This is a genomic window from Streptomyces sp. NPDC029139, from assembly GCF_055564335.1.
This window is the reverse complement of record NZ_JBVHWN010000004.1, coordinates 564,802-620,886: the sequence shown is the minus strand read 5'-3', so window position 1 is coordinate 620,886 and position 56,085 is coordinate 564,802. Positions and strand designations below refer to the sequence as shown.

Annotated in this window: 53 protein-coding genes (2 of these 53 cut by a window edge); 24 read left to right on the top strand and 29 right to left on the bottom strand. The window is 71.8% G+C overall.

Going from position 1 to position 56,085, the window contains the following annotated elements; translation table 11 throughout:
- A protein-coding gene (disA, locus tag ACZ4VW_RS13955) for a DNA integrity scanning diadenylate cyclase DisA (protein ID WP_467961906.1) crosses the window boundary here: on the top strand, positions 1–232 show its 3' end. Its footprint begins 827 nt before the window's first position; only the last 232 of its 1,059 coding nucleotides appear in the window; the start codon falls outside the window, past its left edge; the stop codon is at positions 230–232.
- Positions 233–345: 113 nt separating this feature from the next.
- Here disA and ACZ4VW_RS13950 read toward each other — a convergent pair whose 3' ends face one another.
- Positions 346–1,164: a hypothetical protein gene (locus ACZ4VW_RS13950; protein ID WP_467961814.1), complete on the bottom strand. Its 819-nt coding sequence runs from the start codon at positions 1,162–1,164 to the stop codon at positions 346–348.
- A 159-nt stretch (positions 1,165–1,323) separates the two neighbouring features.
- Between ACZ4VW_RS13950 and ACZ4VW_RS13945 the strand changes: the two genes are divergently transcribed.
- The 6 genes from ACZ4VW_RS13945 (at position 1,324) to cseC (ending at position 6,670) form a co-directional block, all read left to right on the top strand.
- Positions 1,324–1,986 carry a phosphatase PAP2 family protein gene (locus ACZ4VW_RS13945; RefSeq protein ID WP_467961812.1) on the top strand — a complete coding sequence of 221 codons (663 nt, stop codon included), beginning with the start codon at positions 1,324–1,326 and terminating at the stop codon, positions 1,984–1,986.
- A 21-nt stretch (positions 1,987–2,007) separates the two neighbouring features.
- A complete protein-coding gene (locus ACZ4VW_RS13940) occupies positions 2,008–2,943 on the top strand; it encodes an HhH-GPD family protein (RefSeq protein ID WP_467961810.1) in 936 nt (311 codons plus the stop codon).
- A 316-nt stretch (positions 2,944–3,259) separates the two neighbouring features.
- Complete coding sequence (locus ACZ4VW_RS13935; RefSeq protein ID WP_361855712.1) at positions 3,260–3,823, top strand: SigE family RNA polymerase sigma factor; 564 nt, start codon at positions 3,260–3,262, stop codon at positions 3,821–3,823.
- Positions 3,811–4,524, top strand: a complete 714-nt coding sequence (locus ACZ4VW_RS13930) for a hypothetical protein (protein WP_467961808.1) — start codon at positions 3,811–3,813, stop codon at positions 4,522–4,524. The genes ACZ4VW_RS13935 and ACZ4VW_RS13930 overlap by 13 nt, the downstream gene beginning before the upstream one ends.
- A gap of 65 nt (positions 4,525–4,589) precedes the next feature.
- Positions 4,590–5,294 carry a two-component system response regulator CseB gene (cseB, locus tag ACZ4VW_RS13925; protein WP_467961806.1) on the top strand — a complete coding sequence of 235 codons (705 nt, stop codon included), beginning with the start codon at positions 4,590–4,592 and terminating at the stop codon, positions 5,292–5,294.
- Positions 5,183–6,670 carry a two-component system sensor histidine kinase CseC gene (gene cseC / locus ACZ4VW_RS13920; RefSeq protein ID WP_467961904.1) on the top strand — a complete coding sequence of 496 codons (1,488 nt, stop codon included), beginning with the start codon at positions 5,183–5,185 and terminating at the stop codon, positions 6,668–6,670. The genes cseB and cseC overlap by 112 nt, the downstream gene beginning before the upstream one ends.
- Positions 6,671–6,803: 133 nt before the next feature.
- On the opposite strand, the gene ACZ4VW_RS13915 is transcribed toward cseC, so the two are convergent.
- Positions 6,804–8,384, bottom strand: coding sequence for an MDR family MFS transporter (locus tag ACZ4VW_RS13915; protein WP_467961804.1), 1,581 nt, complete (start codon positions 8,382–8,384; stop codon positions 6,804–6,806).
- 130 nt (positions 8,385–8,514) lie between these two features.
- Between ACZ4VW_RS13915 and ACZ4VW_RS13910 the strand changes: the two genes are divergently transcribed.
- On the top strand, positions 8,515–9,072 hold the full coding sequence (locus ACZ4VW_RS13910) for a TetR/AcrR family transcriptional regulator (protein ID WP_467961802.1): 558 nt from the start codon (positions 8,515–8,517) through the stop codon (positions 9,070–9,072).
- Between the two features lie 13 nt (positions 9,073–9,085).
- Here the strand turns inward: ACZ4VW_RS13910 and ACZ4VW_RS13905 are convergent, their stop codons facing one another.
- The gene (locus ACZ4VW_RS13905; protein ID WP_467961800.1) at positions 9,086–9,814 is read right to left on the bottom strand and encodes a M23 family metallopeptidase; all 729 of its coding nucleotides are present in this window, start codon (positions 9,812–9,814) and stop codon (positions 9,086–9,088) included.
- 491 nt (positions 9,815–10,305) lie between these two features.
- Between ACZ4VW_RS13905 and ACZ4VW_RS13900 the strand changes: the two genes are divergently transcribed.
- The 3 genes from ACZ4VW_RS13900 to ACZ4VW_RS13890 are packed head-to-tail and all read left to right on the top strand — an operon-like array spanning position 10,306 to position 16,792.
- Positions 10,306–13,518: an NACHT domain-containing protein gene (locus ACZ4VW_RS13900; RefSeq protein ID WP_467961798.1), complete on the top strand. Its 3,213-nt coding sequence runs from the start codon at positions 10,306–10,308 to the stop codon at positions 13,516–13,518.
- Between the two features lie 38 nt (positions 13,519–13,556).
- Positions 13,557–13,886 (top strand): trypco2 family protein, encoded by a 330-nt coding sequence (locus ACZ4VW_RS13895; RefSeq protein ID WP_467961796.1) that lies wholly within the window; start codon positions 13,557–13,559, stop codon positions 13,884–13,886.
- Positions 13,883–16,792, top strand: coding sequence for an NACHT domain-containing protein (locus ACZ4VW_RS13890; protein WP_467961794.1), 2,910 nt, complete (start codon positions 13,883–13,885; stop codon positions 16,790–16,792). The genes ACZ4VW_RS13895 and ACZ4VW_RS13890 overlap by 4 nt, the downstream gene beginning before the upstream one ends.
- Before the next feature lie 129 nt (positions 16,793–16,921).
- Here ACZ4VW_RS13890 and ACZ4VW_RS13885 read toward each other — a convergent pair whose 3' ends face one another.
- Positions 16,922–19,447, bottom strand: coding sequence for an ATP-dependent Clp protease ATP-binding subunit (locus ACZ4VW_RS13885; protein WP_467961793.1), 2,526 nt, complete (start codon positions 19,445–19,447; stop codon positions 16,922–16,924).
- 463 nt (positions 19,448–19,910) lie between these two features.
- Here ACZ4VW_RS13885 and ACZ4VW_RS13880 point away from each other — a divergent pair, with 463 nt between their 5' ends.
- Positions 19,911–20,501, top strand: coding sequence for an SCO3374 family protein (locus tag ACZ4VW_RS13880; protein ID WP_467961791.1), 591 nt, complete (start codon positions 19,911–19,913; stop codon positions 20,499–20,501).
- Here ACZ4VW_RS13880 and ACZ4VW_RS13875 read toward each other — a convergent pair.
- The 10 genes from ACZ4VW_RS13875 to ACZ4VW_RS13830 all read right to left on the bottom strand — a co-directional run bounded on the left by ACZ4VW_RS13875 (position 20,480) and on the right by ACZ4VW_RS13830 (position 28,505).
- Positions 20,480–20,815, bottom strand: a complete 336-nt coding sequence (locus ACZ4VW_RS13875) for a histone-like nucleoid-structuring protein Lsr2 (protein WP_147979058.1) — start codon at positions 20,813–20,815, stop codon at positions 20,480–20,482. The two genes, ACZ4VW_RS13880 and ACZ4VW_RS13875, sit on opposite strands and share 22 nt — an antisense overlap.
- 145 nt (positions 20,816–20,960) lie before the next feature.
- On the bottom strand, positions 20,961–21,488 hold the full coding sequence (locus tag ACZ4VW_RS13870; protein ID WP_467961789.1) for an amino-acid N-acetyltransferase: 528 nt from the start codon (positions 21,486–21,488) through the stop codon (positions 20,961–20,963).
- 9 nt (positions 21,489–21,497) lie between these two features.
- Entirely contained in the window at positions 21,498–21,944 is a 447-nt protein-coding gene (locus tag ACZ4VW_RS13865; protein ID WP_467961787.1) for a BlaI/MecI/CopY family transcriptional regulator, read from the bottom strand.
- A 135-nt stretch (positions 21,945–22,079) separates the two neighbouring features.
- Complete coding sequence (locus ACZ4VW_RS13860; RefSeq protein WP_467961785.1) at positions 22,080–22,256, bottom strand: hypothetical protein; 177 nt, start codon at positions 22,254–22,256, stop codon at positions 22,080–22,082.
- Positions 22,257–22,270: 14 nt separating this feature from the next.
- A complete protein-coding gene (locus tag ACZ4VW_RS13855; RefSeq protein ID WP_467961902.1) occupies positions 22,271–22,840 on the bottom strand; it encodes a hypothetical protein in 570 nt (189 codons plus the stop codon).
- 221 nt (positions 22,841–23,061) lie between these two features.
- Positions 23,062–23,868, bottom strand: a complete 807-nt coding sequence (locus tag ACZ4VW_RS13850) for a type III pantothenate kinase (RefSeq protein WP_355113080.1) — start codon at positions 23,866–23,868, stop codon at positions 23,062–23,064.
- On the bottom strand, positions 23,868–24,887 hold the full coding sequence (nadC, locus tag ACZ4VW_RS13845) for a carboxylating nicotinate-nucleotide diphosphorylase (protein WP_467961783.1): 1,020 nt from the start codon (positions 24,885–24,887) through the stop codon (positions 23,868–23,870). Before nadC ends, ACZ4VW_RS13850 begins: the two co-directional genes overlap by 1 nt.
- 2 nt (positions 24,888–24,889) lie before the next feature.
- A complete protein-coding gene (locus tag ACZ4VW_RS13840) occupies positions 24,890–26,578 on the bottom strand; it encodes an L-aspartate oxidase (protein ID WP_467961781.1) in 1,689 nt (562 codons plus the stop codon).
- Complete coding sequence (gene panC, locus ACZ4VW_RS13835) at positions 26,575–27,597, bottom strand: pantoate--beta-alanine ligase (RefSeq protein WP_467961779.1); 1,023 nt, start codon at positions 27,595–27,597, stop codon at positions 26,575–26,577. The genes ACZ4VW_RS13840 and panC overlap by 4 nt, the downstream gene beginning before the upstream one ends.
- Positions 27,594–28,505 (bottom strand): Rossmann-like and DUF2520 domain-containing protein, encoded by a 912-nt coding sequence (locus ACZ4VW_RS13830; RefSeq protein ID WP_467961777.1) that lies wholly within the window; start codon positions 28,503–28,505, stop codon positions 27,594–27,596. The genes panC and ACZ4VW_RS13830 overlap by 4 nt, the downstream gene beginning before the upstream one ends.
- 148 nt (positions 28,506–28,653) lie before the next feature.
- Here ACZ4VW_RS13830 and ACZ4VW_RS13825 point away from each other — a divergent pair, with 148 nt between their 5' ends.
- Positions 28,654–29,808 carry a threonine aldolase family protein gene (locus ACZ4VW_RS13825; RefSeq protein WP_467961776.1) on the top strand — a complete coding sequence of 385 codons (1,155 nt, stop codon included), beginning with the start codon at positions 28,654–28,656 and terminating at the stop codon, positions 29,806–29,808.
- 49 nt (positions 29,809–29,857) lie between these two features.
- Here ACZ4VW_RS13825 and ACZ4VW_RS13820 read toward each other — a convergent pair whose 3' ends face one another.
- Positions 29,858–30,532 carry a response regulator gene (locus tag ACZ4VW_RS13820; protein ID WP_467961774.1) on the bottom strand — a complete coding sequence of 225 codons (675 nt, stop codon included), beginning with the start codon at positions 30,530–30,532 and terminating at the stop codon, positions 29,858–29,860.
- An 18-nt stretch (positions 30,533–30,550) separates the two neighbouring features.
- The gene (locus tag ACZ4VW_RS13815) at positions 30,551–31,753 is read right to left on the bottom strand and encodes a DUF7134 domain-containing protein (protein WP_467961772.1); all 1,203 of its coding nucleotides are present in this window, start codon (positions 31,751–31,753) and stop codon (positions 30,551–30,553) included.
- A 97-nt stretch (positions 31,754–31,850) separates the two neighbouring features.
- Here ACZ4VW_RS13815 and ACZ4VW_RS13810 point away from each other — a divergent pair, with 97 nt between their 5' ends.
- Together ACZ4VW_RS13810 and ACZ4VW_RS13805 are read left to right on the top strand one after the other, a co-directional pair.
- A complete protein-coding gene (locus tag ACZ4VW_RS13810) occupies positions 31,851–32,828 on the top strand; it encodes an SAM-dependent methyltransferase (RefSeq protein ID WP_467961770.1) in 978 nt (325 codons plus the stop codon).
- 284 nt (positions 32,829–33,112) lie between these two features.
- Positions 33,113–34,255, top strand: coding sequence for an NADH-quinone oxidoreductase subunit D (locus tag ACZ4VW_RS13805; RefSeq protein WP_467961768.1), 1,143 nt, complete (start codon positions 33,113–33,115; stop codon positions 34,253–34,255).
- Between the two features lie 88 nt (positions 34,256–34,343).
- Here ACZ4VW_RS13805 and ACZ4VW_RS13800 read toward each other — a convergent pair whose 3' ends face one another.
- From ACZ4VW_RS13800 to ACZ4VW_RS13785, 4 genes are all read right to left on the bottom strand, one after another.
- Positions 34,344–35,357, bottom strand: a complete 1,014-nt coding sequence (locus ACZ4VW_RS13800) for a hypothetical protein (protein WP_467961766.1) — start codon at positions 35,355–35,357, stop codon at positions 34,344–34,346.
- Between the two features lie 131 nt (positions 35,358–35,488).
- The gene (locus ACZ4VW_RS13795; protein ID WP_467961764.1) at positions 35,489–36,466 is read right to left on the bottom strand and encodes an ABC transporter substrate-binding protein; all 978 of its coding nucleotides are present in this window, start codon (positions 36,464–36,466) and stop codon (positions 35,489–35,491) included.
- Between the two features lie 102 nt (positions 36,467–36,568).
- On the bottom strand, positions 36,569–37,231 hold the full coding sequence (locus ACZ4VW_RS13790) for an ABC transporter permease (RefSeq protein ID WP_467961762.1): 663 nt from the start codon (positions 37,229–37,231) through the stop codon (positions 36,569–36,571).
- Position 37,232: 1 nt separating this feature from the next.
- Positions 37,233–37,919 carry an ABC transporter permease gene (locus ACZ4VW_RS13785; protein WP_467961760.1) on the bottom strand — a complete coding sequence of 229 codons (687 nt, stop codon included), beginning with the start codon at positions 37,917–37,919 and terminating at the stop codon, positions 37,233–37,235.
- A gap of 142 nt (positions 37,920–38,061) precedes the next feature.
- Between ACZ4VW_RS13785 and ACZ4VW_RS13780 the strand changes: the two genes are divergently transcribed.
- A complete protein-coding gene (locus ACZ4VW_RS13780; protein WP_467961758.1) occupies positions 38,062–39,147 on the top strand; it encodes an ABC transporter ATP-binding protein in 1,086 nt (361 codons plus the stop codon).
- On the opposite strand, the gene ACZ4VW_RS13775 is transcribed toward ACZ4VW_RS13780, so the two are convergent.
- On the bottom strand, positions 39,134–40,246 hold the full coding sequence (locus ACZ4VW_RS13775; protein ID WP_467961756.1) for an alpha/beta hydrolase: 1,113 nt from the start codon (positions 40,244–40,246) through the stop codon (positions 39,134–39,136). The two genes, ACZ4VW_RS13780 and ACZ4VW_RS13775, sit on opposite strands and share 14 nt — an antisense overlap.
- 171 nt (positions 40,247–40,417) lie before the next feature.
- Here ACZ4VW_RS13775 and ACZ4VW_RS13770 point away from each other — a divergent pair, with 171 nt between their 5' ends.
- The 6 genes from ACZ4VW_RS13770 to ACZ4VW_RS13745 all read left to right on the top strand — a co-directional run bounded on the left by ACZ4VW_RS13770 (position 40,418) and on the right by ACZ4VW_RS13745 (position 45,317).
- Entirely contained in the window at positions 40,418–42,250 is a 1,833-nt protein-coding gene (locus ACZ4VW_RS13770; RefSeq protein ID WP_467961754.1) for a phosphatidylglycerol lysyltransferase domain-containing protein, read from the top strand.
- Between the two features lie 52 nt (positions 42,251–42,302).
- Positions 42,303–43,163 carry a dihydropteroate synthase gene (gene folP / locus ACZ4VW_RS13765; RefSeq protein WP_467961752.1) on the top strand — a complete coding sequence of 287 codons (861 nt, stop codon included), beginning with the start codon at positions 42,303–42,305 and terminating at the stop codon, positions 43,161–43,163.
- Positions 43,160–43,618 (top strand): nuclear transport factor 2 family protein, encoded by a 459-nt coding sequence (locus tag ACZ4VW_RS13760; protein WP_467961750.1) that lies wholly within the window; start codon positions 43,160–43,162, stop codon positions 43,616–43,618. Before folP ends, ACZ4VW_RS13760 begins: the two co-directional genes overlap by 4 nt.
- Positions 43,619–43,820: 202 nt before the next feature.
- Positions 43,821–44,180 carry a dihydroneopterin aldolase gene (gene folB, locus ACZ4VW_RS13755; protein ID WP_158988273.1) on the top strand — a complete coding sequence of 120 codons (360 nt, stop codon included), beginning with the start codon at positions 43,821–43,823 and terminating at the stop codon, positions 44,178–44,180.
- Positions 44,177–44,776 (top strand): 2-amino-4-hydroxy-6-hydroxymethyldihydropteridine diphosphokinase, encoded by a 600-nt coding sequence (gene folK, locus ACZ4VW_RS13750; RefSeq protein WP_467961748.1) that lies wholly within the window; start codon positions 44,177–44,179, stop codon positions 44,774–44,776. Before folB ends, folK begins: the two co-directional genes overlap by 4 nt.
- A 49-nt stretch (positions 44,777–44,825) precedes the next feature.
- The gene (locus tag ACZ4VW_RS13745; RefSeq protein ID WP_467961746.1) at positions 44,826–45,317 is read left to right on the top strand and encodes a DUF3180 domain-containing protein; all 492 of its coding nucleotides are present in this window, start codon (positions 44,826–44,828) and stop codon (positions 45,315–45,317) included.
- A 3-nt stretch (positions 45,318–45,320) separates the two neighbouring features.
- Here ACZ4VW_RS13745 and ACZ4VW_RS13740 read toward each other — a convergent pair whose 3' ends face one another.
- The 8 genes from ACZ4VW_RS13740 to dacB form a co-directional block, all read right to left on the bottom strand.
- Positions 45,321–45,848, bottom strand: a complete 528-nt coding sequence (locus ACZ4VW_RS13740) for an SMI1/KNR4 family protein (protein WP_467961744.1) — start codon at positions 45,846–45,848, stop codon at positions 45,321–45,323.
- A 46-nt stretch (positions 45,849–45,894) separates the two neighbouring features.
- Complete coding sequence (locus tag ACZ4VW_RS13735) at positions 45,895–46,653, bottom strand: hypothetical protein (protein WP_467961742.1); 759 nt, start codon at positions 46,651–46,653, stop codon at positions 45,895–45,897.
- Between the two features lie 71 nt (positions 46,654–46,724).
- Entirely contained in the window at positions 46,725–47,330 is a 606-nt protein-coding gene (gene folE / locus ACZ4VW_RS13730) for a GTP cyclohydrolase I FolE (protein ID WP_467961740.1), read from the bottom strand.
- A 97-nt stretch (positions 47,331–47,427) separates the two neighbouring features.
- On the bottom strand, positions 47,428–49,461 hold the full coding sequence (ftsH, locus tag ACZ4VW_RS13725; protein ID WP_467961738.1) for an ATP-dependent zinc metalloprotease FtsH: 2,034 nt from the start codon (positions 49,459–49,461) through the stop codon (positions 47,428–47,430).
- Positions 49,462–49,622: 161 nt separating this feature from the next.
- The gene (gene hpt, locus ACZ4VW_RS13720; protein ID WP_132917781.1) at positions 49,623–50,162 is read right to left on the bottom strand and encodes a hypoxanthine phosphoribosyltransferase; all 540 of its coding nucleotides are present in this window, start codon (positions 50,160–50,162) and stop codon (positions 49,623–49,625) included.
- Positions 50,163–50,203: 41 nt separating this feature from the next.
- Entirely contained in the window at positions 50,204–51,220 is a 1,017-nt protein-coding gene (gene tilS, locus ACZ4VW_RS13715; protein WP_467961736.1) for a tRNA lysidine(34) synthetase TilS, read from the bottom strand.
- A 196-nt stretch (positions 51,221–51,416) separates the two neighbouring features.
- Positions 51,417–52,547, bottom strand: coding sequence for a zinc-dependent metalloprotease (locus ACZ4VW_RS13710; protein WP_467961734.1), 1,131 nt, complete (start codon positions 52,545–52,547; stop codon positions 51,417–51,419).
- 69 nt (positions 52,548–52,616) lie between these two features.
- Entirely contained in the window at positions 52,617–54,035 is a 1,419-nt protein-coding gene (dacB, locus tag ACZ4VW_RS13705; protein WP_467961732.1) for a D-alanyl-D-alanine carboxypeptidase/D-alanyl-D-alanine endopeptidase, read from the bottom strand.
- Positions 54,036–54,137: 102 nt separating this feature from the next.
- On the opposite strand from dacB, the gene ACZ4VW_RS13700 reads away from it, so the two are divergent.
- Positions 54,138–54,632 carry an inorganic diphosphatase gene (locus ACZ4VW_RS13700; protein ID WP_019888410.1) on the top strand — a complete coding sequence of 165 codons (495 nt, stop codon included), beginning with the start codon at positions 54,138–54,140 and terminating at the stop codon, positions 54,630–54,632.
- 128 nt (positions 54,633–54,760) lie between these two features.
- Positions 54,761–56,085, top strand: the 5' portion of a protein-coding gene (locus ACZ4VW_RS13695; protein WP_467961900.1) for a threonine/serine exporter family protein. Its footprint extends 322 nt past the window's final position; the window shows 1,325 of its 1,647 coding nt (coding positions 1–1,325); its start codon is at positions 54,761–54,763; its stop codon lies beyond the right edge, outside the window.

The window sequence follows — 56,085 nt, the reverse complement described above, 5'->3', positions numbered from 1 at the left end:
CCTCGACTCCGCCGTGTCCCCGCGCGGCTACCGGCTCCTCGCCAAGGTTCCGCGGCTGCCCGGCGCGATCATCGAGCGGCTCGTGGAGCACTTCGGCGGGTTGCAGAAGCTGCTCGCGGCCAGTGTGGACGACCTGCAGACCGTCGACGGCGTCGGCGAGGCCCGGGCGCGCAGCGTCCGTGAGGGCCTGTCCCGCCTCGCGGAGTCCTCGATCCTGGAGCGGTACGTCTGACCGAATCCGTCAGGTCCGTCCGCGAGCGGTACGTCTGACCGGGTCCGTCCGCGCGCATGCGGGAAGGGGCCGTACGGAGTCTCCCGTACGGCCCCTTCCGCGTGCTCGTGCCGTCAGTCCTTGGCCAGCGTGAACGAGGCGGGCAGGACCTTCACGCCCGGCATCGCCGCCTCCACCAGGTACGTGCCCGGTGCCACCGGTCCCGCCGGGGCGGTGGCGCACTGCGGGGCGCTGCGGCCGCGGTCCCACTCCACGGTGTGCGTGATCGCGGAACGGGCGGGAATCCGGAAGAGGGCGGCGCCGGCCGGACGCGGGCAGTCCTGGGACGACCAGACCTCGTCGTCCTTGTTGTCACTGATCGTCAGGATGGCGTTCTTCGGGCCGAGGTCGGCCTTGCAGTCGACGGCCGAGGTGTTCTTGGCGACGAGGTGGAAGCGGGGCTTCTCGCCCGGCGCGTACGAGACCTTCGCGCTGCGAAGCGTCAACTGCAGTGCGGCGGGGGCGCAGTTGGGCAGCGGAGAACCGGCCGGGACCTGCTGGCCGGCGCTGGTGCCGGCACCGCCGTCGCCTCCCCCACCGTCGGTGTCGCCGTTCTTTCCGCCGTTCTCGGTGCCGGTGTCCGTACCGCCCGTACCGGTGTCGCCCGCGTCGCCGCCCTCGCCACCGGAGTTCTCGCCGGAGTCGCCCGACTCGTCGCGTCCGCCCGGCTGTTCACTGATCGCGGGGCCGGAGCCGGACGGACCGGGAGTGATCGAGGGCGCGGGGGAAGAGCCGTTGGCCGCGTCGTTGGCCTTCTTCCCGCCGCCGCCACCGGAGGCGACGGCCCAGAGCGCGAGCGCCGCGAGAAGGGCGATCAGGCACAGCGCGACCGCCCTCCGTCGCCAGTAGATGGAGGAGGGAAGCGGCCCGACCGGATTGCGCAGTGATCCCACGGCACGAACCTTACGAGAGATCGGCGCCAACCCCCGCCCCACCCGCCGCCCCAGGCACCAAACTTTGCCGATCATCACATCCACCCCACTTTCGTAGGGGGTCGTCGTGCACCTTCGGCACGGGTGGCGGGCTCCGGCCGCCGGTTAACGTCGCCGATCATGGACAACCTCTTCCGGCTCTCCGCCGACCTCTACCTCGACGTCACGGGCTTCGCCCACTCCACGCCGCACTGGTTCCAGCGCCTCGCCGAGGTGTGGACGGAGGCCGGGCTGCTGCTCTTCGGCGTGCTGTTCGTGGCCGGCTGGTGGCGGGCCAGGTCCGGGGCGAGCGGTGGGATGGCCCTGGCGCTGCTCGCCCCGCTCGCGACCGCCTTCGGATACGTGGTGAGCGAGGCGCTCAAGACCCTGGTGGACGAGGAGCGTCCGTGCCGGGCCGTCGCCGGCGCCCCCGCCGCGCTCGTGCCGTGCCCGCCGACCGGGGACTGGTCCTTCCCCAGCAACCACGCCGCCATCGCCGGCGCGGCGGCGGTCGCGCTCGCGCTGGCCTGGCGCGGGATGGTGTGGCTGACCGTGCCCATGGCGCTGCTCATGGCCTTCTCCCGGGTCTTCGTCGGCGTCCACTACCCGCACGACGTGACGGTCGGCCTGCTGCTCGGCGGAGCGCTCGCGTTCCTGGCCCTCACGGCGGCGACCCGGCCGGTCCGGGCCCTGGTGGACACCGCCCGGTCGACCCGCAACGGCGCCGTGGTGTGGTGCGCGGGGCGCGGACCGCGCCAGCACGCCTCCGCGCGCCCCGAGGGCGTGCGCCACGGCGCGCACTGAACGTGCCAGGATCGGAGGGCCATGACTTCCACCGATGCCTGCACCCCGATGCCCGACGCCCCCGCTCCGTCGCCGGCTCCGGCCCCCGCCGAGCTGCACGGGCCCGTCCTCGCCTGGTTCGACCGGCACGCCCGCGACCTGCCCTGGCGCCGCCCCGAGGCGGGTGCGTGGGGGGTGATGGTCAGCGAGTTCATGCTCCAGCAGACCCCGGTCGTCCGGGTCCTGCCGGTGTACGAGCAGTGGCTCGCGCGCTGGCCGAGGCCGGCCGATCTGGCGGCCGACGCGCCCGGCGACGCGGTGCGCGCCTGGGGCCGGCTCGGCTACCCGCGGCGCGCCCTGCGACTGCACGCGGCGGCCGTGGCCATAACGGAACGGCACGGCGGCGATGTGCCGAGGGACCACTCCGCGCTGCTGGCGCTGCCCGGGATCGGGGAGTACACGGCGGCGGCGGTGGCCTCGTTCGCCTACGGGCAGCGGCACCCGGTGCTCGACACCAACGTCCGCCGGGTGTTCGCGCGCGCGGCCACGGGCGTCCAGTACCCGCCGAACGCCACGACCGCCGCCGAGCGCCGGCTCGCGCGGGCGCTGCTGCCCGACGATGTCGCGACGGCGGCCCGCTGGGCGGCCGCCTCGATGGAGCTGGGCGCGCTGGTCTGCACGGCGAAGAACGAGGACTGCGGGCGCTGCCCGATCGCCCGGAGCTGTGCCTGGCGGCTGTCGGGGAAGCCGGCCCACGACGGCCCGCCGCGGCGGGGCCAGACGTACGCGGGCACGGACCGGCAGGTGCGCGGGCGGCTGCTCGCCGTGCTGCGTGAGGCGGTGGGGGCGGTGCCGCAGGCCGCTCTGGACGCGGCCTGGGACGAGCCGGTGCAGCGGGCCCGTGCCCTGGACGGCCTGGTCGCGGACGGTCTGGTGGAGCCGCTCGAGGACGGCATGTACCGCCTGCCGCAGTCCTGAGCCGCCCGGGGTGCTCGGTGGCTCGGTTGCCCGGTTGCTCGGTGGCTCGGTGACTTCCGGGCCGCCCGAGCCGCCCGATGCCCCGGGGTGCTCGGTGGCTCGGTTGCCCGGTGCCTTTGGGCCGCCCGAGCCGCCCGATGCCCCTGGGCCGCCTGAGGGCGATCTTGCCTCCTACCCACCCCGCGCCCCTGTTACACAACCGATGGACAGCCGTGCATCCGCCGACGGCTGCCCCGGACAGCCTCGTGACAACAGCTCCGTACCTTCGTCGACGTACCACAAACGGGCAGGTCACGGGGATCGGAGGCGGTTGAGGATGTCGCACGGCGAGGTGCTCGACTTCGAGGAGTACGTCCGCACTCGGCAGGACGCGTTGCTGCGCAGCGCGCGCCGCCTCGTCCCCGACCCGGTGGACGCGCAGGACCTGCTGCAGACGGCACTGGTACGGACGTACGGCCGCTGGGACGGCATAGCCGACAAGTCACTCGCCGACGCGTATCTGCGCCGGGTCATGATCAACACGCGCACCGAGTGGTGGCGGGCCCGCAAGCTCGACGAGGTCCCCACCGAGCAGCTGCCCGACGCGTCCGTCGACGACGCCACCGAGCAGCACGCCGACCGGGCCCTGCTGATGGACATCCTCAAGGTGCTCGCGCCGAAGCAGCGCAGCGTCGTCGTCCTGCGCCACTGGGAACAGATGAGCACGGAGGAGACCGCGGCCGCGCTCGGCATGTCGACGGGTACGGTGAAGTCCACGCTCCACCGCGCACTGGCCCGACTGCGTCAGGAACTGGAGAGCCGCGGCGTCGACGACGCCCGTGCTCTGGAGCGGTCGACCGTACGACGTGACGAACGGGGGCAGGACCGGTGCGCGGCCTAGGCGCCAGACACGACGGCGACGACGACGGGCCCAGCGGCCCGCGGCGGCGCACCCCGTCCCTCCAGGCGACGAGTACCACGGCACTGGCCGGGCTCGTCGCCGTCGGGCTGTCCCTGGCGGCCTGCTCCACCGGTGGTACGGGCTCCCGGGACGAGGGCGCCGCCCGCGCCGACGAGGCCGCCTCGGCCGCCCCGACCCCCTCCACCTCGGCCTCCTCCGGGCAGATGCCCGCCAAGCGGGTCGATCCGATCGCGCTGATCAAGGCGGACCCGAAGATCGGCGAGCGCCTCAAGTCCGATCTGAAGCCGTGTGTCGCGGACGCGTACCCGGTGGACACCTCCTACGGGAACCTCACGGGCTCGACCGCGCCCGACGTCGTGGTCAACGTGATGACCTGCGGGGACGCCGTCGGCATCGGCACGTACGTGTACCGCGAGGAGAACGGCGAGTACAAGAACGTCTTCATGGCCGAGGACGCCGCCGTCTACGCCACGATCGACCGGGGCGACCTGGTCGTGACCAAGCAGGTGTACGCGAAGGGCGACCCGGTGGCGTACCCCTCCGGCGAGGACGTGATCACGTACCGCTGGGCGGGCAGCAGGTTCAGCCAGCACGACTGGGTGCACAACGACTACAGCCGCGCGGTCGGCGACGGCGGCATCGACGGCCCGGCGCCGTCCGAGCCGCCGACCGGCAACTGACCTACGACCACCCAGCGACCGACCACACAGAAGCACCGCGGAACGGAAGGACGGGAAGGCGCACGATGGCCGAGACCCATGTGCTGTTCGTCGAGGACGACGACGTGATCCGTGAAGCCACCCAGCTCGCCCTGGAGCGGGACGGCTTCACGGTGACCGCCATGCCCGACGGGCTGTCCGGGCTCGAGGCGTTCCGGGCGGACCGGCCCGACATCGCGCTGCTCGACGTCATGCTGCCGGGCATGGACGGCGTCAGCCTCTGCCGCCGCATCCGTGACGAGTCGAGCGTGCCGGTGATCATGCTGTCCGCGCGCGCCGACTCCATCGACGTCGTCCTGGGCCTGGAGGCCGGGGCCGACGACTACGTGACCAAGCCCTTCGAGGGGTCCGTGCTCGTGGCCCGCATCCGGGCCGTGCTGCGCCGTTTCGGGCACGCCGGTGGACCGGCCGCGGGTGACGGGGGCCGTGCGGACGCGCCCGAGGGCGGGCTGCTGGTCTTCGGGGACCTGGAGGTCGACACCGAGGGCATGGAGGTGCGCAAGGGGGGTGCGCCTGTCGGGCTGACGCCGACGGAGATGCGCCTGCTGCTGGAGTTCTCGTCGGCGCCGGGCACGGTCCTGTCGCGGGACAAGCTCCTGGAGCGGGTCTGGGACTACGGCTGGGGTGGCGACACCCGCGTGGTGGACGTCCATGTCCAGCGGCTGCGCACCAAGATCGGCCAGGACCGGATCGAGACGGTCCGCGGCTTCGGCTACAAGCTCAAGGGCTAGGTCGTGGTCGTGAAGTCCCGCTCGGGCCGCGCCGCCCCGCCCGCACGCGCGGCACACCGGTGAAGCCGCTCGCCCTGCGTACGGGGGTCCGCTGGAAGATCGCCGTGGCCATCGCGGCCGTGGGCGCGCTCATCGCGGTGACCCTCAGCCTCGTGGTCCACAACTCGGCGCGGGTGTCGATGCTCGACAACGCGCGCGAGGTGCAGATGGAGCGGCTCCTCTTCGCGCAGCGGATGTACGAGGGCTCCAAGCCGAAGGAGCCCCGCTTCGGCACGAAGATCAACGATCCGATGCTGCCGCCGCAGCTGGACCAGCTCATGCGGGACAAGCGGCGCGGGACGTACGTGCAGGAGCACAGCGGCGGGGGTCCGCCCGACGTCTGGGCTGCCGTGCCGCTGGCCAACGGCGACGTGCTGTCGCTGCACATCCCGTTCGCCGACCGCAGCACGGCGATCATGAAGGACCTGGACCGGGCCCTGGTCATCGGCTCGGTGTCGGTGGTGTTCGGCGGCTGCGCGCTCGGTGTGCTCATCGGTGGCCAGCTGTCGCGCCGGCTGCGCAAGGCCGCGGCGGCGGCCGGCCGGGTCGCGCAGGGCAACACGGACGTACGGGTACGGGACGCGATCGGCGGAGTCGTACGCGACGAGACGGACGAGCTGGCCCGCGCGGTGGACGCCCTGACCGACGCCCTTCAGGAACGGATCGAGGCCGAGCGCCGGGTCACCGCCGACATCGCGCACGAGCTGCGCACCCCGGTGACCGGCCTGCTCACGGCGGCGGAGCTGCTGCCGCCCGGGCGCCCGACGGAGCTCGTACGGGACCGGGCGCAGGCCATGCGGACACTGGTCGAGGACGTCCTGGAGGTCGCCCGGCTCGACAGCGCCTCGGAGCGGGCCGAGCTCCAGGAGATCGCGCTCGGGGAGTTCGTGGAGCGCCGGGTGCGGGCGCTCGACCCGCGGGCGGTCGTGCACGTCGTCCACGAGTCGTGGGTCAACACCGACCCGCGCCGCCTGGAGCGCATCCTGGGCAACCTCCTCGCGAACGCGGCCAAGCACGGCAAGCCGACGGTCGAGGTCACGGTCGAGGGCCGGGTGGTACGGGTCCGGGACCACGGTCCCGGTTTCCCCGAGGCGCTGCTGCGCGAGGGCCCGAGCCGTTTCCGCACCGGCGCGAGCGACCGCGCGGGCCAGGGCCACGGGCTCGGGCTGACGATCGCGGCGGGACAGGCCCGGGTGCTCGGCGCCCGGCTGACCTTCCGCAACGCGGCGCCCGAGGGCACCCCGGAGGGGGCTGGCGGGGCAATCGCGGTGCTCTGGCTCCCGGACCACGCTCCGACGAACACGGGCAGCTTCCCGATGATCAAGTTCACGGACTGAGGCGCGGACTGCGGACGAGGCCGAGGGCGCGGACCGAGGGCGCGGACCGAGGGCGCGGACCGAGGGCGCGTACGGAACGCGCGAAGGCCCCCGGCGGACGGTCGCCGGGGGCCTTCTCACGTACGACGGACGGTCAGACCGTTTCGGCGACCTTCGGCTCATCCTCCGAGGCCCGCGGCTTCTGCGCCGGACCGGCGCCGCGCAGTGCCACCTCCTTGACCAGGAAGGCGAGGACGAAGCCGATGACCGCCACCGCCGAGCCGACCAGGAAGGCGGAGTGGATGCCGGCGGAGACCGCGTACTGGTACGCCTCGCGCAGCGCGGCCGGCAGCTTCGCCAGGGAGGCCGCGTCGAGCTGGGCGGACTGCTGGGTCAGGTCCGAGCCGCCGTGCGCCGCCATCTCGTCCTGGACGCGGCTCGTGAAGAGCGCGCCCATGATCGCGACACCGAAGGAGGAGCCGAGGGTGCGGAAGAGGGTGGTCGCGGAGGACGCGACGCCCATGTCCTTCATCTCGACGCTGTTCTGCGCGACGAGCATGGTGATCTGCATCAGGAAGCCCATGCCGGCGCCGAGCACCGCCATGTAGATCCCGGAGGTGAGGCGGGAGGTGCCGGTGTCCATCTGCGCGAGCAGGAACAGGCCGATCACCATCAGCGCCGTACCGATGATCGGGAACATCTTGTACTTGCCGCTGTTGGTGGTGATCCGGCCGGAGATCAGCGAGACGACCATCATCGCGAGCAGCATCGGCAGGAGCAGCAGGCCGGAGTTGGTGGCCGACGCGCCCTGCACGGACTGCTGGTAGAGCGGCAGGAAGAGGACTGCGCCGAACATCACGAAGCCGGTGAGGAAGCCGATCACCGACATGAGGGTGAAGTTGCGGCTGCGGAAGATGTGCAGCGGGACGACCGGGTCGGCGGCGCGGGTCTCGGCCCAGAGGAAGGCGGCGAGCGCGGCGGCGCCGGTGACCGAGAGGCCGACGATCGTCGAGGAGCCCCAGGCGTACTCCGTACCGCCCCAGGTGGTGACCAGGACGATCGCGGTGATGCCGACGGTCAGCAGCGCCGCGCCGAGGAAGTCGATGCGGATGGAGCGGTCGCGCTGCTTCTTGGGCAGGTGGAGCACGGCGGTGACCATCGCGAGGGCGACGGCGCCGAGGGGCAGGTTGATGTAGAAGGACCAGCGCCAGCCCCAGTGGTCGGTGATGGTGCCGCCGACCAGCGGTCCGCCGATCATGGCGAGGGCCATGACGCCGGCCATCATGCCCTGGTACTTGCCGCGCTCGCGGGGCGGGATCAGGTCGCCGATGATCGCCATGACCCCGACCATCAGGCCGCCGGCGCCGAGGCCCTGGATCGTGCGGAAGCCGATGAGCTGACCCATGTCCTGGGCCATACCGCTGAGCGCGGAGCCGATCACGAAGATCACGATCGCGGTCAGGAAGACGCCCTTGCGCCCGTACATGTCGCCGAGTTTGCCCCAGATGGGGGTCGAGGCGGCGGTGGCAAGCGTGTACGCGGTGACGACCCAGGAGAGGTGCTCCAGGCCGCCGAGTTCGCCGACGATCGTCGGCATGGCGGTGCCGATGATCATGTTGTCGAGCATCGCGAGCAGCATCGCGATCATCAGGGCGAGAAGGACGACGCGCACGCTGCGCGGCCGCGGCTCCCCTGCCCCCTCCTCGGACGTCTTCACTGGTTCGGTCGTCGCCATGTTCCGCTCCCCACCATTCCCGCCACACTCCCCGGGCACTTACTTGCCGCCCGGCTAGTTACTACACTGGGGGACGGTAGACCCGTAACTAGCCGGTCGTCAAGCAAGTAAGAGTGTGTGGGAGCGGACCATGGCCAGAGGCAACACCCGGCAGCGCATCCAGGACGTGGCCCTCGAACTCTTCGCGCAGCAGGGCTACGAGAAGACCTCGCTGCGTGAGATCGCCGAGCACCTCGATGTCACCAAGGCCGCGCTGTACTACCACTTCAAGACCAAGGAAGACATCATCATCGGCATCTTCCAGGACCTCACCCGGCCCGTGGACGAGCTGATCGCATGGGCGCGGGAGCAGCCGCGCACGCTGGAGGTCAGGGAGGAGATCCTGCGCCGCTACCAGGAGTCCCTGATCGGCGCGGCCCCGCTGTTCCGCTTCATGCAGGAGAACCAGGCGGCCGTCCGCGAGCTGAGCATCGGCCTGACCTTCAAGGAGCGGATGCTCGAACTGAGCAACCTGATCCAGGAGCCGGAGTTCGCCGTGATCGACCGGGTCCGCTGCGTGAGCGCGATCTTCACCCTGCACGCGGGGATGTTCTTCATGGACAACGTCGAGGGCGACCCCGAGGAGAAGCGTGAAGCCGTCCTCGAGATCGCCCTCGAACTGATCACCCAGGCGCACAGCGCGCGGTGAGGCGTTCCCCGGGTCAGATGGTGACGCCGACGGAACGCAGGAACGCGGCCGGGTTCAGCGAGGAGCCGTAGTTCGGGGTCGTACGGATCTCGAAGTGCAGGTGCGGGCCGGAGGAGTTGCCGGTATTGCCCGACGCGGCGATCTTCTGGCCGGCGGCGACCTTCTGGCCGAGGTGCACGTTGATCTTCGACAGGTGCGCGTACTGCGAGTACTTGCCGTTGGCGTGCTTGACGACGATGGCGTTGCCGTACGCGGGGCCGTCGCCGCCGCCGTTCGGGCCGGCCTTCACGACGGTGCCGGCACCGGCGGCCTTGACCGGGGTGCCGACCGGGACGGCGAAGTCCTGGCCGGAGTGCTTGCTGGCCCACATGGCGCCGCCCTGGTTGTAGCTGGCGGTCAGGGTGTAGGAGCCGACCGGCTTGACCCAGGCGGGGTTCTTCTTGGCGGCCACGGGGGCGGCCTTCTTGACGGCGGCCTTCTTGGCCGCGGCCTGCTTCGCGGCCGCCTGCTTGGCCGCTGCCGCCTTGACGGCCTTGGCGGCCTTGGCGGCCGCCTGGGCCTGGGCATCGGCCTGCGCGGCGACGGCAGCGGACGCACCGGTCGCGGCAGTGGTCGCGATGGTGGCCTTGCCCTCGGCGGCGAAGGCGGACCCTGCTCCGGCCACCAGCGACGCTCCCAGACCCGCGGTGGCGAGAGCGACGGCGGTGATACGGGCGGCGGGGTTCATGACGCGCTTCGACATACGGGGGAAAACCTCCGGGACAGAACGGGACCCGACGCGAGCGGCGCGCCGGGCTTGCTGTTGCTGTTCCTTGGTAACCCGGACCCCCAGTCGGGGTAAAACACCCCATCTACGACATCACGTCGTAGCGATCTCCTCGGATGTTCAGGTCTTGACGACCCCTGAAACCCCTCCCGGAAATCGGACAAAGCGGCACAAGAGAAGCGGTTTATCCGCACGTCGGACCTGTCCTGATACGGCGGAGGGCCCGCCTCTCGCACGGTTCGCGCCCCTTGAGGACCAAAGTCCCGACCACCCGGCCCGGAACGTCCCGAATCGACACCAAACGACAGCACTATTCCGGCTAGTACCGCCCAAAACGCCTGTGCGCCTTGTCACGGCGGGCTGCTCCCGAATGCGATCTGGGTCACGCGACCGGCACCCCTGGAAGGGCGTCCCCGACTACGGTGGGCGTTACACGATCTTGCTCAGCGGACGTTCGGGGGACGTACGTGGAACCAGCGCTCATCGGCACCCGCCTCGCGTCGGCGGCGATCGGCCCGCTCCTGCGGAAACTCCTGGTCACGGACGGCCCCGGCGCCGGTCTCACCGGCTCCCGCAAGCCCGTCCGGCTCTCCCGGCTCGTCTCCTTCCGCGGCGAGCAGCGGACCCTGACGGACAAGGACGTCCGCAAGCTCGCCGCCACCCTGGTCGAGCGCGCGCGCACGGGCCCGGGCGAGCCCCCGTTCCCCGCCGACGAGGCCGAGGCGCTCACCGACACCCTGGCCACCACGCTCCTCGCCCTCGGCGACCTCGACATGGACGACGTCCAGGCGGTCCGCCTCGGTCACCGCGAACTCGCCCGCCACCTGCGGGCCGCCGCCCCGGCGCCCGACGGCCTGTCGACGGACTCGGCCCACTTCCTCGACTCCCTCGTCGAGTGGGCCTGCCTGCACATCCTGGACTTCTTCACGCAGCGCTCCACGTTCGTGGCCCGCACGCTGGTCGAGCAGACCCGTGGCCAGGCGGAGCTGATCGCCAAGGTCGACGAGCTGATCCGCCGCTCGCCACGGCCGGACGGGCGGGACGCGGAGTTCGAGCGCCGCTACCGGGCGTACGTGACGAGGAAGCACGGCAGCCTCACGATCTACGGAGTGGACCTGCGGGACGCGCCGGAGAAGTGGCCGCTGGACGTGGCGTACCTGTCGCTGGAGGCGACGGAGACGGGGGCGGGGGCGGACGCGTGGTCCGGGGCGGGGAGCGGGCTCGGGAGCCGGATCGCCGGACCGAACGAGGAGGTGGACGGGCTCCACCGTTCCCTCCGCGAGGCGGTCTCGGCCGCCGCGGCCTCCCTGGACGAGGCCACGGGCACCGGCGCCGGCTCCGCCTCCCCGGCGGCGCGTCAGAAGCCGACGAAGACGCTGGAGACGCTGGAGCCGACGCCGACGGCCGAGCAGCGGGAGCTGATGAGGCAGCTGCTGACCATGTCGGCCGAGCAGCGCGACACCCTCCGCGCCGCCACCGGCCGCTTGCTGCGCGCCGTCGCGAGCGGACGCGCCGATCAGGTCCTCGCCCGGCAGGACAAGGCGTTGCTACGCGGTCCGGCCGGCTCCGGCAAGACGACCCTCGTACAGTGGCTGGCCGTCTCGGCCGCACGCGAGGACCTCGCGGACGACATGGCGTACCTCCGTGACCGGATCCCCTTCGTCCTCCCCCTCCGCGCCCTCACCCGCCACGGCGAGCGGCTCCCCGCCCCCGACCGCTTCCTCTCCGCCGTCGGCTGCCCGCTCTCCCCGCCGGAGGGCTGGGCCGACCGGGTCCTGGCCGCCGGGCGCGGGCTGATCCTCGTCGACGGCATCGACGAGATCCCCGAGGCCGAGCGCGACCGCGCCCGCCGCTGGCTGCGCGACCTCCTCGACTCCTACGACGGCAACCGCTGGCTCGTCACCTCCCGCCCCACCGCCGTGCGCGACGACTGGCTGACCTCCGACGGCTTCGCCGAGCTCGCCCTCTCCCCCATGTCCTCCGCCGAGGTCACCACCTTCGTCCGCCGTTGGCACCGGGCGGCCGGGCCGGAGGCGGCCCCGTACGAGCAGCCGCTCCTCGACGCCCTGCGCACGACGGCGGACGTCGCCCAGCTCGCGACCAACCCCCTGATGTGCGGCCTGATCTGCGCCCTGCACCGCGACAGGCGCGGCTTCCTGCCGCGCGGTCGCAAGGCGCTGTACGAGGCGGCCCTGTCGATGCTCCTCTCGCGCAGGGACCGCGAGCGGGACATGGGCACGCCGTACGGGATCGAACTCGGCGAAGCCGCCCAGATCCAGCTCGTCCAGCGTCTCGCGTACTGGCTGACGCTCAACGGGCGCACCCAGATGGACCGTTCGCACGCCGAGTCCGTCGTACGGTCGGCCGTGCCGGCGATCACGGAGGCGGCGGCGTACGACCCGGGGGCGGTCTTCACCCACCTGCTCCACCGCAGCGGCCTGCTGCGCGAACCGACCGCCGACACGGTCGACTTCGTCCACCGCACCTTCCAGGACTACCTCGCGGCGAAGGCTCTGGTGGACCAGTGGGACATCGGCGTCCTCGTCCGGCACGCGGCGGACGACCAGTGGGAGGACGTCATCCGCATGGCCGTCGGGCACGCCCGCCCACGCGAATGCGCCGAGATCTTCGACGAGTTGCTGCGCGCCGTCGACGCGGCGAAGGACCGCCGTACCCGGCTGCGGATCCTGGTGGTCGCCGCGACGGCGCTGGACCACGCCACGGAGGTGGCACCGGAGATCCGGGAGCGGATTCTGGCACGGACGGCGGCGGTGATCCCGCCGTCCGGACCGGAGGAGGCGCGGGAGTTGGCGTCGGTGGGGCGGGCGGTCCTGGACCTGCTGCCGGGCCCGGAGGGCCTGGACGGCGAAACCGCGCTGTCCGTGGTGATCACGGCGACCCACATCACGGACGACGCCACGCTGCCGTACCTCGCGCGGTTCGTGGACCATCCGGACCTCGGCGTCCGGTCCCAACTGATGTGGGGCTGGTCCAGGTTCGCGACGGCTCCCTACGCGGAGGAGATCATCGCCCGGCTCGACACGGAGTCCCTGGACTTCACGGTCGTCTCCGACGAGCAGGCCGCCGAGATCGTGCGCCTCGGACTGCGCCCCGAGGGCTTCGACCTGCGCCCGGGCGTCACCATCGGCGGCGTGGACCTGCTGCGCGAAGGGATCGGCAGGGCGCGGAGACTGCGGCTCCCGGGGTCTCTCGTCCAGGTCCTGGGATCCCTTCCCCCCGAGAACGAGCTGCGGACTCTCTCGCTCGTCGACCGCCCCGAGGGAGGGCTTGCCTTTCTCCGCCGCCTGACCCGTCTCGGTGGGCTCGCACTCCCCGACATCTCGTCGATGACGGAGGCGGACTGGTGTGCGGTGGCCGCCCTGGGAGGGCTCTCGTACCTCTCGCTGCCCGCCGAGGTCCTGGGAGATGTTCCGGACTCGGTGCGACTGCCCCGGGCGGAGACGCTGTACGTGCACTGCGGAGGCGCGCCGGCACCTCTGGACGTCATCGCCCGGGCCTTCCCGTCCCTGCGTCAGCTGCACATCGTGGGCGGCCCCGAAGGGCAGGTCCACGACCTCACGCCGCTGGCGTCTCTGGCCGGACTCGCCCTCGTCCTCGGCTTCGGCGGCCGGTTCCTCGGCACCGAGAACCTCTCCCCCACCGTCCAAGTCCACACATGAGCTGACCGCGCCCGGCCTCCCCCGGTACGTTCCCGATCATGACCGACATCGAACTCGCCGACGCCATCGAATCCGTACGCGACCAACTCGTCGAGGCCGCCACCCGCGCCACCGGGAAGGCCGTCGCCTTCGAAATGGGCGACATAGAGATGGAGTTCACCATCGAGCTCCGCAAGGAGGTGAAGGGCGGCACGAAGGTCAAAGCATGGGTCGTCGAGGCCGGCGCCGACGCCTCCCGTACCCGGGGCGAGACCCATCGCGTCTCCTTCACCCTCAAGCCGCGCAACCCCGCCACGAACGGGCCCTGGTTCGTCGGCAACGAGGACGCCGGTGACACCTCCGACTTCGGCGACGGGCCGACGCGTTGACGGCCCACGCCCCGAGCCCCTCCGTACGGCTCCCCGTCGTCGTCCACTCCGAGCAGCACGGACGGCAGGGCAGCGGTGTCCTGCTCACCGAGGACACCGTCCTCACCTGCGCCCATGTGCTGCTGACCGCCTACACGGCCTGGGTGTCCGTGCCCGGCCGCGCCGAGCGGACCCTCTGCCAGGTGATCTGGTCGGACCAACGGCTCGACGCCGCGCTGCTCCAGGCCCCGGAGAGCCTGGTCCCTCCTCGCGGCAACCCGTACCGGGCGAAGATCAGCCTGCTCGCCACCGACCGGCCGCTGCCCGGCTGCGAGATCCTCGGCTACCCCCGCGTCCAGCGGTACGACGAGGGCCGCAAGCTGGAGATCGACCAGTACCGGGGCACGCTGCTCCCCCTGGCCGGCCTCGTCCGCCGCACGATGGTCGTCGAGCTCGATGCGCCACCGGCCGTCGAACCCGCCGACGGGAGCTCGCCCCTCGCCGGGCTGTCGGGAGGGCCCGTCGTCGCCGACGACGGGCTGCTCGGCATCGTCAGGGAGGTCCCGCGGGGGCGCGGCCACCGGCGGGTGGAGTGCGTGCCCATGAGCGCCATCGCCGCGAACGGCGAGTTCCTCGTCGCCTTCACCCAGGCCACCGGCCGCGGCTTTTCCTCGCTCACCGCCCTCACCCGGCACAGCTCGACCGACTCGGCGTACGAGCAGGAGTACGGGGAGGCCGTCGGCGCCGCCTACCGGCGGACCAAGGTCTTCGGACTCGACGAACTCGGCCGGCGCGGCGCCTCCTGGGACCTGGACACCGCCTACCTCACCCTGGAGGCCACCTCCAGGGACTCGGAGGCCGCCGCCTCCGTCCCCCGGCGCATCGACGAACTGCTCGCCTCCCGGCCGCGCGTCCTCCTCCGGGGCGACGCCGGCGCCGGAAAGACCACCCTGGTCTGGTGGCTGGCGGCCCACGCGGCGGCCGGAACCCTCGGGCCGCAGCTCGCCGAGCTGAACGGCCTCGTGCCGTTCGTCGTCCCGCTGCGGACGCTCCGCGCCCGCGGCTCCGGCTTTCCCTCCCCCGCCGAGCTCCCCGGCGTGGCCGGTCTGATGGTCGATCCGGCGCCCGACGGCTGGGCGGGCCGCGTCCTGTCCGACGGCCGGGCGCTGATCCTCGTCGACGGTCTCGACGAAGTGCCCGCGCGGGACCGGGAGGCCGCCCACGCCTGGCTCTCGGGGCTCCTCGCCCGCTTCCCCCGTACGCGCTGTGTGGCGACCGTGCGGCCGCTGGCCGTGGAGCCGGAGTGGCTGACCGACGAGGGCTTCGAGGAACTGGCCCTGCTCCCCATGCGGGACCAGGACATCCAGTCCTTCGTCGCCGCCTGGCACGACGCCGCGCGGCTGGAGGGCGACGCGGAGCACCTGAGCGCACTGGAACGGGACCTCGCCCAGCAGTTCCGGCACAACCCCGCCCTGTCCGACCTCGCCCGCACCCCGCTGCTGTGCGCGGTCATCTGCGCGCTCCACCGGTTACGGGAGGGGTTCCTGCCCGAGACACGCTGGGCACTGTACGAGTCGGCCCTGCGACTGCTCCTCGGCACCCGCGACGACCGGCGCCGGATCGACGCCCCCGACGGCATCCGGATGTCCGTGGAGGAGCACCAGCAGCTGCTCCAGTGGCTGGCCGCCTGGCTGGTCCGGGGCGGTCAGACGGAGTTCACCCGGCAGCAGGCGCTGCATCAGCTGAACCGCGCGCTGTCGGGGATGCCGCGGGTCCAGGCCCAGGGGACGCCCCAGGAGATCCTCACCCACCTCCTCAACCGCAGCGGTTTGCTCCAGGAGCGGACGGACGACGTCTTCCAGTTCGCGCACCGCACGTTCCAGGATTTTCTGGCCGCGAAGGAGTTCGTCGAGGACGACCTCGTACCGGAGCTGTTGCGCCACGCGCGGGAGCAGCAGTGGCACGACGTGCTGCTGCTCGCGGCCGGCCACTGCTCACGGCGCGAGCTCCCCGTCCTGGTGGAGGGCCTGCTCGCGGCGGGCTCGGGGTGCCGGGACCGGGACCTGAAGACGACGCTGTACGTCCTGGCGGCCCTGTGCGCGCAGCACGCGGCCTGGTTGGCGGAACCGCTGCACCACCGGGTCACCAAGGCGGTGAAGTCCGTACTGCCTCCCCGCAGCCCCGGCCAGCTGACCCAGCTGGCGCGCCTCGGCGCCTCCGTGCTGCCCCACCTGCCGGGGCGGGACCCGAAGAACCTCCCGAACATGACGCTCCCCCTCATCTGCGAGATCGGCGGCGCCGCGGCCATCCCGTACGCCCGTGTCTACGCGGAGGAGGCTCACGCCCTCCAGCTGACCTTGAACTGGTCGCGTTTCCCCGCGGAGGAGTACGCACGCGAGATCCTGGCCCGTATCCCGCTGGACGGCATGGCGCTCTTCGTCAGGAACCGGGACCAGCTGGCCCAGTTGCCCCTGCTGCGGCACGCTCCCGATCTGATCCTGCAGGGCGACTACACCCCGGCCGAGATGGCGGCCCGGCTCGACGGGCACCCGCTGCGCGGGCTCACGATCGCCGACAACGGGCACGTGGTGGATCTCTCCGTGCTCACACCCTTCTCGGCCGTGCTCGATTCGCTGGCGCTGCAGCGGTGCGCGCGGCTGGCGGATCTGACACACCTCGGAGAGCTGAGCCGGGTGCGCACGCTGTTGATCGACACGGTGACGCTGGGCCCCGCCGACCTGGAGGTCATCGCCAAGCTGCCCCGCCTGCGGCGGCTGACGCTGCGCGCGCCCGTCCTCGAGGGGGCCGGCCTGGATGTGGCGCCGCTGCACGCGGTCACCGGCCTGGAGGTGAAGATCGAAGGTCTCGCCAAGCGGAACGTCCTCGGCCGCGCTCCCTTCGGCGACCGCCTCACCGTCGAACCGTGATCGTGGATCCGGGGCGGGGGCCCGGGGCGGGGGTCCATGCCGTGGTTCCGTGACGTGGTTCCGTGACGGAAAAGGGGCGGCCCCGGACTCTTCCGAGTCCGGGGCCGCCCCTGTCACGCGATCGGGCGCTTACGCGTCCTTCGAGAGGTTCGGGCCCGCTCCGCCCGTCGCCTGCTCGATCGGCGGGACGTCGGGCAGCGCCGACTTCTCCTCGCCGCGGAAGGTGAACTTCTTCTCCTCACCCTCGCCCTCGGTGTCCACGACCACGATGTGACCGGGGCGCAGCTCGCCGAAGAGGATCTTCTCGGAGAGCGAGTCCTCGATCTCGCGCTGGATCGTCCGGCGCAGCGGCCGGGCGCCCATCACGGGGTCGTAACCCTTCTTGGCGAGCAGCTCCTTCGCGGACTGGGAGAGCTCGATGCCCATGTCCCGGTCCTTGAGGCGCTCGTCCACCCGGCTGATCATCAGGTCGACGATCTGCAGGATGTCGTCCTGGGTGAGCTGCGGGAAGACGATGATGTCGTCCACACGGTTCAGGAACTCAGGGCGGAAGTGCTGCTTCAGCTCGTCGCTGACCTTCGCCTTCATCCGCTCGTAGTTGGACTTCGTGTCGCCCTGAGCGGCGAAGCCCAGGTTGAAGCCCTTCGAGATGTCCCGGGTCCCGAGGTTGGTCGTCATGATGATGACCGTGTTCTTGAAGTCCACGACCCGGCCCTGGGAGTCGGTCAGCCGACCGTCCTCCAGGATCTGGAGAAGGGAATTGAAGATATCGGGGTGGGCCTTCTCGACCTCGTCGAAGAGGACGACGGAGAACGGCTTGCGGCGCACCTTCTCGGTGAGCTGACCGCCCTCTTCGTAACCCACGTATCCGGGGGGAGAACCGAAGAGACGGGAAACCGTGTGCTTCTCGCTGAACTCCGACATGTCGAGGGAGATCATCGCGTCCTCGTCGCCGAAGAGGAATTCGGCGAGCGCCTTGGACAGCTCGGTCTTACCGACACCGGACGGACCGGCGAAGATGAACGAGCCACCGGGACGCTTCGGGTCCTTCAGACCGGCGCGCGTACGACGGATCGCCCGCGAGAGGCCGATGACCGCGTCCTTCTGGCCGATGACGCGCTTGTGGAGCTCGTCCTCCATGCGCAGCAGGCGGCTCGACTCCTCCTCGGTCAGCTTGAAGACCGGGATGCCGGTGGCGGTCGCGAGGACCTCGGCGATCAGCTCGCCGTCGACCTCGGCGACGACGTCCATGTCGCCGGCCTTCCACTCCTTCTCCCGCTTGGCCTTCGCCGCCAGCAGCTGCTTCTCCTTGTCGCGGAGAGACGCCGCCTTCTCGAAGTCCTGGGAGTCGATCGCGGACTCCTTGTCCCGGCGGACGCCGGCGATCTTCTCGTCGAACTCGCGGAGGTCCGGCGGCGCGGTCATCCGGCGGATGCGCATCCGGGAGCCGGCCTCGTCGATCAGGTCGATCGCCTTGTCCGGAAGGAAGCGGTCCGAGATGTACCGGTCGGCCAGGGTCGCGGCCTGGACGAGGGCCTCGTCCGTGATGGAGACCCGGTGGTGGGCCTCGTACCGGTCGCGCAGGCCCTTGAGGATCTCGATCGTGTGCGGCAGCGACGGCTCCGCGACCTGGATGGGCTGGAAGCGGCGCTCGAGGGCCGCGTCCTTCTCCAGGTACTTGCGGTACTCGTCCAGCGTGGTCGCACCGATGGTCTGGAGCTCACCACGGGCCAGCATCGGCTTGAGGATGCTGGCGGCGTCGATCGCGCCCTCGGCGGCGCCCGCACCCACGAGGGTGTGGAGCTCGTCGATGAACAGGATGATGTCGCCGCGGGTGCGGATCTCCTTGAGGACCTTCTTCAGGCGCTCCTCGAAGTCACCGCGGTAGCGGGAGCCGGCGACCAGCGCGCCGAGGTCCAGGGTGTAGAGGTGCTTGTCCTTGAGGGTCTCGGGCACCTCGCCCTTGACGATGGCCTGCGCCAGGCCCTCGACGACGGCGGTCTTGCCGACGCCGGGCTCGCCGATGAGAACCGGGTTGTTCTTCGTACGGCGGGACAGCACCTGCATGACCCGCTCGATCTCCTTCTCGCGCCCGATGACCGGGTCGAGCTTGGATTCGCGGGCCGCCTGGGTGAGGTTGCGGCCGAACTGGTCGAGGACCAGGGACGTCGAGGGAGTGCCCTCGGCAGGACCGCCGGCCGTGGCGGCTTCCTTGCCCTGGTAGCCGGAGAGCAGCTGGATGACCTGCTGCCGCACCCGGTTGAGATCGGCGCCCAGCTTCACGAGGACCTGGGCGGCGACGCCCTCGCCCTCGCGGATCAGGCCGAGCAGGATGTGCTCGGTGCCGATGTAGTTGTGGCCGAGCTGGAGGGCCTCGCGGAGCGACAGCTCCAGGACCTTCTTGGCACGCGGGGTGAAGGGGATGTGCCCGGACGGGGCCTGCTGCCCCTGCCCGATGATCTCCTCAACCTGCTGGCGGACCGCCTCGAGCGAAATCCCGAGGCTCTCCAGGGCCTTAGCGGCGACACCCTCACCCTCGTGGATAAGGCCCAGGAGGATGTGCTCGGTGCCGATGTAGTTGTGGTTGAGCATCCGGGCTTCTTCCTGAGCCAGGACGACAACCCGCCGCGCGCGGTCGGTGAACCTCTCGAACATCGTTAATCGCTCCTCAGAGCGGTCAGTCAGTTAGGGGTCGATCCCCTCCCTGTCCTTCCGCAGCTTAGTCCCGCAAGCGGGGACCGCTCATTCCAACTGCCGACATCCGTCCGGATCACCCCCGTATCTACGGGGAGACCTGCTGCCGAACAGCCGACAAATGCTCCAACCCGATGGTGCGAGACGATGTTCCCGCAGGCCAAGCAGTTACCCGCGCCATCTGTACGCCGATGGCGAACGTGAGACGCCAAAGCCCGCGGAGTCGCCCCTCCTCACTAGGAATGTCTTACCCGTAAGCACTGACACTCCATGCGGCACACCCCGGTTCCCTCCGCTACGGGCGAACATCCTTGCGCTCTCGAATGCACCCGTACGCCCCCATCATGGACACTCAGCGCATCGGATCGCGGACGCAGGGTCATCACGGGCGTAACCAACGCGCCGCCGCGGGAGTTCCCCGGACATGGCCCTCACCGTCCCGCTCCCCCGTTCGCCGATCGACGGCGACCTCGTGCGGTGGTACGAGCGCGAGCTCGGCTGGGCGGTCGTGGACGGCCCGCCGGCGCAGCTCGTCACGGGGATGCGCTTCGACGTCCTGGAGCTGCCCGCCCCCGCCGGGCGGGCGGTACTGCGCAGGGTGGGCGCCGCCACCGGGCCGGTGGCTCTCATGGGCCGCAGAATGCGCCTGCTGGTGGCCCCGGGAAGCGCGGAGGAGCTGCCGGGGCTGCTCGACTGGCTGGATTGGGGCGGGATCTCACTGGATCTCGTCGCGCTGGGCGCGGGCGGCCGGATGACCGCCCCCATTCCCCCAGGACGGAGCGGTTCCGGCGCGCCGGGCGCCGCGGTGTGGCTGCGTGCCCCCGAGCCCGGCCCGGCAGGGGAGGACTCGCTGCCCGCTCTGCGGGCCGCCGCGCGGGGCGATGCGGGCGCCCCCTGTCTCGTACGGCTCGTGGCCGCCGCCGCCGCGGAGTGCCACCGGGCGCGGCTGCTGAGTGCCCGCCCTCACGGATCGGCGCCTCAGCAGCGGACGCCTCAGCGGTTCGCGTCCTCGTAGGCCGCCTTGATCTCCGCGGGGACACGGCCGCGGTCGTTCACGTTGTAACCGTTCTCCTTGGCCCACGCGCGGATCTTCGCGGTGTCCGGGCTGCCACCGGCGGCGACGCGGCCCTTGCCACGCGTACCGGCGCTGCGGCCACCGGTGCGCCGACCGCTCTTGGTGTACGGCTCGAGCAGGCCACGGAGCTTGTCCGCGTTGGCGGTGGTGAGGTCGATCTCGTAGGTCTTGCCGTCCAGCGCGAACGTCACGGTCTCGTCCGCCTCGACACCGTCGAGGTCATCGACAAGAAGGACCTGAACCTTCTGTGCCACCGGATTTCCTTTCATCGAAAATGCAGTACGCGGAAAGGAAACCGCTTTTCCCGGAAAAACACAAACCCCTGGCAGAGGTTCAGAAGCCCGGCAACGCGGGAAACGTGCGCGATTCGGACATAGGGTTCCGGGGCGCTCGCCCCGATCACAGATGCAGAAGCATCCGGCTGTTGCCCAAGGTGTTCGGCTTCACTCGTTCGAGACCCAGGAACTCGGCGACACCCTCGTCATAGGAACGCAGGAGCTCACTGTAGACATCTCCGTCGACGGGAGTCTCACCGATCTCGACGAAGCCGTGCTTCGCGAAGAAGTCGACTTCGAAGGTCAGGCAGAATACCCGGCGCACCCCGAGCCATCGGGCGGTGTGCAACAACTTGTCGAGCACGTGATGTCCGACGCCCGCGCCCTTGAACTCCGGATCGACCGCGAGAGTACGCACTTCCGCGAGGTCTTCCCACATCACGTGGAGTGCGCCGCAGCCGACCACGACCGCGTCCTCGTCGCGTTCGGCGACCCAGAACTCCTGGATGTCCTCGTAAAGGGTGACCGTCGCTTTGTCGAGCAGGATGCCCCGGGTGACGTACGGGTCGACGAGCCGGCGCACGGCGGCGACGTCACTGGTGCGGGCACGGCGAACGGTCACGGCTTTTGAACCGGTGGAGGACGACGACATGAGGGGACGTTATCGCCCCGGACCCGCGGTCCCGCCGTCGCCCTCGCCGCTGGTCGTCCCGGCGCTCTCCGCGGGCGGGGCCGGGTCCTCGGGGATGTTGTGCCCGGCGATACGGAGGGCGTCGCTGAGGGCCTCGCGCTGCTCGCTCGACATCATGCCGAAGAAGGCGACGAGGGCGGCGGCGGGGTTGTCGCTCTGGGACCAGGCTTCGTTCATCAGTGCGGCCGAGTAGGCGGCGCGGGTGGAGACCGCCGTATATCGATAGGCGCGGCCGTCGACTTCCCTTCGCACCCAGCCCTTCTGGTGGAGATTGTCCATTACCGTCATGACGGTGGTGTAGGCGATGGACCGTTCCTGCTGGAGATCTTCCAGGACTTCCCGGACGGTCACGGGTCGGTTCCATTGCCAGACGCGTGTCATGACGGCGTCTTCGAGCTCTCCCAATTGACGGGGCACATGGCCCACCATAGTCCGCCAACCGGTAACGGATGGTTATTGACGGAGGAAACGCAACAAAAAGGACGTACGACATGAAAACTGTCGTACGTCCTCGGTGCGGGCCGGGGACTCGGCCCAGGGGTCGGGGTGGGACTAGGAGACGCCGCCGTCCGTCTGGCGGGTGGCCTCGGCGCGGGCGAGGGCGGCGTCCACGGCCGCATCCTCCTTGGCCTTGTTGGGGCCGCCCTGGCTCTTCACGATCGTGACGACGAGGCAGATGAAGAACGTGGCCATCACGACCGGGGGCAGGAGCGCGGATACGTAGTCCATGCCGACCAGAGTAGCTATCCGGCGACGCGTTCCTCGGGCGGGGGCGGTGGTACGGGGCGTCGGCGCGGCGGGAACACCTCGGAGGGCTTGGGCGCCGGCCGCTTGGACGGGACGGGTGGCTTCGGGGCGCCCGGCTTGGGTTCGTCGGCGGCGCAGCGGCCGCCGGGGAGGGCGAGCAGCCGGGTGCGGGGCGCGGGCGTGACGGCCCCGGTGGCGCGGGCGAGGCGGGCCCGCACGGAGCGTTCGGCGAGCACCTGGCAGCGTTCCAGGAGGGCGGCCGCCCGAGGGTTGGCGCGCAGGGCGCGCAGGGCGGCGAGATCGTCGGCCGCGGGGTCGTAGCCGGCGGCGAGGGCGTCCTGGAGGAACTCCAGATAGCCGGGGAGCGAACCCGGCAGCGCCTCGCGGTAGCGGGCCAGGTCGGCGAGGAGGAAGGCGCGCAGCCGGCCGGCCTCGCGGACGGCGTCGTCCACGGATTCGGCGAGGCGCAGGCAGTCCTGGACGTCCTCGTCCGGAAGGGGGGCAGGGTTGAGGGCGGTGGCAAGGGCGCGTCGGAGCACACGCAGCTCGTCCGCACTGAACGCCATGCCGCCGCGGGATCCGTATGGCGTGGGCATGAGGTGACAATACGCGCTAATCGGACAAATTTCGTTTACCGATCATCCGGCGCGTTGCCCTCGGGCGGGCGGCGCATCGGGCGGGGCGGTCGGCCCGGGACCCCGCGGGGGCCTGGGCGCGGTCCCCCGAAACGGCGGCCGGCGGCGCGGGGCCGAGCGGCTTCGCCCCGGGCGGCCCCGGCCCCCCGGGGCTACATGCGGGAGACGTTGCGTTCGTACACCAGGCGCAGGCCGATCAGTGTCAGCCAGGGCTCGTGTTCGTCGATCTCGGTGGATTCGCCGAGGACCATCGGGGCGAGGCCGCCCGTCGCGATCACCGTCACCGTGGAGGGGTCGCCGTCCCGGCCGACCAGTTCGCGCTTCATGCGCGCCACCACGCCGTCGACCTGGCCCGCGAAGCCGAAGACGATGCCCGACTGCATCGCCTCGACCGTGTTCTTGCCGATCACACTGCGCGGCCTCGCCAGCTCGATCTTGCGGAGCTGGGCGCCGCGGACGCCCAGCGCCTCGACCGAGATCTCGATGCCGGGCGCGATCGCCCCGCCCGCGTACTCTCCGCGCGCGCTGATCGCGTCGTACGTCGTCGCCGTACCGAAGTCGACCACGATCGCCGGGCCGCCGTAGAGGTCGACCGCCGCGACCGCGTTGATGATGCGGTCCGCGCCGACCTCCTTGGGGTTGTCGGTGAGGATCGGCACGCCCGTCTTGACGCCCGGCTCGACCAGGACCGCCGGGACGTCGCCGTAGTACCGCCGGGTCACCTCGCGCAGCTCGTGCAGGACCGAGGGCACGGTCGCGCAGATCGCGATCCCCTCGATGCCGTCGCTCAGCTCCACGCCCAGCAGCGGATGCATGCCCATCAGGCCCTGGAGCAGGACCGCCATCTCGTCGGCGGTACGACGCGGGTCGGTCGAGATGCGCCAGTGCTCGACGATCTCCTCGCCGTCGAAGAGACCGAGAACCGTGTGCGTGTTGCCGACGTCGATGGTGAGCAGCATCAGGCCCGCACCTCGCGCAGATCGAGGCCGATGTCGAGGATCGGGGAGGAGTGGGTGAGCCCGCCCACCGCCAGGTAGTCCACGCCGGTCGCCGCGTACGCCGCCGCGTTCTCCAGCGTGAGACGGCCGGAGGACTCCAGGACCGCGCGCCCGGCGACCAGGGCGACGGCCTCCTCGGTCTCCATGGGGGTGAAGTTGTCGAGCAGGATGAGGTCGGCGCCCGCGTCGAGCACCTCGCGGACCTGGCGCAGCGTGTCGACCTCGACCTCGATCGGGACGTCCGGGAACAGCTCCCGTACGGCCTTGAACGCCTGCGCGACCCCGCCGGCCGCCACCACGTGGTTGTCCTTGACCAGCGCCGCGTCCGACAGCGACATGCGGTGGTTGACGCCGCCGCCGCAGCGCACCGCGTACTTCTCCAGCGCCCGCAGGCCCGGCGTGGTCTTGCGGGTGTCCCGGACCCGGGCCTTGGTGCCCTCCAGCGCGTCGGCCCACGCGCGCGTGGCGGTGGCGATGCCGGAGAGGCGGCACAGGATGTTCAGCGCGCTGCGCTCGCCGGTGAGCAGGTCGCGGGTGCGGGTCGTGACGGAGAGCAGCTTCTGGCCGGCCTCGACGCGCTCGCCGTCCTCCGCGTGCCGCTCGACCTCGAAGGTCTCCGTGCAGACGATGGACAGGACCGCTTCGGCGACGCGCAGACCGGCGACGACCCCGGCCTCGCGGGCGGTGAAGTCGGCCGTGGCGACCGCGTCCTCGGGAACGGTCGCGACGGTCGTCACGTCCACGCCGCCGTCGAGGTCCTCCTCGATGGCCAGGTGGGCGATGTCCTCCACCTGGACCGGGTCCAGCCCGGCGTCGGCGAGCAGCTGGGCGAGCGCGGGGTCGAGGCCGCACTCGTACACCTCGTCGCCCTCGGCGCAGCCGCAGCCGTCACCGCAGCCGCCGGCGCTCTCGGCGGGCGTGCTGATCTGGATCAGGGGTACGTCCACGGGCTGGGGACGGCGTTCCTCTGGCGTGCTCACGGTTACGGCTCCCTGGGGGCTTCGGGGGTGACGGAGGGAAAGTCTGCGGTGGCGGTACGGCGGACCACGAGCCGCCCGTCCGGGGTGAGGCGCACGATCAGATGGCGCCGCCAGTCCTCGTCGCGCTCGGGGTGGTCCTCGCGCCAGTGGCAGCCGCGGGTCTCCTCGCGCTCCAGGGCAGCGGCGACCAGCACGCGCGCGACGCACAGGAGGTTCGTCGTCTCCCAGGACTCGACGCCCGGTTCCGCCGCCTTGCCGGAGCGCTCCTCCGGCGCCGTGAGGCTCAGCGTCTCCAGGGCGGCGGCGGCGTGCCCGAGGCTCTCGTCGGAGCGCAGCACCCCGGCGTCCGCGCTCATGATCCGCTGGACGCGGGCCCGGGCCTCGGGCGCGAGCAGCGGCAGCACCGACGCGGTGCCGGGGACGACCGGCAGGCCCTCGCGGTGCGGGCCGCGCGTGGCGATGTCCTCGGCGATCCGCTCGGCGAAGACCAGGCCCTCCAGGAGCGAGTTGGAGGCGAGCCGGTTGGCGCCGTGGACGCCCGTGCAGGCCACCTCACCGCACGCGTAGAGGCCCGGGACGGTGGTCCGGCCGGTCAGGTCGGTGCGGACGCCGCCGGAGGCGTAGTGGGCCGCGGGGGCGACCGGGATCGGCGCGGTGACCGGGTCGATGCCGTGGGCCCGGCAGGCGGCCAGGATCGTGGGGAACCGGGTCTCCCACATCTCGGCGCCGAAGTGCCGGGCGTCGAGGTACATGTGCTCCGCGCCCTGCTCCTGCATGCGGCGCATGATCGCCTTGGCGACGATGTCGCGGGGAGCGAGCTCGGCCAGCTCGTGCTGCCCGAGCATGAAGCGGACCCCGTCGGCGTCGACGAGATGGGCGCCCTCGCCCCGTACCGCCTCGGAGACCAGCGGCTGCTGGCCCTCGGAGTCGGCGCCGAGGAAGAGCACCGTGGGGTGGAACTGGACGAACTCCAGGTCGGAGACCTCGGCGCCGGCGCGCAGGGCGAGCGCGACGCCGTCGCCGGTGGAGACGGCCGGGTTGGTGGTGGCCGAGAAGACCTGGCCCATGCCGCCGGTGGCGAGGACCACGGCGGGGGCGCGGACGGCGCCGACGCCGTCGTGCTGGCCCTCGCCCATGACGTGCAGGGTCACCCCCGCCGTGCGGCCCTCGTCGTCGGTCAGGAGGTCCAGGACGAGGGCGTGCTCGACCGTGCGCACCCCCTGGTCCCGTATCGCCTCGACGAGGGCGCGGGAGATCTCGGCGCCGGTGGCGTCGCCGCCGGCGTGCGCGATCCGGCGGCGGTGGTGGCCGCCCTCGCGGGTCAGGGCGATCTCCCCGTCGGCGGTCTTGTCGAAGTCGGCGCCGGTGGCGATCAGCCGGCGGACGGCGTCGGGGCCCTCGGTGACGAGCAGCCGTACGGCCTCGGTGTCGCAGAGCCCGGCTCCGGCCACGAGGGTGTCGTCGAGGTGCTGCTCGGGGGTGTCGCCCTCGCCGAGCGCGGCGGCGATGCCGCCCTGTGCCCAGCGGGTGGAGCCGTCGTCCAGGCGGGCCTTGGTGACGACGACCGTGCGCAGCCCGGCGGCCGTGCAGCGCAGGGCCGCGGTCAGCCCCGCGACGCCGGAGCCGACCACGACGACATCGGCGTCGATGGCCCAGCCCGGCGCGGGCGCGTGCAGCCGTATTCCGGTCACTTCGTGGCTCCGAACGTCAGCGGGATGTTGTCGATCAGCCGCGTCGACCCCACGCGCGCGGCGACGGCGAGGATCGCCTCGCCGTCGTGGTCGTCGGCGACCTCGGTGAAGTCCGCGGGATCGACCAGGGCGAGATAGTCGAGGGTGAGCGGCGGCTCGGCGGCCGCCGCGTCGTCGAGAACGGCGCGCGCCGCAGCCCGTACGGCTCCGGCGCCACTGCCCTCGGACGCCTGCGCCACCGCGTGGGCGTCGGCCGCGGCCCGCGCCTCGCCGAGCCGGGAGAGCGCTTCCGCGCGCGTCTCGGCGCGGTTCTGCGCGCCGGGCAGCGAGTCGGCACGCGCCCGCAGCGCCTGCTGGGCCGCGAGCCGGTCGCCCGCGGCGAACAGGGCGCGGGAGAGGGCGAGGGCGGTGCGGCGCTCGCCGCCGGAGAGATAGCGGTTACGGCTCGACAGGGCGAGGCCGTCGGCCTCGCGGACGGTCGGCACACCGATGATCTCGACCGGGAAGTTCAGGTCGCGGACCATCCGGCGGATCAGCGCCAGCTGCTGGGCGTCCTTCTGGCCGAAGAGGGCCAGGTCGGGCCGGGTGAGGTGGAGCAGCTTGGCCACGACGGTCAGCATGCCGTCGAAGTGCCCCGGCCGGGAGGCGCCTTCGAGGCGCTCGCCCATGGGGCCCGCGGTGATCCGGACCTGGGGTTCCCCGCCGGGGTAGACCTCGTCGACGGACGGGGCGAACACCAGGTCCGCACCGGCCTCCGCGGCGATCGTCAGGTCCGCGTCCAGCGTGCGGGGATAGCGGTCGAGGTCCTCGCCCGCGCCGAACTGGAGCGGGTTGACGAAGACGGTGGCGACGACGACGCCCTCGCGGCCCACCCGCTCGCGGGCGGAGCGGATCAGCGTGGCGTGCCCCTCGTGGAGGGCTCCCATGGTCATGACGACGGCGACCGGGCCGCGCGGCGAGCGGTCCAGGCGGTCGTCGAGGTCGTCGCGCGTGTGGAGCAGCTCGGCGCCCCGGCTCATCGGTCGTCCCCCTCGGCGAGCACGCCCAGCAGGTCCTCTGCCAGCTCGGGCTTGAGCAGACCGTGCGCGAGCGCGCGGTCCGCGGTCGTACGGGCCATCGCCAGATAGCCGGCGACGGTGCCCGGCGCGTGCTTGCGCAGCTCGGCCACATGGGCGGCGACCGTGCCGGCGTCCCCGCGCGCCACGGGGCCGGTGAGGGCCGCGTCGCCGGAACGCAGGGCGTTGTCCAGGGCGGCGCCCAGGAGGGGGCCGAGCATCCGGTCGGGGGCGGCGACCCCTGCCGTACGCAGCAGCTCCATCGACTGGGCGACGAGCGTGACCAGGTGGTTCGCACCGAGGGCGAGGGCCGCGTGGTAGAGCGGGCGGGCCTCCTCCTCGACCCACTCGGGCTCCCCGCCCATCTCGATGACCAGGGCCTCGGCGGCGAGCCGCAGTTCCTGGGGCGCGGTCACGCCGAACGAGCAGCCGGCCAGCCGCTGGACGTCGACGGAGGTTCCGGTGAAGGTCATGGCGGGGTGCAGGGCGAGGGGCAGCGCGCCGGCGCGGCGCGCGGGCTCCAGGACCCGCACGCCGTACCGCCCGGAGGTGTGCACGAGCAGCTGCCCGGGCCGTACGGCCCCGGTCTCCGCGAGGCCCTCGACCAGGCCCGGCAGGGCGTCGTCGGGAACGGTCAGGAGCACCAGCTCGGCGCGGGCGAGCACCTGCGCGGGCGACATGATCGGCACGTCGGGGAGCAGGGCGGCGGCGCGGCGCACGGACGCGTCGGAGACCGCGGAGACGGCGACGGGCCGATGCCCGGCGAGCTGGAGGGCGGCGGCGAGGGCGGGTCCCACCCGGCCGGCTCCGACGACTCCGACGGTGAGTCGCGCGGGTCGGTCTTCCGCTCGGGGTTCTGCTGGTTGGTTCACGCGGCAACGGCCTTCCGTTCCAGTCCGCGGGGGGTACCGGACGATTTCTGGTCATGCTACGCCAGCGTTTCGCGCTCCTCCGTGGCTGTCCACAGGGTGTGGGCGGCGGTGTGGGCACTGGCGCGGACAGCGGTGTGATGATCGGCGGATGGACGAGTCGGAGCAGGACGCGAAACGGTACAGGGCCTCGGTGTGGTCGCGGGCGGGACGGGCGCTGTGGCGCTCGCCCGTGGAGGCGTCGGTCGGAGAGCGGCTGGGCGAGCTGGCGGAGCTGGCCCGGAGCGGCCGCACGCTCATGGATCCGCACGAGTTGACCGACGCCTACGGCGGTGGCGCGGTCGCCGAGGTGGAACGGCGGGTCGCCGAGGAGCTGGGCTTCCCCGCGGCGGTGTTCTTCCCGACCGGCACGATGGCCCAGCAGGTGGCGTTGCGCTGCTGGTCGGGGCGGACCGGCAGCCCGGTGGTCGGGCTGCACCCGCTCGCCCATCCGGAGGTGCACGAGAGCGACGCGCTGACCGCCGTGGCCGGATTGCGCACGGTGCACCTGACGGACGAGCCCCGGCTGCCGACGGCCCAGGAGGTACGGGACCACCCGGAGCCGTTCGGGACGCTGATGCTGGAGCTGCCGCTGCGGGAAGCGGGCTTCGTGCTGCCGGCCTGGAACGAGCTCGTGGCCGTGGTGGACGCGGCGCGCGAACGCGAGGCGGTGGTGCACATCGACGGCGCGCGGCTGTGGGAGAGCGCCCCTCACTTCGGGCGCGGACTGCGGGAGATCGCGGGGCTCGCGGACAGCGTGTACGTGTCCTTCTACAAGTCCCTGGGCGGGATCTCGGGGGCCGCGCTGGCCGGCCCGGAGGAGGTGATGGACGAGGCGCGGGTGTGGCTCCACCGCTACGGCGGGCTCGTCTTCCAGCAGTTCCCCGCCGCACTGTCCGCGCTGCGCGGCCTCGCCGTCGAGCTGCCGAGGCTGCCCTCGTACGTGGCGCACGCGCGCGTGGTGGCGGACGGCCTGCGGGCCGGCTTCGAGGAGGCGGGGGTGCCCTGGTTCCGGATCCACCCGGAGACCCCGCACACCCACCAGTTCCAGGTATGGCTCCCGTACGACCCCGAGGTCCTGACGGCGGCGTCCCTGGCCCTGACGGAGGCGACGGACACGGTGCTCTTCCGGCGGTGGTCCCCGCCGCCGGCGGGCGGCCCGCCGGGACTGGCGGTGACGGAGGTGACGGTGGCCGAACCGGGGCTCGCGTGGTCGGAGGGGGACGTACGGGAGGCGGTCGTGGCGTTCCTGTCCCGGATCGCCTGACCCCGCGGCCGCCCGGGGACGGGCCGTCGGGCCCCGGCGCGGCGGACGGTCAGACCGCCCCGCCGCCCGCCCGCACCAGGCCCGTCTCGTAGGCGAGCACCACCACCTGCACCCGGTCGCGCAGGCCCAGCTTCGTCAGGATGCGGCCGACGTGCGTCTTCACCGTCGCCTCCGACAGCACCAGCCGGGCGGCGATCTCGCCGTTCGACAGGCCCTGGGCCACCAGGAGCATCACCTCGCGCTCCCGGTCGGTGAGCCGCTCCAGCTCCTTGTGCTGCGGCTCCTTCCCCGACGAGGGCAGCATCGGGGAGAAGCGGTCGAGCAGCCGGCGCGTCGTCGACGGGGCCACGACCGCGTCGCCGCTGTGCACGGAGCGGATCGCGCCGAGCAGCTCGCCCGGCGGCACGTCCTTCAGCATGAAGCCGCTCGCGCCCGCCTTCAGGCCGGAGAAGGCGTATTCGTCCAGGTCGAAGGTGGTCAGGATCAGGACCTTGGGGGCGCCGGGATCCGAGCAGATCCGCCGGGTCGTCTCGACGCCGTCGAGCTTCGGCATCCGGACGTCCATCAGCACCACGTCCACCGTCGTGGAGCGCAGCACCTCCAGCGCCTCCACGCCGTCGCCCGCCTCGGCCACGACGTCCATGTCCGGCTGGGCGGCGAGCACCATGCGGAAGCCGGTGCGCAGCAGCACCTGATCGTCGACGAGCATCACGCGGATGGACATGAAGATCCTTAAAGGTCGTCAGTGGGCGGGCTTCAGGGGGAGCAGGGCGCTGACGCGGAAGCCGCCCCCCGGACGCGGGCCCGCGTCCAGGGTGCCGCCGACCATGCCGACCCGCTCCCGCATGCCGATCAGGCCGTGGCCCCGGCCGTCGGCGCCCCCGTCCTCGTACATCTCCTGGGTCGCTCCCCGCCCGTCGTCCTCGACGAGCAGGCCCAGGCCGTCGTCGAAGTACACCAGGCGGACGCTCGCCCCGGCGTCCGGGCCGCCGTGTTTGCGGGTGTTGGTGAGGGCTTCCTGCACGATCCGGTACGCCGTCAGCTCGACGCCGCTGGGCAGCGGCCGCGGCGTGCCCTCGATCCGGAAGTCGACGGTCAGACCGGCCCCGCGGACCTGCTCGACGAGGTCCTCGATCTGCTGGACGTCGGGCTGGGGCACGTACTCCCCCGCCTCCTTGTGCTCACCGGTGCGCAGGATGCCGAGCAGCCGCCGCATCTCGGCGAGCGCCTGGCGGCCGGTGGAGGAGATCGTCTCCAGGGCCTGCTTGGCCTGCTCGGGCGAGGCGTCCAGGACGTAGGCGGCACCGTCGGCCTGGACCACCATCACCGAGACGTTGTGCGCGACGACGTCGTGCAGCTCGCGGGCGATGCGGGCGCGCTCGGCGGCGACGGCGACCTTGGCCTGCGCCTCACGCTCCTGCTCCAGGCGGGAGGCGCGCTCCTCCAGCTGGGCGAAGTAGGCGCGGCGGGTGCGCAGCGAGTCGCCGAGCACCCAGGCCAGGGCGAACGGCACGGTCATGATCACCGTGAAGAAGACATGGGCGAGCACCGACCCCGGGCCCTCCGCCGGCCAGCGCAGCTGGGAGAGGGTGGCCGCGCTCAGGCCGCCGACGAGCGCGACGCGCGAGGCCCAGCGCGGGCCGTCGCCGACGGCCACGGTGTAGATGATCACCAGGAAGGCCAGGTTCGCGAAGAACGGCATCAGGTCGAAGGCGAGCTGGACGACGCCCAGCGCGACGGCGAGCAGCAGCATTCTCTCGGGCACGCGGCGGCGCAGGGCGACCACGAGCGAGAACAGCGCGGCGACGACGCCGTACGCGGCCGGGTGGTCGACCGCCGGGTCGAGCGAGCCCACCCACAGCAGGGAGAGCCCGAAGAGGACGACGGCCCAGAAGGTGTCGACGCCCGTCGGGTGTCTGCGGATGAAGTCGTAGAGGCGCTGCACGTAACCCAGCGTAGGCAAGGGAGATAGGTGCAGGGGTCAACCGTGGGGTCGATCCTTGACGGGAGGGCCGTACTCCGCAAGGTGGAGACTGGGGCCCGTGACGGATGAGACGTGTCAGTGGCAGGGGTGGCGCGAGGCCACGGAGCAGGCGCTGTACGGGCCCGGGGGCTTCTTTCTGCGCCCCGAGGGCCCCGCCGGCCACTTCCGCACCTCGGTGCACGCGTCCCCGCTCTTCGCGGGGGCCGTGGCCCGGCTGCTGGCGGGGGTGGCGGAGGAACTGGGGACGGACGAGCTCGCGTTCGTCGACGTGGGCGCGGGGCGGGGAGAGCTGGTGGCGGGCGTGCTGGCCGCCGCGCCGGCGGGGCTCTCGGTACGGGCGTACGGCGTGGAGCGGGCCGCGCGGCCCGAGGGCCTGGATCCGCGGGTGGAGTGGACGGACCGGGTGCCGGAGGGAGTCCGCGGACTGCTCTTCGCGAACGAGTGGCTCGACAACGTGCCGGTGGAGGTCGCGGCCGTCGACGCGGCGGGGTCCGTCCGGTACGTCGAGGTGCGGGTGGACGGGACCGAGCGGCTGGGGGGCGTCGTGGAGGGTCCGGACGCGCGGTGGCTGGAGCGGTGGTGGCCGCTGCGGGAGCCCGGCGAGCGGGCGGAGATCGGGCGCACGCGGGACGAGGCGTGGGCGGCGGCGGCCGGGGCGCTGGCGGCGGGGACGGCGGTGGCGGTGGACTACGGGCATGTACGGGAGTCCAGGCCGCCGTTCGGGACGCTGACGGGCTTCCGCGCGGGGCGGGAGGTGGAGCCGGTGCCGGACGGCTCGTGCGACCTGACGGCGCACGTGGCGATGGACGCGGTCGCCTCGGCCGGCGGGGAGCGGTCGGAGCTGGTCACCCAGCGGGAGGCGCTGCGGCGGCTGGGGGTGAGCGGGGAGCGGCCGCCGCTCTCGCTGGCGTCGAGCGACCCGGGGGCGTACGTACGGGGGCTCGCCGCGGCGGGCGAGGCGGCCGAGCTGACCGCACGAGGCGGGCTGGGGGACTTCCTGTGGCTCACGCGGAGGGTGCGGGGCGCGGGGGCGTGACGGGGCGCGGGGCTCCGGCACTCGGGGCGCGGGGGCGTGACGGGGCGCGGGGCTCCGGCGCTCGGGGCGCGGGGCCTGGCGGGGCGCCGCCCCCGGGGCCAGGGGCATGTCCGGGCGTCGCCCCCGGGGGTTGTGCCCACCCGTTCCGCCCCGCGGGACGATTGCCCACAACGGCAGGGGGCGGGGTCCGGCCTGCGAACGGGTTTCCACAACGGGCCGGGGAGCGGGTCCGGACCGCGGGACGGGTTCCCACTTCGGCCGGCCCGGCAGGGATACTGGCTCCCATGACGGAGACGACGGTCGGAATCGGCGGGGCGGCGGAGAGCACCGACATGGTGCTGAACATCGGGCCGCAGCATCCTTCGACCCATGGCGTGCTCCGTCTCCGCCTCGTTCTGGACGGCGAGGTGATCCGGCACGCCGAGCCGGTCATCGGGTACATGCACCGCGGCGCCGAGAAGCTCTTCGAGGCGCGCGACTACCGGCAGATCATCATGCTCGCCAACCGCCACGACTGGCTGTCGGCCTTCTCCAACGAGCTCGGTGTCGTCATGGCCGTCGAGCGGATGCTCGGCATGGAGGTCCCCGAGCGGGCCGTGTGGACCCGCACGCTGCTCGCCGAGCTGAACCGGGTGCTCAACCACCTCATGTTCCTCGGGTCGTACCCCCTCGAACTGGGCGGTATCACCCCGGTCTTCCACGCGTTCCGGGAGCGTGAGGAGCTCCAGGCCGTGATGGAGGAGGTCTCCGGCGGCCGGATGCACTACATGTTCAACCGGGTCGGCGGGCTCAAGGAGGACCTGCCGGCCGGGTGGCTCGGGCGGGCCCGCGCGGCCGTCGCCGACGTGCGGTCGCGGATGGACGTGTACGACAAGCTGGTCCTCGGCAACGAGATCTTCCGGGGCCGCACCCGGGACGTCGGCGTCCTCACCCCGCGGGCGGCACACGCGTACGGCGTCTCCGGGCCCATCGCCCGCGCCTCCGGCGTGGATTTCGACCTGCGCCGCGACGAGCCGTACCTGGCCTACGGGGAGCTCCAGGACACGCTGAAGGTCGTCACCCGCGAGGAGGGCGACTGCCTCGCCCGCTTCGAGTGCCTGCTGGAGCAGACGCACAACTCCCTGGACCTCGCCGACGCCTGCCTCGACCGGCTCGACGACCTCCCGCAGGGTCCGATCAACCAGCGGCTGCCGAAGGTGCTCAAGGCGCCCGAGGGCCACACGTACGCCTGGACCGAGAACCCGCTCGGCATCAACGGCTACTACCTGGTCTCCAAGGGCGAGAAGACGCCCTACCGGCTCAAGCTCCGCTCGGCGTCGTTCAACAACATCCAGGCGCTGACCGAGCTGCTGCCGGGCACGCTGGTCGCCGACATGGTGGCGATCCTGGGATCGCTCTTCTTCGTCGTCGGCGACATCGACAAGTAGCCCACCGGAGGCCCGCCGAAGCCGGTCGGACCGGCCGAAGCCCCACGGCCGGGGAAGGCGACGGAAGACGACGGAAGAAGGCCGGCGGTCAGGAGTTCACGGCCCCGCGCAGCTCCACCACGTCGATCTGCTCCGTCTCGTCGTGCGCGGTCAGGTCGATGACCTGGCCGATGGCCCGCGGCTCGGGGGCACGTCGGGCGACGGTCGCCAGGACCTCCTCGCCCACCACGTCGGCGAGATCGGCGTCCTGCACCGCCTCGATGGCGGCCGCCGCCTTCTGCGTACCGAAGAAGTCGAAGCCCCCCTCGGGACGGGGCACGGGGCGCCTGGCGGCGTACGGGACGATCGCGGCCGCGGCCGGGACGGCCCGGATCGCGGGTACGGCGGACGCCGGGGAAAGAGCGGGAACGACGGCGGTCGACGGGCGAGCGTGCTGCTCGGTGCCGGCGGCCGCCGCGTGCTTCCCCTGCGGCTCCTCCGTCTCCCGGGCGCGCTCGGCGAGATCGCGGCTGCGGGCGGCCTCCGCGGTGCGGCGGGCCTCCTGCGCGGCGGCGTTGCGCGCCAGGTCGCGCAGGGCCTCGGCGGCCCGGCGGTACGCGGCCGGGGTCGGCGCGGAACCGGCGGCGGCCAGCTCCTTCGCCGGGGCTGCCGACTCCAGGGCGAGCTGCCGGCGACCCTCCAGGGCGCTGGCGCGCTCGGTCTCCGCGGTGGCGTACCGGCGCAGCAGTGCCGCGTGCTCGCCCCGCAGTCCGGCGAGTTCGACCCGCTTGGCGCGCAGCTTCGCGTCGAGCTTGGCGCGCAGCTCGCGGGACTCCTCGAGGTCGGCCTCGAGTTCGGCTATCCGCTCCTCGGTCTTCCACTGGTCGGCGGTCCGGGCCCGGGTGAGCTCCGCGACCTGCCGGCCGGCGCTCCGGTCCCAACTGCGCATGATGACGCCGCCGGTGACCGCGGCGGCCGCCGCGGCCGCCACGAGCAGCCGCAGCACCACGGGATCGGCGAGCAACCAGGCACCCGCGGCACAGACGACCGACGCTCCGGCCACCGCCGAGGGCGGCAGGAGCTTGTGCAGAGGAGGGGAATGGCGGTGGCGTCCACGTGGCATGGCCTGAAATTTACCGTGCGTAGGCGCCGTATGGGGTGTCGGCCCGGCAATCTCTTGGCCACTTCTCGCCGCCGTTCTCAGCGCCGGGACCGTACCCCCGCCGGACCGGGCCGACTCCCCTTAGCCGGCCCCTACTTCTTGACCAGCCCCTTCGACTCCAGATAGGCCTTCGCGACGTCCGCGGGCTTCGCCCGCTCCGCGTCCACCTTCCGGTTCAGTTCGGCGAGATCGGCCGTCGTGAGCACCTTGGTGATCCTGTCGAGCGCGGCGGCTATCTCCGGCGATCCGGCGTCCTTCGCATTGACGACCGGCAGCACATTGTCGGCGTTCTGCAGCTTCTTGTCGTCGGCCAGGAAGACCAGCCCGAAGCTCTCGATCGTGGCGTCCGTCGTGGTGGTCAGCACCAGCTGGTCCACCCCGTCCTTCACCGCCTGCTTCGCCTGCGGCGTACCGACGCCCTTGGGGTCGACGCCGGTCACGTCGATCCCGTAGGTCTTCTTCAGACCCGGTGCGCAGAAGGGCCGGACCGCGCATTCGTCACCAGCCGCGATCTTCACCTTCAGCTTGGCGGCGCCCAGATCGGAAAGCGTCTTCAGCTTGTTCTTCTCGGCGAATTCCCTGGACACCGCGAAGGCGTTCTGGTCGACCGCCTCGCCGACCGCGAGGACCTTCAGTCCGCGCGGCTCCGCGAGCTTCTTCAGCGCCTCGACCGTGGCCGCCGCGTCCCCGGACGCGACCGGCTTCTCCTCGGGCGCCTTCGGGCCGTTCACCTTGGCATTGAGGAATTCCGCGATCGTCGCCGCGTATTCCGGTACGACGTCGATCTCGCCCTTCTCCAGCGACGGTTCGTACAGCTCGCGGTTCTTCACCGTGGTGACGGACGCGGAGTATCCGGCGTCGTTCAGCACCTGCGCGTACAGCTCCGCCAGCACCTTCGACTCGGTGAAGGCCGCGGCGCCCACGACGAGCGAGCCCTTGCCCGAGCCGCCGGCCGGCGCGTTGCTCTTCTCCAGGCTGTCGCCGCCGCACGCGGCGAGCCCGACGGCCAGCGCCGCCACGCCCAGAACCGCACCCGCGGTGCGCGAAGTCCTGCTCACGAGATCACCCATTCCGTTCGTCGTTCGTGGACCGTCATTCGAGGACGGTCGTTCGTGGACCGTCCTGCGTCCTGCGTCGTCGTCACCGGGCATTGCCGTCACCGGGTCCTGTCGTCACCGGGTCCCGCGGCCGAGCAGCCGGTCCGCCCCGACCAGCACCGCCTCCACCACGAGGGCGAGCAGCGCCACGAGCAGCGCGCCCGCGACCACCTGCGGCGTGTTGTACGTGTTGAAGCCCGCCGTGATGATCCGGCCCAGGCCCCCCTGGCCGGCCATCGCCGCGATGGTCGCCGTGGCGACGACCTGCACGGCGGCCGACCGCAGACCCGTCATGACCAGCGGCCGGGCGAGGGGCAGCTCGACCCTCCGGAAGACCTGCCCGCCCGACATGCCCATCCCCCGCGCGGCCTCGACCACCGCCCGGTCCACCTCCCGCACGCCCACGTACGCGTTGGTGAGCAGCGGCGGCACCGCGAAGAGCACCAGGGCGATCACCGTCGGGACGTACCCGGCGTTCCGCAGCGGCGACACCATGAACAGGGCGAGGACCGCGAAGACGGGGATCGCCCGCCCGACGTTGGAGACGTTGACGGCCACCGTGCCGCCCTTGCCGAGGTGTCCGAGCCCGAGCCCCACCGGCAGCGCGACGGCGCAGGCCACCAGGAGCGCGACCCCGCTCACGTACACATGCTCACCGAGCCGGTGCCAGACCCCGCCGTCACCCGCCCAGTGGGCACCCGTCGCCAGCCAGGTCCACGCCTCCGCCACGACTCCCATGTCACACGCCCCCCACCGCGGCGCGTATACGGGTCCACGGTGTGAGCAGCCGCTGGACGCCCAGCAGCAACAGGTCCGCGGCCACGGCGAGGAGCACGCACAGCACGGACGCGGCGAGCACCTGCGCCTTGAAGAAGGTCGGCAACGCGTCCTCGATGAGGTTCCCCAGCCCGCCGCGTCCGACGATCGAACCGACCGTCGTCAGCGCGATCGTGGAGACCGTCGCCATCCGTATGCCGGCCATCAGCGCCGGGAGCGCGAGGGGCAGTTCGACCTCCCACAGCAGCCGGCCCGGGCCGTACCCCATGCCGCGCGCGGCCTCCCTCGTCTCGGCCGGCACCGCCTCCAGGCCCGCCAGGAGGTTCCGCACGAGGATCGTCAGCGAGTACAGCACGAGCCCGGTCACCACCAGCGCCGCGGACAGCCCGAAGAACGGCAGCAGCAGCGAGAACATCGCCAGGGACGGGATCGTGTACAGCAGCGTCGTCAGGCCGACGACCGGGCCGGCGAGGCGCGGACGGGCCCGCACGAGCAGCGCCATCGGAAAGGCGACGGCGAGACCGATCAGTACGGACACGACCGTGATCCCCACGTGCTGGAGCGTCGCGTCGGTCAACTCCTGGCTGCGGGAGCGCAGATACTCCCCGCAGATCCAGTCGTTCGCCACCAGACAGCTCGACGCGCTCATAGGCCCTCCCCCCGGTCGCCCACCCTGCCGAACGTATGTCCAGCGACCCTAACCCCCGCCACCGACAATCGCCGAGGACCGCCACAATGCGGCAACAGGCCCTTCACACACCCCCGGCCGCCAACCCTCAGAATGGGGAACCATGATCCGGTTCGAGCAGGTGACCAAGCGGTACGAGGACGGCACGACGGCCGTCGACGGCCTCTCCTTCGAGGTGGCCGAGGGCGAACTGGTCACCCTCGTCGGCCCGTCGGGCTGCGGCAAGACCACCACCATGAAGATGGTGAACCGGCTCATCGAGCCGACCGAGGGGCGGATCCTCCTCGGCGGTGAGGACATCTCCGCGGTCGACCCTGTCCGGCTGCGCCGCCGGATCGGTTACGTCATCCAGCAGGTCGGCCTCTTCCCGCACCGCACCGTCCTCGACAACACCGCGACCGTCCCCCACCTCCTCGGCGCCCCGCGCGCCCGGGCCCGCGCCCGCGCCGCCGAACTCCTCGACCTGGTCGGCCTCGACCCGAAGAAGTACGGCGACCGCTACCCCGAACAGCTCTCCGGCGGGCAGCGCCAGCGCGTCGGCGTGGCCCGCGCCCTCGCCGCCGACCCGCCCGTGCTGCTGATGGACGAGCCTTTCGGCGCCGTCGACCCCGTCGTCCGCGAGCGCCTGCAGAGCGAGTTCCTCAAGCTCCAGGCGCAGGTCCGCAAGACCGTCCTGCTGGTCACCCACGACCTGGAGGAGGCCGTCCGCCTCGGCGACCGCATCGCCGTCTACGGGCAGGGCAGGATCGAGCAGTTCGACACCCCCGCGCGGGTGCTCGGCGCCCCCGCCACCCCGTACGTCGCCGCGTTCGTCGGCGCCGACCGCGGCCTCAAGCGGCTCTCCGTCACCCCGGTCGACACCGCCGCCCTGGAGGAGGTCCCCGTGCTGCGTACGGACGAGGCCGCACCGGCCCCCGGCGCCCCCTGGGCCCTCGTCCTGGACGGCGCCGGCCGGATCGCGGGCTGGGTGTCGGCCGACGACCCCGGCCGCACCCGCCCGGCCCCCGAGCCGGTCCCCCTCGGCTCCTCGCTGCGCGAGGCGCTCGCGGCGCTCCTGCGGCACGACACCGGCTGGCTTCCCGTCACCGACCCCGCGGACGGCGGCCGGTACCTCGGCGTCCTCACCCCCGCCGGCGTCCACCGCGCCCTGCGCGCCGCCTCCGCGGAGAGCGCGCTCAGTTCGCGCTGAGCCGCCCGCTCATCCACACCAGACCCGGCGGGATCTCCCGGTTCCAGGTGTTGAAGTTGTGCCCGCCGCTGTCGAGAGTGATCGAGGAGACCCGCGCCGGGGCCTTCACCTTCCTGATGAAATCGAGCGTCCCCCTGCGGTTCCCCTCGCCCTCCTTCGACGTCGTCACCAGGAACGACGACTTCCCCCGCGGCGCGTGGTCCAGGCTCCACAGCAGGTCGGCGCGCTTGCGCGCCGCGTCGTCGCCGTGGAAGAGGTCGCCCGTCGTCACGTCCTCGGCCGCCTTGTAGTACGCCGAGAACCCCGCGCCCGCCGCGAACCGGTCCGGATGGTGCAGCGCGATCTTCAGCGCGCAGTACCCGCCTGTCGAGTTCCCCATGAACCCCCAGTTCCGCGCCTTCGTCCCCACCCGGTACGTCTCCGAGACCGCCTTCGGCAGGTCCTCGGCGAAGAACGTCTCGGTCTGCGGGCCCCCAGGAATGTCCACGCACTCCGTGTCCCGGGGCGGCGCCACGGTCGGGCGCAGCATCACCAGGATCATCGGCCGCATCTTCTTCTCCTTGGCCTGCAGATACGCCGTCCTCGGATACCTCAGCCCCTTGAGGAGGTTCTCGGCCGTGCCCGGATAACCGGTCAGCACCACCGCGGCCGGGAACGTGCTCCTCGCGTACTCCTTCTGGAAGTACTCCGGCGGCAGATACACGTACGCCGGAGAGTCGATCTTCGACTTCTCCCCCGCGATGACCACCTTCTGGATCTGCCCCCCGACCGCCGGACGGCCCCCGCCGGGCACGTCCAGCGCCTGCGTCCTGACCACCTTGACGTCCTTGGAGCCGGCCGAGTGGTCGACGACCACCCCCATGTCCTGCTCCTGACCGAAGAGGTCCGCCCAGGACCCGTAGAAGAGAAAGGAGTTGTTCGCCGCGAGACCGACCGACGCGAACAGCGCGAGCTGGGTGGCCAGCAGCAGCCCGATCCGGCCGAGCACGGACCGGAACCCGCCGCGGGACAACCGCGGCCACAACCAGACCGTGGCCACGAACAGCACCACCGCCACCGTGACGGCCAGCGCCAGAACCTTGCTGCTGGTGAGACCCATGAGCGACCGAGCCCTCTTCCTCTTCCCGAGAATTTCCCGAACCTGAATGAACCCGCTCAGCCACGCGGCCGTCCTAGAAGGCGCACGACCTCCGGCACGGCCCGCCCCTGACCACCGCGCGGCCGCCGGTCCACCAAATCTTTCGCGGAACCACGGGAAGCACGGGAAGCGATGTCTGTCACGCTAGATGGGGACAAATCAGGATCGGTTCCGGTTCGGGTACGCCGGATTCTGCGCGGACCCCGCCCGGAAAAGGTCCCCTCCCTCGTCGGAACGGCCTGCACCCTCATCGGCCTGATCGACATCGCCGCGGGCGTCTTCCCCCGCTTCCGGGCCAGCCGCATGCACGCCGTCGCCGAAATCCTCCCCGGCACGCTCGGACCGCTCTCCGCGGCCCTCTCCCTCAGCGCCGGCGTCCTCCTCCTGCTGCTCGCCCACGGCCTCAAGCGCCACAAGCGCCGCGCCTGGCGAGCCGCCGTCGTCCTCCTGCCCCTCGGCGCCGCCGCCCAGTTCGTCTGGCGCCACTCCGTCCTCGGCGCCCTGCTCTCCCTCGCCCTGCTCGCCCTGCTGCTGCGCCACCGCGACCAGTTCGCCGCCCTCCCCGACCCCCGCAGCCGCTGGAAAGCACTCGCCAACTTCGTCCTCATGGGCGCCGGATCCATCCTCCTCGGCCTGATCATCGTCAGCGCCCACCCCCGCCGCGTCATCGGCAGCCCCAGCCTCACCGACCGCCTCGAACACGTCCTGTACGGACTCCTCGGCTTCGAAGGCCCCGTCGGCTACACCGCCGACGTCGACTGGACCGTCGGCTACTCCCTCGGCGCCCTCGGCATGCTCACCGCCCTCACCACCATCTACCTGGCCTTCCGCCCCGAACACCCCGCCGCCCGCCTCACCGAGGACGACGAGACCCGACTGCGCGCCCTCCTCGACAAGCACGGCGCCCGCGACTCACTCGGCCACTTCGCCCTCCGCCGCGACAAGGGCGTCGTCTTCTCCCCCAGCGGCAAAGCCGCCGTCTGCTACCGCGTCGTCTCCGGCGTCATGCTCGCCAGCGGCGACCCCATCGGCGACGTCGAGGCCTGGCCCGGCGCCATCGACCGCTTCATGGACGAGGCCGAAGCCCACTCCTGGACCCCCGCCGTCATGGGCTGCTCCGAGACCGGCGGCGAGGTCTGGACCCGCGAGACCGGCCTCGACGCCCTCGAACTCGGCGACGAGGCGGTGGTGGACGTCGCGGATTTCTCCCTCTCCGGGCGCGCCATGCGCAACGTGCGCCAGATGGTGAAGCGGATCGAGCGCAACGGCTACACCACCAAGGTCCGCCGCGTCCGTGACCTGTCCGACGGCGAACTCGCCCGCGTCCGCCGCGCCGCCGCCGACTGGCGCGGCACCGACACCGAACGCGGCTTCTCCATGGCACTCGGCCGGATCGGCGACCCCGGCGACGCGGACGCCGTCATAGCCACCGCCCACAAGGACGACCCCGACTCGCCCTACGGCGACCTCAAGGCGATCATCCACTTCGTCCCCTGGGGCCCGGACGGCATGTCCCTCGAACTCATGCGACGCGACCGCTCCGCCGACCCCGGCATGAACGAGCTGCTCATCGTCGCCGCCCTCCAGCACTCCCCCCGCCTCGGCATCGACCGCGTCTCCCTCAACTTCGCCATGTTCCGCTCCGCCCTCGCCCGCGGCGAGAAGATCGGCGCCGGACCCGTCCTCCGCGCCTGGCGCGGACTGCTCGTCTTCCTCTCCCGCTGGTTCCAGATCGAGTCCCTGTACAAGTTCAACGCCAAGTTCCAGCCCCGCTGGGAACCCCGCTTCGTCGTCTACCGCAAGAGCCGCGACCTCCCCCGCATCGGATTCGCCGCCATGCAGGCCGAAGGCTTCCTCACCCTCGAACTGCCCCGCCCCTTCGCCCGCCGCCGCGCCGACGCCCAGCCCCGCCCCTGCGCCCACATCGTCACCCCCCGGACCGACCCCGAGGTCCGGGCGGCCTGACCGGCACCCCCGGACCGGCGCCCCCCGACCGGCCAGCCCCTAGTCTGGACATATGAGTACGTTGATCGGCCGGGGCACGGCCCAGGGCCTGCCGGAGTGGGACCGCTGCGCGGTCATGGGCGTCGTGAACGTCACCCCGGACTCCTTCTCCGACGGCGGCCGCTGGTTCGACACCACGGCCGCCGTCAAACACGGGCTCCACCTCGTCGCCGAAGGCGCCGACCTCGTCGACGTCGGCGGCGAATCCACCCGCCCCGGCGCCACCCGCGTCGACGAGGACGAAGAACTGCGCCGCGTCGTCCCCGTCGTCCGCGGCCTCGCCGCGGAAGGCGTCACCGTCTCCGTCGACACCATGCGCGCCTCCGTCGCCCGCGCCGCCGTCGCCGCAGGCGCCGCACTCGTCAACGACGTCAGCGGCGGCCTCGCCGACCCCGGCATGGTCCCCGCCGTCGCCGCCGCCGAGGTCCCCTTCGTCGTCATGCACTGGCGCGGCTTCAGCCAGAACATGAACAGCCTCGCCGTCTACGACGACGTCGTCACCGAAGTCGTCACCGAACTGCGCCACCGCATGGAAGCCGTCGTCGAAGGCGGCATCGCCCCCGAGCGGATCGTCATCGACCCCGGCCTCGGCTTCGCCAAACTCGCCCCCCACGACCTCGCCCTCGTCGCCCACCTCCCCGCCCTGCGCGCCCTCGGCAGACCCCTCCTCGTCGCCGCCTCCCGAAAGCGCTTCCTCGGCCACGTCCTCGCCCACGAGGGCTCCGCCCCGCCTCCCGCCCGCGAACGCGACGCCGCCACCGCCGCCGTCTCCGCCATCGCCGCCCACGAGGGCGCCTGGGCCGTCCGCGTCCACGAGGTCCGGGCCACCGCCGACGCCGTCAGGGTCGCCCGAGCCGTCGAGGGAGCCGCGTGACCCACCAGACCGACACCGAAGCGGTCGAGGCCGCCAACACCGCCTTCTACGAGGCGATGGAGCGCGGCGACTTCGAGGAGATCTCCGACCTCTGGCTCGACGACGGCGCCACCCCCATCAGCTGCGTCCACCCCGGCTGGCCCGTCCTCTCCGGCCGCGGCGAGGTCCTCCGCTCGTACGCCCTGATCATGGCGAACACCGAGTACATCCAGTTCTTCCTCACCGACCTCCAGGTCTCCCTCGCCGGCGACGTGGCCGTCGTCACCTGCACCGAGAACATCCTCAGCGGCGGCCCCGCCGAGGACGGCGCCGAACTCGGACCCCTCGTCGGCCAGCTCGTCGTCGCCACCAATGTGTTCCGCCGCACATTCGAGGGCTGGCGCATCTGGTCCCACCACGGCTCCCCCGTCCTCACCGAAACGGACGACGAAGAGGACGAGGAACCCGGCGCCTGACCGGATCCCCGCCCCTTTCGGACCACATCCAGGATTGGATCCCGCACCCCTGGGTAGGGGCCGCTCCCAGCCCCTGTGGCCGTCGCCTCAGCCCCCCATGGGCAAGCGCTGTCGGTGCCCGCAGGTAGATTCGATGCTGGACACCCGGCCGTCCGCAACCGGCTGCGTGGCCACAAGAACTACGACAGCAGGAGTGATTCGCGTGGATCGTGTCGCGCTGCGCGGCCTCAAGGCCCGAGGACACCACGGCGTCTTCCCCAAGGAACGCGAAGAAGGCCAGACCTTCATCGTGGACCTCGTCCTCGGCCTCGACACCCGCCCCGCGGCCGCCGACGACGACCTGACGAAGACCGTGCACTACGGCGTCGTCGCCGAGGAAGTCGTCGACGTCGTCCAGGGCGAGCCGGTGGACCTGATCGAGACGCTCGCCGAGCGCATCGCCCAGCAGTGCCTCAAGCACGCCGGCGTCCAGGAGGTCGAGGTCGTCGTCCACAAGCCGGACGCGCCGATCACGGTCCCCTTCGACGACGTCACCATCACCATCACCCGGAGCCGAGTATGAAAAGCACGCACAGCGACCCCACCGTGCAGCCCGTACCCGCCTCCGTCGTCGAGACCGTCGACGCCGCCGACATCACCCTCTCCAACCCCAAATGGGCCGTCATCGCCCTGGGCGCCAACCTCGGCAACCGCCTGGAGACCCTCCAGGGCGCCGTCGACGCCCTGGAGGACACCCCCGGACTCCGGGTGAAGGCCGTCTCCCCCGTCTACGAGACGGAACCCTGGGGCGTCGAGCCCGGCTCCCAGCCCTCGTACCTCAACGCCGTCGCCCTCGTGAAGACGACCCTGCCCCCCAGCTCCCTCCTGGAGCGCGCCCACGCCGTCGAAGAAGCCTTCCACCGGGTCCGCGAGGAGCGCTGGGGCGCACGCACCATCGACGTCGACATCGTCGCGTACGCCGAAGTCGTCTCCGACGACCCCGTCCTCACGCTCCCCCACCCCCGCGCCCACCAGCGCGCCTTCGTCCTCGCCCCCTGGCACGACGTGGACCCCGCGGCCCAGCTCCCCGGACACGGCCCCGTCGCCGACCTGCTGGCGATGCTCGGCAACGCCGGCGTCGTGCCGCGCGCCGACCTGGAACTCCGTCTGCCCGAGTAGTCGTTACGCTCGTGGGACACAGCCCCCGCGACGACACGAAGGACACCCGGTGAAACAACTGCGGCTCAAGGTTCTCGCCGGACTGTTCATCGTGGCCGGAATCCTGTCCTGGGGCGGCGCACGCCTCTGGGACGCGGTGGGATCCCTGCCGAGCGTGCCGCTGGCCGCGCCGATCGTCCTCGCGGCGATCGCGGTCGTCCTCGCGGCCACGGCCCTCTCCCTCCGCTCCCGCCTGAAGGCCCAGCGCGAGCGCCGCCCCGGCGCCAAGGGCGTCGAACCCCTGATGGCGGCCCGAGCCGTGGTCTTCGGCCAGGCCAGCGCCCTGGTCGCCGCCCTCGTCGCCGGCATGTACGGCGGCGTCGGCGTCTTCCTCCTCGGCTCCCTGGACATCCCGGCCCGCCGCGACCAGGCGATCTACGCCGGCTTCTCGGTCCTGGCGGGCATCGGCGTGATCGCGGCGGCCCTCTTCCTGGAGCACGTCTGCAAACTCCCCGAGGACGACAACGACGCCAACGGCAAGGGCACGGCCCCGGTCGCCTGAGGCTCAGCGGCAGAGCGCGTCGATGTCATCGGAGAACGACGCGAACTCGGCCTGAGCCTCCGCGACGATCGCCTGCGCGGTCCGGCGCGGAGTGGTGGCGTACCGCGCCGCGAGCGCGCCCAGGGCGGGGTTCGGACGTCTCTCACCCTCCACGTACAGCGCGGCCTCCATCGGCCCGAAGCCGTCGGCCAGCACCCAGAGGAAGTCGGACAGGTTCCCGGCGACCACTCCGCGCTCACCCTCGGACCCGAGGAACACCACGGGCTGCTCGACGAGCGGCCGCCCCGGCCTCACACACCAGAGCGCGGCAAGCCCCCCGGTCCCGTCCTGCCCGAAGATCCGGTACGCCCCTCCGTCGAGCTCGTGGTTCCCCGTCCAGTGCCGCAGCCAGTCGGAGGTCTCCTCGGCGGTCTCGAAGGCGTCGTACGGCTCGAAGTCGACGCCCTCGCCCTCCTCGTACGCGAACTCCACACGGGCCACCTCGGCGAGCGCGGGCGGAAAACGGCGGTCGTCGCCGGTCGTCTCGATCATGACCGCAGGCTAACCAGCCGCACTGACAGCACCGGACTACCAGGGCTCACGCACGAGGTGCCCACTCCGGAGCGATCTCAGCCAGGAACGGAACATTGGCGCTCGCGATCATGCGCGCGTGCCAATGCTTGGCCCGGTGGCCATCGCCTTCGACGTATCCGTCGAGGAACCCGCTGAACGTATCGATGTCACGAAGCACCACCCGCGGGAAGCGCTGCCGCATGTGGTGGGCGTCCCCGCCGACGTAGTGCCTCACCGCGTCGGCGAGGTACGAAGAGACCACACGGACCCGGAAGCCGGCCAGGTCCCGCTTCAGGTACCCGGACGGCCGACTGACCGCCTCCAGTCGCGCCGGAAGCCCCGTGCAGGCCGTCAGGGCTGCCGCGTAGCGGGCGGCGAAGCCCTCCTCGTTCACGACCAGCGACACGTAGTTCTTGCCGACCGTGCCGTCGGCGCACGTGGCACCCACGAAGTAGCCGAATGCGTACCCCGGCCTGATGGTCAGCCGCTCCCGGCGCGGTTTCCGCGCCGGCGTCCAGGCGATCGTCTCCCCGGCCGCGTCCTCCGCGTGCGTCCAGCCGTCCGGCGCGGCCGGCAGCAGGTCGGGGCTCGCCACGAAGGCCGTACGGTCCGTGACCACCTCGACGGCATCGCGCCCCTTCACCGCCGTCACGCCCGCGACCATCGTCTGCACTGTCCGGTCGCCGTCCAGCGTCCAGAGGGCGCTGCCCCGAACCACGTTCTTCGCCTGAGCCCAGCCGCCCACCCGGTTCACCAGCATCTTGCTGGAAAGCCCGTACCCCATACCGATTCCCCTTGATCAGCGATCAGCTCCGCTGATCGGGGACGGTATGGAGCAAGGCGGACAGCTCGCTACTAACGGGCCAATATCAGGGACATGGCCTCGGCTCGTGTAGTAGCGTCACGCAGTTGGCCACGTACCGCCGAGGTCGTCGTCTTCGCGCCCGGCTTACGGATGCCACGCAACGACATGCACATGTGCTCGGCCTCGATCACGACGATCGCGCCACGGGCCTCAAGGATTTCCATGAGCGAGTCGGCGATCTGCGTCGTCAGACGCTCCTGCACCTGCGGACGGCGGGCGAAGACGTCGACGAGACGCGCCAGCTTGGACAGGCCCGTGATCTTGCCCGTTTCAGCCGGAATGTAACCAATGTGAGCTACGCCATGGAATGGCAGCAAATGATGTTCACAGGTCGCGGTCAATTCGATGTCCTTCACAAGGACCAGCTCGTCGTGCCCCAGGTCGAACGTCGTCGTCAGGACATCCTCGGGCTTCTGCCACAGCCCGGCGAACAGCTCCTTGTACGCCCGCGCAACGCGCGCCGGCGTCTCCCTGAGCCCCTCGCGGTCCGGGTCCTCGCCGACCGCGATGAGGAGCTCTCGTACGGCGTTCTCGGCGCGCTTCTCGTCGAATACGCCGATCGTGCCCTCGCCGTCCAGCGTCACCGGGTCGGTCATCTGTGCCTCGTTCCGTCTGACTCACATGGCGCGAAAAATGCCGCGCCCCCACAGGCTAGAACCTGTGGAGGCGCGGCATCCATTCCGGGTGCGGAGGTCAGGCCTCCGGGGCGTCCTCCGGAGCCACCTCGATGCCGGTGGCCGGCGTCTTGGTGGTGTCCACCGTCGCGCTGCCGTTCGCGCCGTTCGTCAGTGCGAGCTCCTTGGGGGAGAGCACCGGCGGGCGGGTCGAGGGCGTGCGGCGGGAGGAGCCGGTCCAGGCCGGGCGGGCCGGGCGCTTGACGATCGGGGCGAAGATCTCGGCGATCTCCTCCTTGCCCAGCGTCTCCTTCTCGAGGAGCTGCAGGACGAGGTTGTCGAGGACGTCGCGGTTCTCGACGAGGATCTCCCACGCCTCGTTGTGCGCGGTCTCGATGAGCTTCTTGACCTCTTCGTCGACCAGCGCGGCGACCTCTTCCGAGTAGTCGCGCTGGTGCGCCATCTCGCGGCCGAGGAACGGTTCGGTGTTGTCGCCACCGAACTTGATCGCGCCGAGCCGCTCGGTCATGCCGTACTGCGTGACCATGGCGCGTGCGGTGGCCGTGGCCTTCTCGATGTCGTTCGCGGCGCCCGTGGTCGGGTCGTGGAAGACCAGTTCCTCGGCCGCGCGTCCGCCCAGCATGTACGCGAGCTGGTCGAGCATCTCGTTGCGCGTGGTCGAGTACTTGTCCTCGTCCGGGAGCACCATCGTGTAGCCGAGGGCCCGGCCGCGGGACAGGATGGTGATCTTGTGGACCGGGTCGGAGTTCGGTGAGGCCGCCGCGACGAGGGCGTGTCCGCCTTCGTGGTACGCGGTGATCTTCTTCTCCTTGTCCGACATGATCCGGGTCCGCTTCTGCGGGCCCGCGACCACGCGGTCGATCGCCTCGTCCAGGGAGTGGTTGTCGATCAGCTTCTTGTCCGAGCGGGCGGTGAGGAGCGCCGCCTCGTTCAGGACGTTGGAGAGATCGGCACCGGTGAAGCCGGGGGTGCGACGGGCGACGGCGCCGAGGTCGACGTCCGGGGCGACCGGCTTGCCCTTCTGGTGGACCTTGAGGATCTCGAGGCGGCCCTGCATGTCCGGGCGGTCGACGGCGATCTGCCGGTCGAAGCGGCCGGGGCGCAGGAGCGCCGGGTCGAGGATGTCGGGCCGGTTGGTGGCGGCGATCAGGATGACGCCGCCCTTTACGTCGAAGCCGTCCATCTCGACGAGGAGCTGGTTGAGGGTCTGCTCGCGCTCGTCGTGGCCGCCGCCGAGGCCGGCGCCGCGGTGGCGTCCGACGGCGTCGATCTCGTCGACGAAGACGATCGCCGGGGCGTTCGCCTTGGCCTGCTCGAAGAGGTCGCGGACACGGGAGGCGCCGACACCGACGAACATCTCGACGAAGTCGGAGCCGGAGATCGAGTAGAAGGGCACGCCGGCCTCGCCCGCGACGGCGCGTGCGAGGAGGGTCTTGCCGGTTCCGGGCGGGCCGTAGAGCAGCACGCCCTTGGGGATCTTGGCGCCGACGGCCTGGAACTTCGCCGGTTCCTGGAGGAATTCCTTGATCTCGTGGAGTTCCTCGACGGCCTCGTCCGATCCGGCCACGTCGGCGAAGGTGGTCTTCGGGGTGTCCTTGGTGATCAGCTTGGCCTTGGACTTCCCGAAGTTCATGACTCGGGAGCCGCCGCCCTGCATCTGGTTCATCAGGAACAGGAAGACGACCACGATGAGGACGAAGGGCAGCAGCGAGAGCAGCACCGACAGGAAGGGGCTCTGCCGCTCGGGTGAGACGGTGTAGCCCTTGTCGAGGTCGCCGGAGGCGGACTGCTGCTGGAGCGTGGTGGTCAGGTTGGCGCCCTGGTCACCGATGTAGCTGGCCTGGATCTTGGTGCTGCCGCCGTACTTGTTCTTGTCGGCGTCCTTCTTGAGTTCGACCTTGATGACCTGCTCGTCGCCGGTCGTCAGCTTGACCTGGTTGGCCTGCTTGTCAGTGATCGCCTGGACGACCTTGCTGGTGTCCACCGTCTTGTAGCCCTCGGACGAGCCGACGACCTGCATCAGCACGACCACGGCGAGGACGGCCAGCACGATCCACATGACCGGCCCACGGAAGTATCGCTTCACGTCCATCCATACGGAGCGAGAACGCTCCGTCCCTCCTGCCCGTAGGTAAATGCTGCTGTGAGAGCTGCTATGAGAAAAAGCTGTTCTTCGGACGGTACCTCAGCCAGGTGACCCGTGACCGCCTTCCCTTGCTCCAACGGCGGGAGGGCGGTACGGGTTCCCGGGCGTCAGCCTCCGTAGACGTGCGGCGCGAGTGTGCCGACGAAGGGGAGGTTGCGGTACTTCTCGGCGTAGTCGAGGCCGTAGCCGACGACGAACTCGTTGGGGATGTCGAATCCGATCCACTTCACGTCGATCGCGACCTTGGCGGCGTCGGGCTTGCGCAGGAGGGTGCAGACCTCGAGGGAGGCCGGTTCGCGCGAGCCGAGGTTGGAGAGCAGCCAGGACAGCGTGAGGCCGGAGTCGATGATGTCCTCGACGATCAGGACGTGCTTGCCCTTGATGTCGGTGTCCAGGTCCTTGAGGATCCGGACGACGCCGGAGGACTGGGTGCCGGCGCCGTAGGAGGAGACGGCCATCCAGTCCATGGTGACGGGAGTGGACAGCGCGCGCGCCAGGTCCGCCATCACCATCACGGCACCCTTGAGGACGCCGACGATGAGCAGGTCCTTGCCCGCGTACTCCGCGTCGATCTTCGCGGCCAGCTCGGCCAGCTTGGCGTCGATCTCTTCCTTGGTGATGAGCACCGACTTGAGGTCGGTGCCCATGTCCTTCTCGTTCACCCGGGTCACTTTCGTTGCAGCGTGCGTCAGCCTTGCCGAATGACCAGTCTGCCACCCTGCCGTCGTGCCTCGACGCGGCCGGGCAGATTGATGGCTCCTTGGCCGCGCCAGCCGGTGATCAGCCGGTCGACCTCTTCGATGTGGCGGGCGAAGAGGGAGCCGGCGGGTGCGCCTTCGGCGATCATGGCGCGGCGCAGGACGCGGCGGCGGACGGCGGGCGGCAGTCCGAAGAGTTTGGCGCATTCGAGCCGGCCGGCCTCGTCCCGTACGAGCGCTTCGACGTCGGCGGCCCAGGAGTCGAGGGCGTCGGCGTCGTCGCGGGAGAGCTGGGCCGTCCGGGCGAGGGCTTCGACGACGCCTTTGCCGAGGGCCTTCTCGAGGGCGGGGAGGCCCTCGTGGCGGAGGCGGGAGCGGGTGTAGGCGGGGTCGGCGTTGTGGGGGTCGTCCCAGACGGCCAGTTCCTGGGCGACGCAGGCCTTGCGGACGGTCTGCCGGTCGAGCTCCAGGAAGGGGCGTCGGTAGCGTCCGGAGGTGCCGGAGACGGCGGCCATGCCGGAGAGGGAGCGGATGCCGGAGCCGCGGGCGAGGCCGAGGAGGACGGTTTCCGCTTGGTCGTCGCGGGTGTGGCCGAGGAGGACGGCGGTGGCGCCGTGGCGTTCGGCGGCGGCGTCGAGGGCGGCGTAGCGGGCGTCGCGGGCGGCGGCCTCGGGTCCTCCCTCGCGGCCGACGGTGACGGCCACGGCTTCGACGGGGTCGAGTCCGAGCGCGGCCATGCGGCCGGCGACCTCGGTGGCGCGCTGGTCGGAGCCGTGCTGGAGGCCGTGGTCGACGGTGATGCCGCCGGCGTGGACGGCGAGTTTGCGTGATTCGAAGGCGAGTGCGGAGGCGAGCGCCATGGAGTCGGCGCCGCCGGAGCAGGCGACGAGCACCAGGGGGTGCCGGTCGGGCGGGGTGGTGGAGTCGGTCTGGTGCTCGGTGAGGACGTCGTGGAGTACGCGGCGGACCGCCAGGCGTATCGCCGCGACCGCAGGATGGGGACCCATGTCCGGTGCCCTTCGTGATGGGGTGGGGTGCCTCGGTCGGAGTGTTAACGGTCGGAAGAGGGGGTTCGGTCACTCAGAGTGCGTCGATGGTGACAGAACCTGGCCGTTACCCGAGCATTGCACGCCCCACCCTTTGCCTAGGGTCCCTCGGATGGGTGATGGGAGGTGTGTTCTTCCGTCGTACGCCGCACCCGTCTCAGGAGTCTGCCTTACGGTGCACCCTCGCGATCCAGTCCGCCGGTTTGGCGATCTCGGCCTTGGTGGGGAGCGTGTTGGGGGAGGTCCAGACGCGGTTGAAGCCGTCCATGCCGGTCTCGTCGACGACGGCGCGGACGAAGCGTTCTCCGTCGCGGTACTGGCGCAGTTTGGCGTCGAGGCCGAGGAGTTTGCGCAGGGCGAGGTCGAGGCGGGAGGCGCCGCTGGCGCGGCGCTGCTGGAACTTCTCGCGGATCTCGGCGACGGAGGGCACGACCTGGGGGCCGACGCCGTCCATGACGTAGTCGGCGTGGCCTTCGAGGAGGGACATGACGGCGGTGAGGCGGCCGAGGATCTCGCGTTGTTCGGGGGTCTGCACGAGTTCGACGAGGGAGGGGGCGGGTTCGCCCTCCTCGCCTTCGGGGCGGCCGCCGACGAGGGCCTGGGCGGCTTCGCGCAGGCGTTCGACGACGGTGGAGGGGTCGACCTCGGTGGCGCCGAGGAATGCCTGGATCTCGCCCTGGAGGTGGTCGCGCAGCCAGGGGACGGCGGTGAACTGGGTGCGGTGGGTCTCTTCGTGGAGGCAGACCCAGAGCCGGAAGTCGTGGGGGTCGACGGCGAGTTCGCGTTCGACGTGGACGATGTTGGGGGCGACGAGGAGGAGACGTCCGCCGCCGTTGTCGCCGGCGGGGAGTTCGCGGGTGGCGGGGGCGAAGGTCTCGTACTGGCCGAGGATGCGGGAGGCGAGGAAGGACAGCAGCATGCCGAGTTCGACGCCGGTGACCTTGCCGCCGACGGCGCCGAGCATGGTGCCGCCGGGGGTGTTCGAGCGGCGTTCCTGCATCTTGTCGAGGAGGGGGGCGAGGAGTTCGCGGAAGCCGGCGACGTTGGCCCTGATCCAGCCGGCGCGGTCCACGACGAGGACGGGTGTGTCCCGTGGTTCGTGTCCCTCGGGGATCATCCGGGTGAAGGCCCGTACGTGTTCCTCGGAGGCCTTGGCGTGCCGGCGTAGCTCGGCGACGACCTCGCGGGCCTCCTCGCGGCTCACCTCAGGGCCCGGCCTCACCAGGCGGGTCGCGGTCGCGACCGCGAGATTCCAGTCGACCATCTCGGCACCACCGATGCTCGTCATGCGTCAACCGTACGTTCTCGGCGCTGGTTCGGTCAGGGTTCGGACCTGTTCAGCCCTGGCGGACGCCCCCTAAGGGGCGAGGGCGGCGGAGAGGCGGTCGAGGGCGGGCTGGGCCGTGTAGGGGGAGGGTGTGCGGCCGGCGAGGAAGGCGAAGGCGAGGAGCCGGCCGTCGGCGGTGACGACGGTTCCGGCGAGGGTGTTGACGCCCCTCAGGGTGCCTGTCTTGGCGCGGACGAGGCCCGCTCCTCCGAGGGCGGGGCCGGTGTCGAAGCGGCTCCTGAGGGTGCCGCTGAAGCCGCCGACGGGCAGCCCGGTGAGGACCGGGCGGAGGGTGGGGCGGGTGGGGTCGGCCGCTCGGGTGAGGAGGCCGGTGAGGAGGGCGGCGGTGACGCGGTTGTCGCGGGAGAGGCCGCTGCCGTCGGCGAAGCGGGTTCCGGCGGTGGGCAGGCCGAGGGCGGCGATCTCGGCCCGGACGGCGCGGCCTGCGCCGGCGAAGCTCGCGGGCTGCTCGCGGGCGAGGGCGGTCTGGCGGGCGAGGGCCTCGGCGAGGTCGTTGTCGCTGTGGGTGAGGGTGCGTTCGACGAGGGCGGAGAGCGGCGCCGAGTCGGTACGGGCCAGGGGTGTGGCGGTCTTCGCGCCGTCGGCGGGCTGGGGGGCGCGGCCGGGTGCGGGGTCGCCCTGGACCGTCGTGCCGGCCTCGGTGAGGAGTTCGGCGAAGGCGGTGGCGGTGTCCCCGGCGGGGTCGGTGGTGCGCGTGGCGGTGCCGCTGACGGAGTCGTCGAGCCGGCCGGCGTTGAGCATCAGGGCGCTGACGGGGGCGATGTTCTCGTCCACGCCGATGGGGTGGTGGGCGGGTCCTTGGTAGAGGTTCGTGTCGTAGGTGACCCGTACGGCGGTGACGCCGCGGCTCTTCAGGGCACGGGCGGTGGTGTCGGCCAGGGCCTTGAGGCGGGTGCGGTCGAGGGTGGGGTCGCCGCCGCCGACGAGGGTGACCGTGCGGCCGTCCGGTGAGGCGGTGACGGTGGTGGGGATGCGGTGGTCGGGGCCGAGGGCCGAGAGGGCGGCGGCCGTGGTGGCGATCTTGATGGTGGAGGCGGGGGTCATGGGGGTCGTGGCGCCCTCCCCGTACAGCTGCTCCCCCGTGGTCGCGTCGACGACCGAGGCGGTGCGGAGGGTGCCGAGCCCGGGGTCGGCGAGGAGGGGGACGAGGGTGGCGGCGAGGTCGCCGGGGCGGGTGCCGCCCGGTGCGCCGAGGGCGCGGAGCACTCCGGCGGCGCTGGGGGCGGGGACGGGGCGTGGCGGGCCGGCCGGGGGCTGGGCGCCCGCGTGATGTGCGCCACCTGTGGGAGCGGTGGCGGCCGACCGGGCCCGCTCGGCCTTACGCTGACCGGTGTCCCACGGGCCGGCGGCGGTCACCGCTCCGGCGGCCAGGGCCAGACCGAGTACGGCAGCACCCGCCGTGAGCTGCCAGGTCCTCGGCTCCGGCATTGCTGACCAGCCCCTTTCGCGATCACACACAAGCGTGAGGGACACTTAATCACTGCGCGTTGCCGCAGGCATTCACATGTGTTGATTCAGGAGGAGCCACCCGTGGAGTTCGACGTCACCATCGAGATCCCGAAGGGGTCGCGGAACAAGTACGAGGTCGACCACGAGACCGGTCGCATCCGCCTGGACCGCCGCCTCTTCACCTCGACCAGCTACCCGGCCGACTACGGCTTCGTCGAGAACACCCTCGGCGAGGACGGTGACCCGCTGGACGCGCTGGTCATCCTGGACGAGCCGACCTTCCCCGGTTGTCTGATCAAGTGCCGCGCGATCGGCATGTTCCGGATGACGGACGAGGCCGGCGGCGACGACAAGCTGCTGTGCGTCCCCGCCTCGGACCCGCGCGTCGAGCACCTGCGCGACATCCACCACGTGTCGGAGTTCGACCGCCTGGAGATCCAGCACTTCTTCGAGGTCTACAAGGACCTGGAGCCGGGCAAGTCGGTCGAGGGCGCCAACTGGGTCGGCCGCGCCGAGGCCGAGGCCGAGATCGAGGCCTCCTACAAGCGCCTCGAGGCGCAGGGCGGCGCCCACTGAGTGGGCCCACGTTCGACGTCGTGACGGGCGGTGCACCTCTGCGGAGGGGCGCCGCCCGTCTCGCGTGAGGCCGTGTGCCCGTGCCCATACTGGGCAGACACAGGCGAATGGGAGTGAGGACGGACAGAGTGGTCGCGGAGCCGGACGGCCCGGAGGACCGGAAGCCCCAGTCGGACGAGGCGCGCAGCGCCTTCGTTCCGCCGCCGGGGGTCGATCAGCCGGTGGTGCCGGAGGAGGAGCATCCGACCTCCGAGTTCGCCGTTCCGGAGGGGCTGGCGCCGGAGCCGCCTGCCGAGCCGGAGGGTTCGGCGTTCGCTCCGCCGTCCACGTACTCCGCGAAGCACGCGCCGCCGGCGTTCACTCCCGCGCACGGGATTCCGCTGGTGCGGCTGTCGAAGGACGCGCCCTGGCAGGACCGGATGCGGACCATGCTGCGGCTGCCGGTGGGGGACCGGCCGATGCCGGAGGCGCAGCGCAAGGAGGACGAGGCGGGGCCCTCGGTGGGCCGTGTGCTCGACCTGACCCTGCGTATCGGTGAGCTGCTGCTCGCGGGCGGCGAGGGCGCGGAGGACGTCGAGGCGGCGATGTTCGCGATCTGCCGCTCGTACGGTCTGGACCGGTGCGAGCCGACCGTGACGTTCACGCTGTTGTCGATCACGTACCAGCCGTCGCTGGTGGACGATCCGATCACGGCGAACCGGACGGTGCGGCGCCGGGGCACGGACTACACGCGGCTGGAGGCGGTCTACCAGCTGCTCGCGGACATCAACGACGAGGCGCACGAGGTCACGCCGGAGGAGGCGTACCGGCGGCTGGCGGAGATACGGCGCAACCGGCATCCGTACCCCGGATGGGTGCTGACGTCGGCGGCGGGTGTGCTGGCGGGCGCGGCCTCGGTGCTGCTGGGCGGCGGGGCGACGGTCTTCTTCGTGGCGGCGCTGGGCGCGGTGCTCGGGGACCGGCTGGCGTGGCTGTGCGCGGGGCGCGGGCTGCCGGAGTTCTACCAGTTCCTGGTGGCGGCGATGCCGCCGGCCGCGATGGGTGTGCTGCTGACGCTGCTGCACGCGGACCTGCTGCCGTCCGCGGTGATCACGGGTGGTCTGTTCGCGCTGATCCCGGGGCGGGCGCTGGTGGCGGCCGTGCAGGACGGTCTGACCGGTTTCTACATCACGGCCTCGGCCCGGCTCCTGGAGGTCGGGTACTTCTTCGTGGCGATCGTGGTGGGGGTGCTGTCGGTGCTGTACGTGGCCGTGCAGTTCGACGCGCAGCTCAGTCCGGACGGTGCGATCAGTACGGTCGAGCGGCCGGTGGTGCAGATCCTGGCGTCGATGGTGCTGTGCGCGACGTTCGCGATCCTGTTGCAGCAGTCGCGGGACACGGTGCTGTTCGCGACGTTGAACGGCGGGGTGGCGTGGGTGATCTACGCGTCGATCGCGGTGACGGCGGACGGCTC

Excerpts from the sequence above, each read along its gene's own strand:
- ACZ4VW_RS13945 (WP_467961812.1), top strand. The coding sequence starts at position 1,324 with ATGGACAACCTCTTCCGGCTCTCCGCCGACCTCTACCTCGACGTCACG.
- ACZ4VW_RS13940 (WP_467961810.1), top strand. The coding sequence starts at position 2,008 with ATGACTTCCACCGATGCCTGCACCCCGATGCCCGACGCCCCCGCTCCG.
- ACZ4VW_RS13935 (WP_361855712.1), top strand. The coding sequence starts at position 3,260 with ATGTCGCACGGCGAGGTGCTCGACTTCGAGGAGTACGTCCGCACTCGG.
- cseB (WP_467961806.1), top strand. The coding sequence starts at position 4,590 with ATGGCCGAGACCCATGTGCTGTTCGTCGAGGACGACGACGTGATCCGT.
- ACZ4VW_RS13915 (WP_467961804.1), bottom strand. The coding sequence starts at position 8,384 with ATGGCGACGACCGAACCAGTGAAGACGTCCGAGGAGGGGGCAGGGGAG.
- ACZ4VW_RS13910 (WP_467961802.1), top strand. The coding sequence starts at position 8,515 with ATGGCCAGAGGCAACACCCGGCAGCGCATCCAGGACGTGGCCCTCGAA.
- ACZ4VW_RS13905 (WP_467961800.1), bottom strand. The coding sequence starts at position 9,814 with ATGTCGAAGCGCGTCATGAACCCCGCCGCCCGTATCACCGCCGTCGCT.
- ACZ4VW_RS13895 (WP_467961796.1), top strand. The coding sequence starts at position 13,557 with ATGACCGACATCGAACTCGCCGACGCCATCGAATCCGTACGCGACCAA.
- ACZ4VW_RS13885 (WP_467961793.1), bottom strand. The coding sequence starts at position 19,447 with ATGTTCGAGAGGTTCACCGACCGCGCGCGGCGGGTTGTCGTCCTGGCT.
- ACZ4VW_RS13880 (WP_467961791.1), top strand. The coding sequence starts at position 19,911 with ATGGCCCTCACCGTCCCGCTCCCCCGTTCGCCGATCGACGGCGACCTC.
- ACZ4VW_RS13870 (WP_467961789.1), bottom strand. The coding sequence starts at position 21,488 with ATGTCGTCGTCCTCCACCGGTTCAAAAGCCGTGACCGTTCGCCGTGCC.
- ACZ4VW_RS13860 (WP_467961785.1), bottom strand. The coding sequence starts at position 22,256 with ATGGACTACGTATCCGCGCTCCTGCCCCCGGTCGTGATGGCCACGTTC.
- ACZ4VW_RS13855 (WP_467961902.1), bottom strand. The coding sequence starts at position 22,840 with ATGGCGTTCAGTGCGGACGAGCTGCGTGTGCTCCGACGCGCCCTTGCC.
- ACZ4VW_RS13850 (WP_355113080.1), bottom strand. The coding sequence starts at position 23,868 with ATGCTGCTCACCATCGACGTCGGCAACACGCACACGGTTCTCGGTCTC.
- panC (WP_467961779.1), bottom strand. The coding sequence starts at position 27,597 with ATGAGCCGGGGCGCCGAGCTGCTCCACACGCGCGACGACCTCGACGAC.
- ACZ4VW_RS13825 (WP_467961776.1), top strand. The coding sequence starts at position 28,654 with ATGGACGAGTCGGAGCAGGACGCGAAACGGTACAGGGCCTCGGTGTGG.
- ACZ4VW_RS13820 (WP_467961774.1), bottom strand. The coding sequence starts at position 30,532 with ATGTCCATCCGCGTGATGCTCGTCGACGATCAGGTGCTGCTGCGCACC.
- ACZ4VW_RS13805 (WP_467961768.1), top strand. The coding sequence starts at position 33,113 with ATGACGGAGACGACGGTCGGAATCGGCGGGGCGGCGGAGAGCACCGAC.
- ACZ4VW_RS13800 (WP_467961766.1), bottom strand. The coding sequence starts at position 35,357 with ATGCCACGTGGACGCCACCGCCATTCCCCTCCTCTGCACAAGCTCCTG.
- ACZ4VW_RS13795 (WP_467961764.1), bottom strand. The coding sequence starts at position 36,466 with ATGGGTGATCTCGTGAGCAGGACTTCGCGCACCGCGGGTGCGGTTCTG.
- ACZ4VW_RS13790 (WP_467961762.1), bottom strand. The coding sequence starts at position 37,231 with ATGGGAGTCGTGGCGGAGGCGTGGACCTGGCTGGCGACGGGTGCCCAC.
- ACZ4VW_RS13785 (WP_467961760.1), bottom strand. The coding sequence starts at position 37,919 with ATGAGCGCGTCGAGCTGTCTGGTGGCGAACGACTGGATCTGCGGGGAG.
- ACZ4VW_RS13780 (WP_467961758.1), top strand. The coding sequence starts at position 38,062 with ATGATCCGGTTCGAGCAGGTGACCAAGCGGTACGAGGACGGCACGACG.
- ACZ4VW_RS13775 (WP_467961756.1), bottom strand. The coding sequence starts at position 40,246 with ATGGGTCTCACCAGCAGCAAGGTTCTGGCGCTGGCCGTCACGGTGGCG.
- ACZ4VW_RS13770 (WP_467961754.1), top strand. The coding sequence starts at position 40,418 with ATGTCTGTCACGCTAGATGGGGACAAATCAGGATCGGTTCCGGTTCGG.
- folP (WP_467961752.1), top strand. The coding sequence starts at position 42,303 with ATGAGTACGTTGATCGGCCGGGGCACGGCCCAGGGCCTGCCGGAGTGG.
- folK (WP_467961748.1), top strand. The coding sequence starts at position 44,177 with ATGAAAAGCACGCACAGCGACCCCACCGTGCAGCCCGTACCCGCCTCC.
- ACZ4VW_RS13740 (WP_467961744.1), bottom strand. The coding sequence starts at position 45,848 with ATGATCGAGACGACCGGCGACGACCGCCGTTTTCCGCCCGCGCTCGCC.
- ACZ4VW_RS13735 (WP_467961742.1), bottom strand. The coding sequence starts at position 46,653 with ATGGGGTACGGGCTTTCCAGCAAGATGCTGGTGAACCGGGTGGGCGGC.
- folE (WP_467961740.1), bottom strand. The coding sequence starts at position 47,330 with ATGACCGACCCGGTGACGCTGGACGGCGAGGGCACGATCGGCGTATTC.
- ftsH (WP_467961738.1), bottom strand. The coding sequence starts at position 49,461 with ATGGACGTGAAGCGATACTTCCGTGGGCCGGTCATGTGGATCGTGCTG.
- hpt (WP_132917781.1), bottom strand. The coding sequence starts at position 50,162 with ATGGGCACCGACCTCAAGTCGGTGCTCATCACCAAGGAAGAGATCGAC.
- tilS (WP_467961736.1), bottom strand. The coding sequence starts at position 51,220 with ATGGGTCCCCATCCTGCGGTCGCGGCGATACGCCTGGCGGTCCGCCGC.
- ACZ4VW_RS13710 (WP_467961734.1), bottom strand. The coding sequence starts at position 52,547 with ATGACGAGCATCGGTGGTGCCGAGATGGTCGACTGGAATCTCGCGGTC.
- dacB (WP_467961732.1), bottom strand. The coding sequence starts at position 54,035 with ATGCCGGAGCCGAGGACCTGGCAGCTCACGGCGGGTGCTGCCGTACTC.